The organism is Caulobacter sp. CCG-8 (assembly GCF_037402475.1).
GTDB lineage: Bacteria > Pseudomonadota > Alphaproteobacteria > Caulobacterales > Caulobacteraceae > Caulobacter.
In genome coordinates, this window is sequence record NZ_JBBEUD010000007.1 from 52964 (window position 1) to 107915 (window position 54952).

The 54952-nt window shown below is 70.6% G+C and carries 54 protein-coding genes (2 of these 54 cut by a window edge); 24 read left to right on the forward strand and 30 right to left on the reverse strand.

Translation table 11 applies throughout. The features are described from left to right. Nucleotides 1–75, forward strand: the 3' end of a protein-coding gene (locus WAE60_RS08535; RefSeq protein ID WP_156035595.1) for a transglutaminase-like cysteine peptidase. The gene continues 645 nt to the left of window position 1, outside the view; 75 of the gene's 720 nt are visible here — the last part of the coding sequence; the start codon falls outside the window, past its left edge; the stop codon is at nucleotides 73–75. A 7-nt stretch (nucleotides 76–82) separates the two neighbouring features. On the opposite strand, the gene ccrM is transcribed toward WAE60_RS08535, so the two are convergent. The 7 genes from ccrM to WAE60_RS08570 all read right to left on the reverse strand — a co-directional run bounded on the left by ccrM (nucleotide 83) and on the right by WAE60_RS08570 (nucleotide 7067). Beyond that, nucleotides 83–1159 carry an adenine-specific DNA-methyltransferase CcrM gene (gene ccrM / locus WAE60_RS08540; RefSeq protein ID WP_029908574.1) on the reverse strand — a complete coding sequence of 359 codons (1077 nt, stop codon included), beginning with the start codon at nucleotides 1157–1159 and terminating at the stop codon, nucleotides 83–85. A gap of 319 nt (nucleotides 1160–1478) precedes the next feature. Continuing rightward, the gene (locus tag WAE60_RS08545) at nucleotides 1479–2111 is read right to left on the reverse strand and encodes a ribonuclease HII (protein ID WP_337685895.1); all 633 of its coding nucleotides are present in this window, start codon (nucleotides 2109–2111) and stop codon (nucleotides 1479–1481) included. 85 nt (nucleotides 2112–2196) lie between these two features. Continuing rightward, the gene (locus tag WAE60_RS08550) at nucleotides 2197–3189 is read right to left on the reverse strand and encodes a glycerophosphodiester phosphodiesterase family protein (RefSeq protein ID WP_337685748.1); all 993 of its coding nucleotides are present in this window, start codon (nucleotides 3187–3189) and stop codon (nucleotides 2197–2199) included. 221 nt (nucleotides 3190–3410) lie between these two features. After that, on the reverse strand, nucleotides 3411–3995 hold the full coding sequence (locus WAE60_RS08555; RefSeq protein WP_337685749.1) for a DNA-3-methyladenine glycosylase I: 585 nt from the start codon (nucleotides 3993–3995) through the stop codon (nucleotides 3411–3413). 56 nt (nucleotides 3996–4051) lie between these two features. Next, the gene (locus WAE60_RS08560; RefSeq protein WP_337685750.1) at nucleotides 4052–5554 is read right to left on the reverse strand and encodes a serine hydrolase domain-containing protein; all 1503 of its coding nucleotides are present in this window, start codon (nucleotides 5552–5554) and stop codon (nucleotides 4052–4054) included. A 95-nt stretch (nucleotides 5555–5649) separates the two neighbouring features. Beyond that, the gene (locus WAE60_RS08565; protein ID WP_337685751.1) at nucleotides 5650–6432 is read right to left on the reverse strand and encodes a folate-binding protein YgfZ; all 783 of its coding nucleotides are present in this window, start codon (nucleotides 6430–6432) and stop codon (nucleotides 5650–5652) included. 143 nt (nucleotides 6433–6575) lie between these two features. After that, the gene (locus WAE60_RS08570; protein ID WP_337685752.1) at nucleotides 6576–7067 is read right to left on the reverse strand and encodes an arsenate reductase ArsC; all 492 of its coding nucleotides are present in this window, start codon (nucleotides 7065–7067) and stop codon (nucleotides 6576–6578) included. Nucleotides 7068–7222: 155 nt separating this feature from the next. Here WAE60_RS08570 and WAE60_RS08575 point away from each other — a divergent pair, with 155 nt between their 5' ends. After that, nucleotides 7223–8392 (forward strand): glycosyltransferase family 9 protein, encoded by a 1170-nt coding sequence (locus WAE60_RS08575; protein WP_337685753.1) that lies wholly within the window; start codon nucleotides 7223–7225, stop codon nucleotides 8390–8392. A 12-nt stretch (nucleotides 8393–8404) separates the two neighbouring features. Here WAE60_RS08575 and WAE60_RS08580 read toward each other — a convergent pair whose 3' ends face one another. Both WAE60_RS08580 and pip read right to left on the reverse strand, forming a co-directional pair. Further along, entirely contained in the window at nucleotides 8405–8794 is a 390-nt protein-coding gene (locus WAE60_RS08580; RefSeq protein WP_337685754.1) for a hypothetical protein, read from the reverse strand. A 101-nt stretch (nucleotides 8795–8895) separates the two neighbouring features. Beyond that, nucleotides 8896–9981, reverse strand: a complete 1086-nt coding sequence (gene pip, locus WAE60_RS08585) for a prolyl aminopeptidase (protein WP_337685756.1) — start codon at nucleotides 9979–9981, stop codon at nucleotides 8896–8898. A 143-nt stretch (nucleotides 9982–10124) separates the two neighbouring features. Here pip and WAE60_RS08590 point away from each other — a divergent pair, with 143 nt between their 5' ends. The 5 genes from WAE60_RS08590 to WAE60_RS08610 all read left to right on the forward strand — a co-directional run bounded on the left by WAE60_RS08590 (nucleotide 10125) and on the right by WAE60_RS08610 (nucleotide 15863). Further along, complete coding sequence (locus tag WAE60_RS08590) at nucleotides 10125–11459, forward strand: dihydroorotase (RefSeq protein WP_337685757.1); 1335 nt, start codon at nucleotides 10125–10127, stop codon at nucleotides 11457–11459. Nucleotides 11460–11696: 237 nt separating this feature from the next. Beyond that, on the forward strand, nucleotides 11697–12053 hold the full coding sequence (locus WAE60_RS08595) for a YciI family protein (RefSeq protein ID WP_337685758.1): 357 nt from the start codon (nucleotides 11697–11699) through the stop codon (nucleotides 12051–12053). Between the two features lie 114 nt (nucleotides 12054–12167). Next, a complete protein-coding gene (locus WAE60_RS08600) occupies nucleotides 12168–12521 on the forward strand; it encodes a YciI family protein (protein ID WP_337685759.1) in 354 nt (117 codons plus the stop codon). A 6-nt stretch (nucleotides 12522–12527) separates the two neighbouring features. Then, the gene (locus tag WAE60_RS08605; protein ID WP_337685760.1) at nucleotides 12528–13772 is read left to right on the forward strand and encodes a sigma-70 family RNA polymerase sigma factor; all 1245 of its coding nucleotides are present in this window, start codon (nucleotides 12528–12530) and stop codon (nucleotides 13770–13772) included. 285 nt (nucleotides 13773–14057) lie between these two features. Then, complete coding sequence (locus tag WAE60_RS08610) at nucleotides 14058–15863, forward strand: feruloyl-CoA synthase (RefSeq protein ID WP_337685761.1); 1806 nt, start codon at nucleotides 14058–14060, stop codon at nucleotides 15861–15863. 55 nt (nucleotides 15864–15918) lie between these two features. Here the strand turns inward: WAE60_RS08610 and WAE60_RS08615 are convergent, their stop codons facing one another. Continuing rightward, complete coding sequence (locus WAE60_RS08615) at nucleotides 15919–16593, reverse strand: lysoplasmalogenase family protein (protein WP_337685762.1); 675 nt, start codon at nucleotides 16591–16593, stop codon at nucleotides 15919–15921. A gap of 163 nt (nucleotides 16594–16756) precedes the next feature. On the opposite strand from WAE60_RS08615, the gene WAE60_RS08620 reads away from it, so the two are divergent. Next, nucleotides 16757–18298 (forward strand): acetolactate synthase large subunit, encoded by a 1542-nt coding sequence (locus tag WAE60_RS08620; protein ID WP_337685763.1) that lies wholly within the window; start codon nucleotides 16757–16759, stop codon nucleotides 18296–18298. Between the two features lie 46 nt (nucleotides 18299–18344). Here the strand turns inward: WAE60_RS08620 and WAE60_RS08625 are convergent, their stop codons facing one another. From WAE60_RS08625 to WAE60_RS08635, 3 genes are read right to left on the reverse strand one after another with little or no spacing between them, the layout of a single operon-like run. Then, nucleotides 18345–19691 carry an ATP-binding protein gene (locus tag WAE60_RS08625; protein WP_029908541.1) on the reverse strand — a complete coding sequence of 449 codons (1347 nt, stop codon included), beginning with the start codon at nucleotides 19689–19691 and terminating at the stop codon, nucleotides 18345–18347. Further along, on the reverse strand, nucleotides 19691–20392 hold the full coding sequence (locus tag WAE60_RS08630; protein WP_029908538.1) for a response regulator: 702 nt from the start codon (nucleotides 20390–20392) through the stop codon (nucleotides 19691–19693). The genes WAE60_RS08625 and WAE60_RS08630 overlap by 1 nt, the downstream gene beginning before the upstream one ends. Beyond that, nucleotides 20389–20919 (reverse strand): helix-turn-helix domain-containing protein, encoded by a 531-nt coding sequence (locus tag WAE60_RS08635; protein ID WP_337685764.1) that lies wholly within the window; start codon nucleotides 20917–20919, stop codon nucleotides 20389–20391. The genes WAE60_RS08630 and WAE60_RS08635 overlap by 4 nt, the downstream gene beginning before the upstream one ends. A gap of 80 nt (nucleotides 20920–20999) precedes the next feature. On the opposite strand from WAE60_RS08635, the gene WAE60_RS08640 reads away from it, so the two are divergent. Further along, the gene (locus tag WAE60_RS08640; RefSeq protein ID WP_337685765.1) at nucleotides 21000–21887 is read left to right on the forward strand and encodes a branched-chain amino acid aminotransferase; all 888 of its coding nucleotides are present in this window, start codon (nucleotides 21000–21002) and stop codon (nucleotides 21885–21887) included. A gap of 249 nt (nucleotides 21888–22136) precedes the next feature. Next, nucleotides 22137–23819, forward strand: coding sequence for a flagellar hook protein FlgE (gene flgE / locus WAE60_RS08645; RefSeq protein ID WP_337685766.1), 1683 nt, complete (start codon nucleotides 22137–22139; stop codon nucleotides 23817–23819). Between the two features lie 19 nt (nucleotides 23820–23838). Here flgE and WAE60_RS08650 read toward each other — a convergent pair whose 3' ends face one another. The 7 genes from WAE60_RS08650 to WAE60_RS08680 form a co-directional block, all read right to left on the reverse strand. Beyond that, complete coding sequence (locus WAE60_RS08650) at nucleotides 23839–24801, reverse strand: tetratricopeptide repeat protein (RefSeq protein WP_337685767.1); 963 nt, start codon at nucleotides 24799–24801, stop codon at nucleotides 23839–23841. A 168-nt stretch (nucleotides 24802–24969) separates the two neighbouring features. Next, on the reverse strand, nucleotides 24970–25371 hold the full coding sequence (locus WAE60_RS08655; protein ID WP_337685768.1) for a hypothetical protein: 402 nt from the start codon (nucleotides 25369–25371) through the stop codon (nucleotides 24970–24972). Beyond that, nucleotides 25372–25761: a DUF4870 domain-containing protein gene (locus tag WAE60_RS08660; RefSeq protein WP_337685769.1), complete on the reverse strand. Its 390-nt coding sequence runs from the start codon at nucleotides 25759–25761 to the stop codon at nucleotides 25372–25374. Between the two features lie 84 nt (nucleotides 25762–25845). After that, nucleotides 25846–26424 (reverse strand): hypothetical protein, encoded by a 579-nt coding sequence (locus WAE60_RS08665; protein WP_337685770.1) that lies wholly within the window; start codon nucleotides 26422–26424, stop codon nucleotides 25846–25848. Continuing rightward, nucleotides 26424–26822: a dihydroneopterin aldolase gene (gene folB, locus WAE60_RS08670; protein WP_337685896.1), complete on the reverse strand. Its 399-nt coding sequence runs from the start codon at nucleotides 26820–26822 to the stop codon at nucleotides 26424–26426. Before folB ends, WAE60_RS08665 begins: the two co-directional genes overlap by 1 nt. A gap of 25 nt (nucleotides 26823–26847) precedes the next feature. After that, nucleotides 26848–27615, reverse strand: coding sequence for an SDR family oxidoreductase (locus tag WAE60_RS08675; protein WP_337685771.1), 768 nt, complete (start codon nucleotides 27613–27615; stop codon nucleotides 26848–26850). A gap of 4 nt (nucleotides 27616–27619) precedes the next feature. Continuing rightward, nucleotides 27620–27838, reverse strand: a complete 219-nt coding sequence (locus WAE60_RS08680) for a hypothetical protein (RefSeq protein WP_197026646.1) — start codon at nucleotides 27836–27838, stop codon at nucleotides 27620–27622. On the opposite strand from WAE60_RS08680, the gene WAE60_RS08685 reads away from it, so the two are divergent. The 4 genes from WAE60_RS08685 to WAE60_RS08700 all read left to right on the forward strand — a co-directional run bounded on the left by WAE60_RS08685 (nucleotide 27837) and on the right by WAE60_RS08700 (nucleotide 32788). Beyond that, on the forward strand, nucleotides 27837–28766 hold the full coding sequence (locus tag WAE60_RS08685) for a S1/P1 nuclease (RefSeq protein ID WP_337685772.1): 930 nt from the start codon (nucleotides 27837–27839) through the stop codon (nucleotides 28764–28766). The two genes, WAE60_RS08680 and WAE60_RS08685, sit on opposite strands and share 2 nt — an antisense overlap. 9 nt (nucleotides 28767–28775) lie before the next feature. Then, on the forward strand, nucleotides 28776–29246 hold the full coding sequence (locus tag WAE60_RS08690) for an NUDIX domain-containing protein (protein WP_337685773.1): 471 nt from the start codon (nucleotides 28776–28778) through the stop codon (nucleotides 29244–29246). Between the two features lie 110 nt (nucleotides 29247–29356). Then, nucleotides 29357–30796, forward strand: coding sequence for an aldehyde dehydrogenase family protein (locus WAE60_RS08695; protein ID WP_337685774.1), 1440 nt, complete (start codon nucleotides 29357–29359; stop codon nucleotides 30794–30796). Nucleotides 30797–30925: 129 nt separating this feature from the next. Further along, entirely contained in the window at nucleotides 30926–32788 is a 1863-nt protein-coding gene (locus WAE60_RS08700) for an AMP-binding protein (RefSeq protein ID WP_337685775.1), read from the forward strand. A gap of 172 nt (nucleotides 32789–32960) precedes the next feature. On the opposite strand, the gene WAE60_RS08705 is transcribed toward WAE60_RS08700, so the two are convergent. Together WAE60_RS08705 and WAE60_RS08710 are read right to left on the reverse strand one after the other, a co-directional pair. Next, nucleotides 32961–35417, reverse strand: a complete 2457-nt coding sequence (locus tag WAE60_RS08705) for a M28 family metallopeptidase (RefSeq protein WP_337685776.1) — start codon at nucleotides 35415–35417, stop codon at nucleotides 32961–32963. Nucleotides 35418–35597: 180 nt separating this feature from the next. Continuing rightward, a complete protein-coding gene (locus WAE60_RS08710) occupies nucleotides 35598–38123 on the reverse strand; it encodes a TonB-dependent receptor (RefSeq protein ID WP_029908512.1) in 2526 nt (841 codons plus the stop codon). 271 nt (nucleotides 38124–38394) lie between these two features. On the opposite strand from WAE60_RS08710, the gene WAE60_RS08715 reads away from it, so the two are divergent. After that, nucleotides 38395–39831, forward strand: coding sequence for a protein adenylyltransferase SelO family protein (locus WAE60_RS08715; RefSeq protein WP_337685777.1), 1437 nt, complete (start codon nucleotides 38395–38397; stop codon nucleotides 39829–39831). A gap of 136 nt (nucleotides 39832–39967) precedes the next feature. Continuing rightward, entirely contained in the window at nucleotides 39968–40093 is a 126-nt protein-coding gene (locus WAE60_RS08720) for a hypothetical protein (RefSeq protein ID WP_156035592.1), read from the forward strand. Between the two features lie 195 nt (nucleotides 40094–40288). Here the strand turns inward: WAE60_RS08720 and WAE60_RS08725 are convergent, their stop codons facing one another. Next, nucleotides 40289–41197, reverse strand: coding sequence for a LysR family transcriptional regulator (locus tag WAE60_RS08725; protein ID WP_337685778.1), 909 nt, complete (start codon nucleotides 41195–41197; stop codon nucleotides 40289–40291). A 273-nt stretch (nucleotides 41198–41470) separates the two neighbouring features. On the opposite strand from WAE60_RS08725, the gene WAE60_RS08730 reads away from it, so the two are divergent. The 4 genes from WAE60_RS08730 (at nucleotide 41471) to WAE60_RS08745 (ending at nucleotide 44668) form a co-directional block, all read left to right on the forward strand. Beyond that, nucleotides 41471–42175, forward strand: a complete 705-nt coding sequence (locus WAE60_RS08730) for a pirin family protein (RefSeq protein ID WP_337685779.1) — start codon at nucleotides 41471–41473, stop codon at nucleotides 42173–42175. Between the two features lie 65 nt (nucleotides 42176–42240). Further along, on the forward strand, nucleotides 42241–42840 hold the full coding sequence (wrbA, locus tag WAE60_RS08735; RefSeq protein ID WP_029908506.1) for an NAD(P)H:quinone oxidoreductase: 600 nt from the start codon (nucleotides 42241–42243) through the stop codon (nucleotides 42838–42840). Between the two features lie 326 nt (nucleotides 42841–43166). Then, nucleotides 43167–44288 (forward strand): sensor histidine kinase, encoded by a 1122-nt coding sequence (locus WAE60_RS08740; RefSeq protein WP_337685780.1) that lies wholly within the window; start codon nucleotides 43167–43169, stop codon nucleotides 44286–44288. Continuing rightward, the gene (locus tag WAE60_RS08745) at nucleotides 44285–44668 is read left to right on the forward strand and encodes a response regulator (RefSeq protein ID WP_029908497.1); all 384 of its coding nucleotides are present in this window, start codon (nucleotides 44285–44287) and stop codon (nucleotides 44666–44668) included. Before WAE60_RS08740 ends, WAE60_RS08745 begins: the two co-directional genes overlap by 4 nt. Before the next feature lie 48 nt (nucleotides 44669–44716). On the opposite strand, the gene WAE60_RS08750 is transcribed toward WAE60_RS08745, so the two are convergent. The 3 genes from WAE60_RS08750 to WAE60_RS08760 all read right to left on the reverse strand — a co-directional run bounded on the left by WAE60_RS08750 (nucleotide 44717) and on the right by WAE60_RS08760 (nucleotide 49017). Beyond that, nucleotides 44717–45736: a DUF1338 family protein gene (locus tag WAE60_RS08750; RefSeq protein ID WP_337685782.1), complete on the reverse strand. Its 1020-nt coding sequence runs from the start codon at nucleotides 45734–45736 to the stop codon at nucleotides 44717–44719. 168 nt (nucleotides 45737–45904) lie between these two features. Next, complete coding sequence (locus WAE60_RS08755; RefSeq protein WP_337685783.1) at nucleotides 45905–47425, reverse strand: aldehyde dehydrogenase family protein; 1521 nt, start codon at nucleotides 47423–47425, stop codon at nucleotides 45905–45907. Between the two features lie 176 nt (nucleotides 47426–47601). Then, nucleotides 47602–49017 (reverse strand): FAD-binding oxidoreductase, encoded by a 1416-nt coding sequence (locus WAE60_RS08760; protein WP_337685784.1) that lies wholly within the window; start codon nucleotides 49015–49017, stop codon nucleotides 47602–47604. A gap of 113 nt (nucleotides 49018–49130) precedes the next feature. Here WAE60_RS08760 and WAE60_RS08765 point away from each other — a divergent pair, with 113 nt between their 5' ends. Both WAE60_RS08765 and WAE60_RS08770 read left to right on the forward strand, forming a co-directional pair. After that, nucleotides 49131–49562 (forward strand): Lrp/AsnC family transcriptional regulator, encoded by a 432-nt coding sequence (locus WAE60_RS08765; RefSeq protein ID WP_337685785.1) that lies wholly within the window; start codon nucleotides 49131–49133, stop codon nucleotides 49560–49562. An 86-nt stretch (nucleotides 49563–49648) separates the two neighbouring features. Next, nucleotides 49649–50062 (forward strand): GFA family protein, encoded by a 414-nt coding sequence (locus tag WAE60_RS08770; protein WP_337685786.1) that lies wholly within the window; start codon nucleotides 49649–49651, stop codon nucleotides 50060–50062. A gap of 121 nt (nucleotides 50063–50183) precedes the next feature. Here WAE60_RS08770 and WAE60_RS08775 read toward each other — a convergent pair whose 3' ends face one another. Together WAE60_RS08775 and WAE60_RS08780 are read right to left on the reverse strand one after the other, a co-directional pair. Continuing rightward, a complete protein-coding gene (locus WAE60_RS08775; RefSeq protein WP_337685787.1) occupies nucleotides 50184–50582 on the reverse strand; it encodes a DUF1801 domain-containing protein in 399 nt (132 codons plus the stop codon). 52 nt (nucleotides 50583–50634) lie between these two features. Continuing rightward, nucleotides 50635–52209: a hypothetical protein gene (locus WAE60_RS08780; protein WP_337685788.1), complete on the reverse strand. Its 1575-nt coding sequence runs from the start codon at nucleotides 52207–52209 to the stop codon at nucleotides 50635–50637. Nucleotides 52210–52320: 111 nt separating this feature from the next. Here WAE60_RS08780 and WAE60_RS08785 point away from each other — a divergent pair, with 111 nt between their 5' ends. Beyond that, nucleotides 52321–53058, forward strand: coding sequence for a MarC family NAAT transporter (locus WAE60_RS08785; RefSeq protein ID WP_337685789.1), 738 nt, complete (start codon nucleotides 52321–52323; stop codon nucleotides 53056–53058). A 142-nt stretch (nucleotides 53059–53200) separates the two neighbouring features. Here the strand turns inward: WAE60_RS08785 and WAE60_RS08790 are convergent, their stop codons facing one another. Then, on the reverse strand, nucleotides 53201–54331 hold the full coding sequence (locus WAE60_RS08790) for an HPP family protein (RefSeq protein WP_337685791.1): 1131 nt from the start codon (nucleotides 54329–54331) through the stop codon (nucleotides 53201–53203). 13 nt (nucleotides 54332–54344) lie between these two features. Next, entirely contained in the window at nucleotides 54345–54794 is a 450-nt protein-coding gene (locus WAE60_RS08795; protein WP_197026645.1) for a MarR family winged helix-turn-helix transcriptional regulator, read from the reverse strand. A 76-nt stretch (nucleotides 54795–54870) separates the two neighbouring features. Here WAE60_RS08795 and WAE60_RS08800 point away from each other — a divergent pair, with 76 nt between their 5' ends. After that, nucleotides 54871–54952, forward strand: partial view of a chloride channel protein gene (locus tag WAE60_RS08800; protein WP_337685794.1) — the start only. It continues 1727 nt past the right edge of the window; the window shows 82 of its 1809 coding nt (coding positions 1–82); the start codon lies at nucleotides 54871–54873; its stop codon lies off the right edge, out of view.

A 54952-nucleotide genomic window follows, 5' to 3' on the forward strand; every position in this document is an offset into this window, starting at 1 on the left:
GTCGACCACGTCGGCGGCGACTATTGGCAGGAGGCCTATCTGCGCGCGGTGAAGCGCCAGGGCGGCAAGGCCTGAGCGGCGGCTAGTTCATCCCCGCGCGCACCTGCGAGCGCAGGACGTCGATCGGGGCCAGGCCCTTGTCGGTCTTGAAGTGCCAGTAGGTCCAGCCGTTGCAGGCCGGGGCCGACTGCACCAGGGCGCCCACCTTGTGGATCGAGCCCGACAGGTCGCCGACGGTGATCGAGCCGTCGGCCCGCACCTTGGCGGCGTGCGACCCCTTCGAGCAGAACAGGGTGTCGCCCGGGTTCAGCAGGCCGGCCTCGACGATCGTGCCGAACGGCACGCGCGGCTCGGCGCGCTTCGAACCCATGACGTCCAGGTCCTGCGGCGCGATCGGAACGACCTTGGCGATGCGCTCCTTGGCGTGGGCGATGTACTCGGCCTCGCGCTCGATGCCGACGAACTTGCGGCCCAGGCGCTTGGCGGCGGCGCCGGTGGTGCCCACGCCGAAGAACGGATCCAGGATCACGTCGCCCGGCTTCGTCGTCGACAGGATGACGCGATAGAGCAGGGCCTCCGGCTTCTGGGTCGGGTGGGCCTTGTTGCCGTCGGCGCCCTTGATGCGCTCCTCGCCGGTGCACAGCGGGATGGTCCAGTCCGAGCGCATCTGCACTTCGTCGTTGGCCATCTTCAGGGCGTCGTAGTTGAAGGTGTAGCGCTTGGCGCCTTGGCTCTTGGAGGCCCAGATCAGGGTCTCGTGGGCGTTGGCGAAGCGGGTGCCCTTGAAGTTGGGCATCGGGTTGGATTTGCGCCAGATCACGTCGTTCAGAATCCAGAAGCCCAGGTCCTGCACGGCCACGCCGACGCGGAAGATGTTGTGGTAGCTGCCGATCACCCAGATCGCGCCGTCGTCCTTCAGCACCCGGCGGGCGGCCTTCAGCCATTCGCGGGTGAACTTGTCGTAGGCGGCGAAGCTCTCGAACTGGTCCCAGTGGTCGTCGACGGCGTCGACCTTGGAATTGTCGGGACGCAGCAGGTCGCCGCCCAGCTGCAGATTGTAGGGCGGATCGGCGAAGATCAGGTCCACGGACTTCTCGGGCAGGGCGTTCATCGCCTCGATGCAGTCGCCCTGGATGATGGTTTCAGGCCCGAAGGACATGTCCGCTTCCCGTCAAAAACACTGAGCGGAATCATGAGTCTAGCTAGTAAATAGTGTGTTGAGGGACGTGGTTACCCACCTGTTAACCCAGCCTTTGGTTGTGGATTTGAGTCTGGCCGGACTCAAGCTCTTGATTGAATTCAAGAACATTCTCGCCGTCATCCTCGGACTTGTTCCGAGGACCCCTCGTTCAGCTATGTTGCCGACGGCCGAGGAGAGCGCCGCTGCTGCGCCCCAGCTTGCATGGACAGGGGGGCGGACACAGGGGTCCTCGGAACAAGTCCGAGGATGACGGGCGAAAGGATGGCGGAGAAGGGCCCTACCCCTCCAACTCGTCCTCGAACGCCGCGCCGTCCAGCAGATCCCCCGCCAGGGCCAGCTTGACCGGCGCCCAGCTCATCCGGTGGATCGGCGAGGGGCCCAGGCGGCGCAGGCCCTCGACATGGATCGCGGCGTGGTAGCCCTTGTGGCCGGCGAAGCCGTAGCCGGGATAGACGCCGTCCATCTCGACCATGATCCGGTCGCGGGCCTCCTTGGCCAGGATCGAGGCCGCCGCGATCGAGCACGACAGGCTGTCGCCCTTGACCACCGTCTTGACCTCGCAGGGCAGGGGGAAGCGATAGTTGCCGTCGACCAGGGCGAAGCTGGGCGTCACCCCCAGGCCCTCGACCGCGCGCCGCATGGCCAGGCCGGCGGCGTGCAGGATGTTCAGCTCCTCGATCTCCTCGACGCTGGCCAGGCCCACGCACCAGGCGACCGCCACCGACTTGATCTCGATCTCCAGCGCCGCGCGCGCCTTGGCGGTCAGCTTCTTGGAGTCGTTGAGGCCCGCGGGGATGCGCGCCGGGTCCAGGATCACCGCGGCGGCGCTGACCGGCCCGGCCCACGGCCCGCGCCCGGCCTCGTCCACGCCGCAGACGTGGCCGGGACCGCAGGCGGCTTCCAGCATCATGTCGGGGCCGGTTCGGGCGAGGGCGGAGGACTTGGTCACGCCCCGCTCATAATCCGTTTCGGGCGGTCGCGAAAAGGTCCGACGTCTACAGCGCCGCGTTGACGACCGGTGGGGCGTTGCCGCGCAGGCCCCGGGCGTCGAGATAGTCGAGCAGGACCGCGGGGCGGTTGGTCTGGATGACGCTGACGCCGTCGTCGATCAGCCGCCGCCAGGTGTGGCGTCCGTCGGCCGCCGCCCCGCCGGCCCAGGCCCGGGCCCAGACGCCCTTCAGCCCCTTGCGGGCCAGGGCGTTGCTCCACAGCCGCACCCGCGCCAGCCGCGCCTGGGCCCGCACGGCCTTGAACTCCGAGCGCCGCAGGTCGCACAGCTCGATGGCCGGGACCCGGTTCTCGGCCAGCATCTGCAGGGCGGCGATCCCGGCCGGATCGCCCAGGGCGCGCCCGCCCACCGCCCCGACCATCGGCATGAAGGCCAGGCTGCGATAGGGCGGCAGGTCGGCCATGGGCGCGGCGCCGGCCTCGGGCCGCGCCTTGACCAGCACCTGGCCGGCGGCCCCGCTGGCCAGGACGACCTGGGCCACCTGCTCGGCGATCGGCTCCTTGACGTCCAGATTGATCAGGATGCGGCCCTGGGCCCGGGCCAGGAACGCCTCGAGGGTAGGCGGCGCCTCGGTCGGTCCGCCGCCCGGCGTGTCCAGGCGCAGCGCCTGGACCTGGGCCAGGGTCAGGTCGGACACCCGGCCGCGGCCGTTCGTGGTGCGGTCGACGGTGGGGTCGTGCATCAGCACCAGCGCCCCGTCGGCCGTGCGGCGGATGTCGATCTCGACCATGTCGACGCCCAGGGCCACGCAGCGGTCCAGGGCCGCCAGCGAGTTCTCCGGCACGGCCTTGGGCATGCCGCGCGAGGGCGCGGGGGCGTGGCAGGCCCGGTGCGCCACCACCAGCACCCCGTCCGACCAGTCGTAGAGACGGTCGCGCAGGTCGTCGGCCGGCTGAGCCACAACCGGTCCGGCCGTGGCGGCGACCAGCGTCGCCGTGAGCGCCGCGAGGCGTCGGGATGTGAAACGGGCAAGGCGCATGGTGAAGCTCCCCACTGCGCCCGAATGGCTGATTCCCGCAACAGTGGAGCGTCGGAAGGCTGACAGGACCGTGACGAGAGTCTCGGCGTCCTTCCCTCCTCCTCGTGGGGAGGGTGGCCCTGGCGGAACCAGGGTCGGGTGGGGTTTGATGCGCCAGCAGGCCCCACCCACCAGCTTCGCTGGTCCCCCCTCCCCATAAAGGGGAGGGAAAAGCGATGTCCCTACCGCGCCAGCTTGCGGCATTCCTCGTGGCGGAAGCAGCCGACGAGGTGGTCGTTGACCAGGCCCGTGGCCTGCATGAAGGCGTAGACGATCACCGGGCCGCAGTACTTGAAGCCCTTGGCCTTCAGCATCTTGGCCATGTCGACGGCCAGGGGCGTCTGGGCGGGCACGTCGCCGCCCTTCCAGTGGTTCTGGACCGGCTTGCCGCCCGTCATGCCCCACAGCAGCTCGGAGAAGTCCTCGCCGCGCTCGCGCATGTCGCAATAGATTCGGGCCCCGGCGATCGTCGCGTCGATCTTGCCGTTCGAGCGGATGATGCCGGCGTCGGCCATCAGCCGGGCGCGGTCGGCGTCGCCGAAGCGGGCCACCGTGTCGGGATCGAAATTGGCGAAGGCGGCGCGGAAGGCCTCGCGCTTGCGCAGGATGGTGATCCACGACAGCCCGGCCTGGAACCCGTCCAGCACCAGCTTCTCCCACAGGGCGCGGGAGTCGTACTCCGGCACGCCCCATTCGGTGTCGTGATAGGCCTCGTAGAACGGGTCGCCGTTCATGCCGCGCCAGGTGCAGCGATGGATCTCGGTCATGGGGCGGAGCTTGGCCCGATCATATGGAACTTTTCAAGAACAAATCCGCGTGCCTCTCACTGGCGGGCGTAGTAGGCGATCGAGCCGGTCTCGGGCATGGCCACCGTCACGCCCCGCACCTTACCGAAGGCGTCGCGGCGGAAGTCGAAGGTGAAGACGTAGAGGCCCGACTGGGCGAACTGGGCGGGGCCCAGGGTCAGCAGCGGCGCGGGCTTGTCCTGGCCGGGCAGGGTCATCTCCACGCCGTCGCCGGCCACGGTGAACTTCAAGGCGTCGTATTCGAAGCTGTCGGCCAGGGCGCGGCGGACGTCCATCGGCACGGCGGGGTCGAGGCGGTAGTCGCCGGCGAGGTCGGTCGCGGGCGGCAGGCGGGGCTTGATCGTGCGCAGCGGCGGGTGGGCGTCCTGGCGGACGGCGTCGGAGAAGGCGTTGCGCACCTCGGCGATCAGGGCCAGGCCGTTGGCGCCGTTGGTCAGGATCACGAAGCCGTCGCCGGTCTCGGGATAGCCCTCCAGGAAAGCCAGGTAGCTTTCGTTGGCGCCCAGGTGGAAGAAGTAGCGGCCGGGTCCGGCCCCGCCCAGGCGCGGTCCCAGGCCGAACGGGCCGGGCGAGACCTCGGTCAGCATGGCGGTCGCCAGGGGCTGGGGCAGGAAGTCCGACCGGCCCTGGTAGCTTTCGATCAGGCCGCCGACCAGCCGGCCCAGGTCGTTGGCGCTGGTCCACAGGCCCGAGGCCCCGGCCTCGGCGAAGCTCTCCCAGCCGCGCGGCGCGGCCCGGACGACGCCGTCGCCGCCATGCGCCTTGGCGATGTTGCCCTGCGCGGCCGACTGGGGGCTTTCGAACGTGCTGCGGGTCATGCCCAGGGGGCCGAACACTTGCGTCCGCGCCAGGGTCGCCAGCGGCCGGCCCGTGGCGTCCTCGATCACCGCCTGCTCCACGGTGACGCCGCCGCCCGAATAGTCGCTGACCCGGCCGGGCGCGGTCTTGAACCGCACGGCCTCGTTCTTGGCCGGCTTCCGGCCGTCCAGCACCTGGACCAGGCTCGGCAGCGGCTCGGCGGGCTGGTAGTCGGCGAAGCCGTGCACGCCCAGGCCTGAGGTGTGGGACATCAGCATGCGCAGGCTGACCGCCGGGTCCGGGACCGTGTTCGAGGCGGGCAGTTTCCAGCGTTTCAGGTAGTCGTCGACATCGCGGTCCAGGTCCAGCCGGCCGGCCGCCGCCAGGCGCAGGGTGGTCGTGGCGGTGGCCACCTTGCTGATCGATCCCACCGAGAACAGGGTGTCGGCGTCGATCTTGTCGGCGGTGCCGGCCTCGCGCAGGCCGTAGCCCGAGGCGGCCACCACCTTGCCGTCGCGGATCACCGCGATGGCCACGCCGGGCACCTTGTGGAAGCCCATGCGCTCGGCCAGCGACCAGCCCGGCGGCGCCTGGCCGGCCGCCAGCACGCTGGGGCGCAGGCCGTGGTCGAGGGGAGAGAGCGGAGCGGTCGGCGCGGCCTGGGCCCCGGCCGCCAGGAGAAGGGCGCAGCCGCCCAGGATCACGCCGACCAGCCGCTTCATCCGCCGCTCCCAACTCTACGTTGTCGGGAGAGTGGCCGGACCTCGGCGTTCGCTCAATGCGGATGAATCTTAAAAATCGTCCATGGTCGCGGGGATCAGGCCGCGGGCAGCCAGTCCGGCCGGTCCACGGTCACCGCGCGGCCGTCCGCCGTCAGGTCCGCGCCCTCGATGCGGTCCAGGCGCAGCAGGGCGATGGCGCGGCCGTCGCGGCCCGACAGCACCTCGCCGGCCCGGAGCTCTCCGGCCAGCACCTCGGTCCCGAAGGCGGGGGCGGGACCGCCGAAGACGATGGGCAGCATGCGGTTCTTGATCGTGCCGCGCCGCTTCATGCGGCTGGTGGTCTCCTGGCCGACGAAGCAGCCCTTCTTGAAGTCGATGCCGTTCAGCAGGTCGAAGTCGGCCTCGATGGGGTAGGTCTTGTCGGTCCCCCAGTCGGCGGGGCCGGGAACGCCCAGGGCCAGGCGGTGGGCCTCGTAGTCGTCCTCCGTGGCGGTGGTCGCCTGGTCCTCGGCGTAGAGACGCGAGCCCAGGGCGGGCAGGCGCGGGTCCGGGAAACCGCCCGCCGCGGGCCAGGCCGCGAACACGCCAAGCGGGCTGGCCGCCAGCTCCACCTTGGCCCGCAGCTTGTACATCGTCAGGCGCGTCAGGATGGCGTCGCGGTGCTCGGCCGCCACGTCCAGCAGCAGGCCGTCCTCCACGCCCGCCACGAACAGGTCGTAGAGCAGACGGCCCTGCGGGGTCAGCAGGCCGGAGAAGCGCAGTTCGCTGGACGCCAAGGTCTCGACCTCCTGGCTCAGCAGGCCGTTGAGGAAGCTGCGGGCGTCGGGGCCCGAGACGGCGATGACGGCCCGCGAGGGCAAGGCGGCGATCTGGTTCACCCCGCCGATATAGGCCCCGGCTCTGGTCCCCGCCAGCGTTCGAGCCTTTGGGCGCGATTGGAGCTTTGAATTTCGGTTGTCATCCCGGACAGCCTCTGGAGGCTTCCGGGATGACAACGGTTGGGGGCGACGGAACGCGGCCGCTACGCCTTGCCGATGGCGTCCACCTGGTGGGTCAGGCTGATGCGGTCCAGCGACTGGAAGGGCAGCTGCATGAAGGTCTCGATCCGCCGCTCCAGCCCGCCCAGCATGCGGGCGTAGACCAGGGCGATCTCGACCGGATCCTCCTCGGCCCGCAGCGGGTCCTCGCAGGCCCAGTGGGCGGTGACCGGTTGGCCGGGCCATTCGGGCATCGGCTCGCCGCGCGCGGTGTCGCTGAGGGTGAAGACGAAATCCATCGGCTCGGCCTTGGCGAAGGCCTTGTACGACTGGGGTTTCAGGTCCGAGGCGTCGTAGCCGGCCCGGGCCAGGGCGCGCAGGGCCACGGGGTCGGCCTTGTCGCCGGGCGCCACGCCGGCGCTGAAGGCGACGAAGCGTCCGGCGCCCTTCTGGTTCATGATCGCCTCGGCGATGATGCTGCGGGCGGTGTCGCGCCGCGACAGGAAGAGAACGCGATACGGAGAGATGCTGGTCATCGAGGTCCGCTCCGGTGTCCGGTGCGGGGCATCCTGGCGCCGTTTCGTGACGATCCGGCGTCGGCCCTGACCTCTCCCGGGCGCCGCCAAAGAACGGAAAGCTGAGCCGTTATCGAGGGATGCGCCGACTCGCGACCCGCCTTATACAAGGACGGATGACACAGCGGGCCTTCCCGATTCTCTTCATCACCGCCACGCGGATCGGCGACGCCGTGCTGTCGTCCGGCCTGATCCGCTTCCTGGCCGACCAGATTCCCAACGCCCGCTTCACCATCGTCTCGGGGCCCTTGGCCGCGCCGCTGTTCGCCCATGTGCCTGGCCTGGACCGGGTGATCGTCATGGAGAAGGGCAAGGGCAAGGGGCACTGGTTCAAGCTGTGGAACCAGGTGCGCCACAAGAAGTGGGGCCTGGTCGTCGACCTGCGCGGCAGCGGCACGGCCCTGTTCCTGCGCCGCGAGAAGCGGGCGATCTGGAAGAAGTCGCCCGACATCCTGCACAAGGTGATCGACGCCGCCCGCGTGCTGAAGCTGGAGGGCGACCCGCCCGCCCCGCACCTCTACATCACCCCCGAGGTCCAGGCCCTGGCCGACCAGCTGCTGGCCACGCGCCGGGGCGAGCCGGAAGGGCCGATCCTGGCCGTGGGCCCGGCTTCGAACTGGGTGGGCAAGATCTGGCCGATCGAGCGCTTCGCCCAGACGGCCCAGCAGCTCTTGGGTCCCGGCGGTCCGCTGGAAGGCGGGCGGCTGATGATCCTGGGCGGTCCGGGCGACGAGCGGATGGTCGAGGAGCTGCGCATGGCCTCGGCCCGCGGCCGCTATATCGACCTGACCGGCAAGGTGGACCTCCTGACCGCCTATGCGGCCCTGAAGCGGGCGGACCTGTTCATCGGCAACGACAGCGGCCTGATGCACATCGCCGCCGCCGCGGGCATCCCGACCATCGGCCTGTTCGGCCCCTCGGACGAGCGCCGCTACGGCCCATGGGGACCGTGGACCAAGGCCGTGCGCGGCCCGCGCAGCTTCGAGCAGTTCCTGGCCGTCGATCCGGACCTGTCCCAGGCCATCCGCCACATGAGCGACCTGCCGGTCACCACGGTGGTCAAGGCGGCCAAGGCGCTGCTGGCCGAGGTGAAGGCGGCGAAGGAGGCGGCGCCCGTCGAGGTCGTCGAGGAAGATGCGCCGGAAGCGACCGTCGAGGACGCCGGCCTGGAGCCGGAGCTGCAGCCGGTGCTGGAGGATGCGGCGGAGCCCGAGGTCGACACGCCGGTTCTCGAGGACGCGGCTCCTAGCTCCGCTCATGTCGACGAAGGTCGCGACCCCGGCTGACCCGGGATCGGTTCAGTCGAAACAGATTTCCGGGCCGGACGTCTTCCCGCCCTCGACCCGGGCGTAGCAGCCCGGATAGTACGCCGTCGGCTGGCAATGTCCGATGACCGCCGTGCCCACCGGCGTCGCCGGGCCTTGAACCGAGTCGAACAGGCAGCCGCCTTGGCAATCGCTCTTGCCGCTGCAGACCTTTCCCGCGTCGGCGTAGTCATGCTGGCAGATCGGGTATCCGAAGGCCGCCCGACTTTCGTAGCCGCCGCCCGCCCGACACGACGCGGCCTCGGCCTTGGGGAGGGCGGCGGGCACGTGGCCCCCGCAGCTGGTCGACAGCAGACCGGCGGCCAGGGCGAGCATCGGGAGCAGGATGCGCTTCATCTCCCGAGGATGGGCGAGCTTGGCCATGGAGGCAACGCCGACCTCCTTGCTTCGCCGGTCGCGATTGGCGCCCTCACGCCCGTCATCCTCGGAACACCTCCGCGGATGACGGGCATTTGGGGCGGCTCTCAGATTTTCCCCAGCCCGTCCATGATCGCCGTCAGGGCGATCACCGTCTGGCCCTCCATGGCGCTGTGGCCGGCGTTGGTCAGCACGTAGGTCTCCGGCTTGACCCCCACGCCGGCCAGCGCCTCCACCAGCCGCGAGGCCTGGGTCAGGGGACACACCTGGTCGAAGCGGCCGTGGACGATGTGGATCGGCAGGCCGGCGATCTTGTCGACGTTCCGCGCGATGTAGTCGGGCTCCAGGAACAGGTCCTGGGCGAAGAATTGGGCCTCGATCTGGGCGAAGCACAGGGCGAAGTCGGCCTCGCCGAACTTCCCCGGGTCGCCCTGCTCGGGGATCATGTTCGAGATCGCGCCCTCCCAGACCGACCAGGCCAGGGCCGCGCGCAGCTGGGCCTGCTTGTCGGCCTCGGCCGTGGGCCGGCCGTCGAAGATCGCCTTGTAGGCCCCCATCATGTCGCCGCGCTTCTCCGGCGGGATGACCTCGACGAAGGCCTTCCATTCGTCGGGATAGGTCACGTAGGCGCCGGGTTCGCTGAGGGCGTAGGGCGTCTTGTCGAACACCGCGGCGTTGCCCTGGTACATGTAGAGCAGGTCCTCGCGCGTCCCCAGGAAGATGCCGCGCAGGATCAGCGAGGCCACGTGCTCGGGATGGCGGATGGCGTAGACCAGGGCCAGGGTGCTGCCCCAGCTGCCGCCGAACACGTGCATCCGGCCGGTGATCCCCAGGGCGTCGCGCAGGCGGTTGATGTCGGCCACCAGGTGGTCGGTGTCGTTCTTCTGCAGCGCCACCGCCGGGCCGTGCGAGGCCACGGTGGGCGCGCTCTTCCCGCAGCCGCGCTGGTCGAACAGGATCACGCGATAGCGCTTGGGATCGAAGAACCGCGACATCACCGGCGCGCAGGCCCCGCCGGGACCGCCGTGCAGGAACATCACCGGCTCGCCGTGGGGCGCGCCGTACTCCTCCCAGTAGAGGGTGTGGTCGGGGCCGCTGTCGACCTGCAGCATGCCGGTCCGGTTCGGCGCGCCTTGCGGATACTTCCACTCGTCCGTGACCTTGCTGGCGGTCTGGAGTCGGGAAAAGTCCATGGGAGCCTCGTCGCGTTGAAAAGATTGACGGGACGTGCGCTCGTCGCGCGCGGGGGTCAATGTCGATATTTGGTCTTGCGGCGGCTGGGGCAGGCTCCTAGACCGCCTCAAACCCCTCCCCAGCACTCGGCAGGAGCCGCTCCATGACCCAGACCTTCGACCTGATCGTGCGCGGCGGCGAGGTGGTCAATCACGCGGGGCGGGGCTTCACCGACATCGGCGTGCGCAACGGCAAGATCGTCGCCATCGGCGACCTCGGCCAGGCTTCGGCCGGCGAGGTGTTCGACGCCACGGGCCTGACCGTCCTGCCGGGGGTGATCGACAGCCAGGTCCACTTCCGCGAGCCGGGCCTGGAGTGGAAGGAAGACCTGGAGAGCGGCTCGCGCGGCGCGGCCCTGGGCGGCGTGGTCGCCGTCTTCGAAATGCCCAACACCGAGCCCACCACCACCGACCCCGACGCCCTGGCCGACAAGCTGGCCCGCGCCAAGGGCCGCATGCACACCGACCACGCCTTCTATGTCGGCGGCACCCACGAGAACGCGACGTTCCTGGGCGAGCTGGAGCGCCTGCCGGGCTGCTGCGGCATCAAGGTGTTCATGGGCGCCTCGACCGGCACCCTGCTGGTGCAGGACGACGCCGGGGTCGAGAACGTGCTGCGCCACGTCAACCGCCGCGCCGCCTTCCACTCCGAGGACGAGTACCGCCTGGCCGAGCGCCGCGCCCTGGCCCGTCCGGGCGACTGGACCAGCCACCCCGAGGTCCGCGACGCCCAGGCCGCCATGCAGTCGACCGAGCGCCTGGTCCGCATCGCCAAGTCGCTGGGCAAGCGCATCCACGTGCTGCACGTCACCACGCACCAGGAGATCGACTTCCTGGCCAAGCACAAGGACGTCGCCAGCGTCGAGGTCACGCCCCAGCACCTGACCCTGGTGGCCCCCGAGGCCTATGAGCGCCTGAAGGGCTTCGCCCAGATGAACCCGCCGATCCGCTCGGCCGAGCACGTGGCCGGGGTCTGGCGCGGCATCGAGACCGGTATCGCCGACGTCCTGGGCAGCGACCACGCCCCCCACACCCGCGAGGAGAAGGCCCGGCCCTATCCGGCCTCGCCCTCGGGCATGCCCGGCGTCCAGACCCTGGTGCCGATCATGCTGACCCATGTCGCGAACGGCCGCCTGACCCTGGAGCGCTTCGTCGACCTGACCAGCCACGGCGTGAACCGCATCTTCGGCCTGGCCGACAAGGGCCGCATCGCCGAGGGCTTCGACGCCGACTTCACCATCGTCGACATGAAGGCCAAGCGGACCATCACCCACGACTGGATGGCCACCCGCTCGGGCTGGACCCCGTTCGACGGCTTCGAGGCCAAGGCCTGGCCGGTGGCGACCATCGTGCGCGGGACCGTGGTCATGCGCGACGACGAGATCGTGGCGGAAGGGACGGGCGCGCCGGTGCGGTTCCTGGAGACGCTGGCGAGCTAGGCTCACACCCATTTGTCCCCACCTGACCGCTTCGCGGTCTGTCCGCCCCCGCAGGGGGCGGAGCCTTCGCGCTCGGCGCGGCTCTTCCCCCGATGGGGGAAGACGGTCGCGAAGCGACCCGTAGGGGGCAAGTGTTCGCCGCATTGCCCTCGACTTTTTTCCTCGCCCCCTGTCGAATCCGCCCCGCCTCGCGCGTCTATCGCCGAGGGCGCGGGTCGCGCGCCGATGGAGGGTCCGATGAAGTACCTGCTGCTGATCTATTCCTCGGAAGCCGACTGGGCGCGGCCGGAGGGCCAGGCCGCCCTGCCGGACATCGTCGCGCGGCACGAGACGCTGCAGGGCGAGCTGCGGGCCAGCGGCATGGATTGGTCGGCGGCGCGCCTGGCCAACACCCCGGCCGCCCGCACGATCACCACCAACGCCGACGGCCAGATCGTCCACGACGGGCCGTTCGCCGAGACCAAGGAGCAGCTGGCCGGCTTCTACCTGATCGACGCGCCCGACATGGCCGCCGCCGAGGCCTGGGCGCGCAAGATCCCGCACATCCCCGGCGGCAAGGTCGAGGTCCGCGCGATCGCCCATAGTCCGGACTGAACCGGCCCTCGAAAATAATTCGAAAGGGCGAATGTCGAGTCCGATGAGGGGCCTGCGTCTCTGGTGCATGATCGGCGGCGCGTGGCCGGCCCGGTCGTCAAGGAGAACAGACCCATGCAATACGCTCTGGTGATCTACGAGGACGAGGCCCTGTACGGCGAGGAGAACACCCCGGCCTGGCGCGAGATCTTCGCCCAGCACGAGGCCTTCGCCGGCGAACTGGCGCAGAAGGGGGTGCTGCGCGGCGGGGCGGGCCTGAAGCCCACGGCCACCGCCACCACCGTGCGCCGCGCGGCCGGCCAGTGCTCGCTGCACGACGGGCCCTACGCCGAGAGCAAGGAGCAGCTAGGCGGCTTCTACGTGATCGAGGCTCCCGACCTGGACGCCGCCCTGGCCTGGGCCCGCAAGCTGCCGATGCAGGGCGACGGCTCGGTCGAGGTGCGGCCGATCATCGACGGGACCACCTGATCCGTCATGGCCAGGAGCCTCCTCGACCAGGCGGCGCGGGCGCACGGCGGGCGGGTGATCGCCGCCCTGGCCGCCAAGTTCCGCGACCTGGACCTGGCCGAGGAGGCCTTCGCCGAGGCCTGCCTGAACGCGGCCCAGGCCTGGCCGAAGGACGGCGAGCCGCGCGACCCCGCCGCCTGGCTCTACAGCGTCGCCCAGCGGCGGGCGCTGGACATGCTGCGGCGGCGCGGCGTGCGGACCCGGCTGGTTCCGGATCCGCCGCCCCAGCCCCCCAGCGCGGAGGACGTCATGGTCGACGATGCGCGCCTCATCCCCGACGAGCGGCTGCGGCTGATCTTCGTCTGCTGTCACCCGGCCGTGGCCCCCGACGCCCGCGCGGCCCTGACCCTGCGCCTGGTCTGCGGCCTGTCCACCCAGGAGATCGCCCGGGCCTTCCTGGTGCCCGAGCCGACCCTGGCCCAGCGCCTGGTGCGGGCCAAGCGCAAGATCGCCCAGGCCGGCATCGCCTTCGAGGTGCCCGGCCCGGAGGCCTGGCCCGAACGGATCGGGGCGGTGCTGTCGACCCTGGAGATCGCCTACGCCAAGGCCCACGAGGACGCGGCCGGGGCCGGGCAGCACGCCGGCTACGCCCAGGAGATGCTGGACCTGACCGCGGTGCTGGCCGATCTGCTGCCCGACGAGCCCGAGTGCCTGGCCTTCGCCGCCCTGGTCCGCTACGCCGAGGCCCGCCGTCCGGCCCGGCTGGACGACACGGGGGCGATGACGCCGCTGTCCGAACAGGACCCGGCCCTGTGGAGGCGGCCGCTGATCGTCGACGCCGAAAAGCTGCTGCGCCGCGCCGCCGGCCGACGGCGGCCCGGTCCGCGCCAGCTGCAGGCGGCCATCCACGCGGCCTGGTGCGCGCGCGCCGACCTGGACGAGCCGCCGCCCTGGCCGACGGTGCTGGCGCTCTACGACGCCCTGCTGCGCTGGCGCGACGACGCGGTGGTGCGGCTGAACCGCGCCGTGGCGGTGGCCGAGGTCTCGGGCCCGGCCCTGGCCCTGGCCGAGGTCGACTGGCTGGACTCCACCGCCTTCCGCGACTTCGGCCCCTTCCACGCGGTGCGCGCCGACCTGCTGGCGCGGCTGGGGCGGAGCGGCGAGGCGCTGGAGGCCTACGACCGCGCCCTGGCCCTGGGCCCGGCCCCGGCCGAGCGGCTGTGGCTGGAGCGGAGAAGGGGAGAGGCGGTGGTTAGAACCCCTCTCTCATAGAGAGAGGGAGGGGCCCGCCGCGAAGCGGTGGGAGGGTGAGAGGTTACAATCTCTCAGAACCAAGCTCGGACGAAGACAGCACTGTGTCGGCGGTCGCATCGAGGGTGGAAGTCTGGACCGAAGGCTGAATGGCTCCGGATTTGCCGGCCGGCGGTGAAACCTCTCACCCTCCCACCGCCTGCGGCGGCGGGCCCCTCCCTCTCTCTATGAGAGAGGGATTCCGCAAGCTCATCGGTTCAAACGGTGGGATTGCCACCCGCTCCACCGTGGTTAACACTTCGACTCATGGATGGGACGTCAGAGACCCACGCACCGTTCCGCGACGCCCGCTACGCGCCCCCGGCGCTGGAGGTCGAGCGACGCGGCGACGTCCTGATCCTCAAGAACCCCACCCCCTATTCCCGCACCGTCCAGACCGTGACCGCGCCCCTGGCCCGCTGGGCTTCGCAGGCGCCGCACCGCGTCTGGCTGGCCGAGCGGCCAGAGCCGGGCGCGAACGGCTGGCGGACGGTGACCTACGCCGAGGCCGCCGACCAGGCCGCCCGGCTGGCGGGCGGTTTGTCACGGTTGGGCCTCTCGCGCGGCAAGCCGCTGCTGATCCTGGCCCGCAACGGCGTCGACCACGCCCTGATCGGCTACGCCGCCATGAGCCTGGGCGCGCCGATCGCTCCGGTCTCGCCGCAGTACGGGCTGAAGGGCGCGGACCTGACCCGCCTGGCCTTCGCGGTCGAGCGCCTGAAGCCGGCGGCGGTCTATGTCGACGACGCCGAGGCCTTCGCCGACGCCCTGGCTGCGCCCTTCCTGGAGGGGCTGCCGGTGGTGGCCAGCCGCAACGCGCGCGAGGGCGACACGACGTTCGACGCCCTGGCCGCCGGCGATCCTGTCTCGCCCGTCTGCCGGCCGGAAGACACCGCCAAGCTGCTGCTGACCTCCGGCTCGACGGGCCTGCCCAAGGCGGTGATCTGCACCCACGCCAACATCGCCCTGAACGCCGCCCAGATCGCCGCCTGCTACGAGGACCCCGACCCGCCGGTGCTGGTCAATTCCGCGCCCTGGAGCCACAGCCTGGGCGCCAACGCCATCCTGCACATGGTGCTGCACCGGGGCGGGACCCTGTACATCGACGCCGGCCAGCCGGTGACCGGCCGCTTCGACGAGACGGTCCGCAACCTGCGCGAGGTGGCGACGACCTATCACAACATGGTCCCGGCCGGCTGGGGCCTGCTGGTCGGCGAGCTGGAGCGCGACCACGCCCTGGCGACGAAGTTCTTCGAGAAGGTGCGGGTGCTGCAGTACGGCGGGGCGTCGATGGCCCAGTCGATCCTCGACCGGGTCCAGGCCGTGGCCCTGCGCACGATCGGCTGCCGGGTGACCTTCGCCGCCGGCTACGGCGCCACCGAGACCGGCCCGACGGCCTGCAACATCCACTGGCTGAACGCCCGCTCGGGCATGGTGGGCCTGCCCACGCCCGGCACGTCGGTGAAGCTGGTCCCGGTGGCCGACGGCCCGCCCGACAAGTTCGAGATCCGCGTGAAGGGCCCGCAGGTCTCGCCCGGCTACCTCGGCATGGCCGAGGCTTCGGCGGCGGCGTTCGACGAGGACGGCTTCTACCGCCTGGGCGACGCGGCCAAGCTGGCCGACCGGCTGAACCCGTCGGCGGGCCTGGTGTTCGACGGGCGGCTGGTCGAGAACTTCAAGCTGGCCAACGGCACCTTCGTGGTGGCCGGAGCCCTGCGGGTGGCGGCGGTGTCGGCGATCGCCGGGGCGGTGTCGGACGCGGTGGTCTGCGGCGAGGGGCGGGCCGGCGTGGGGCTGATGCTGTTCCTCGACCCCAAGGCGGCCTTGCGGATCGGCGATCCGGCGGCGGTGAAGGCGGCGATCCGCAACGGCCTGGAGCGCCTGAACGGCCTGGCCAAGGGCGGCGGCAAGGTGACCCGCGCCTTGATCCTGGACGGCGCGCCCGACGCGGCGTCCGGCGAGCTGACCGACAAGGGCTACATCAACCAGGCCCTGGCGCGCGAACGGCGCCCGGCGGAGATGGAGCGGCTGTTCGCCGAGGAGCCGGACGACGGGGTGATGGTGTTCGGCTGAGGCCATGGACGACTTGGGGGACACACACTCACCCTATGATCGGTGCTCATCCTGGCTAGGCCTTGGCGTGAGTGTGTGTCCCCTCCTTCAGGCTCAGCACCTTCACCACCCCCACGCAGATCAGCAGCTGTCCGAAGTAGTACAGCCCCCACACCGCCAGGCCGGTGGCGAAGTTGTCCGGCCAGGGGCCGTTGCGGCCGAAGATGATCAGGTCGGAGACCACGAACATCAGCGCCCCGATCCCGACGCGGAAGCGCGGGAAGCGGCTGAGCCAGGCCGTCGCCGCCATCAGGGCCAGGCCCAGGCTGTAGACCGCCACGCCCGGCGCGCCGGCGCGGTCGGCGGGCAGCAGGAAGGCGATGACCACCACGGCGGGGACCAGCGCCGCGGCCAGGGCGACCTGGCTCCTCGACGGGCTCGGGCGACGGTTGCGAACGTAGAGGCCGATGGCGACCAGGTGTCCGGCCAGGAAGGCCAGGGCCCCCACCGTCAGCCCGGCCGCGCCCAAGAGCACGTCGCCCAGGGCGCCGAAGGCCATGACCAGGGTCAGCAGCCAGCCGTCCAGGCTGCGCACGTTCAGGGCGGCATAGACCGCCAGCAGCCCGACGCCCAGGCCCTTCCAGGTCAGCTCGGCGGCGGGCGACAGGGGAAGGCTCCAGGCCGCCACGTAGCTGACCCCGGCCAGGACCGAGGCGGCCAGGACGGCCTTGGCCAGATTTGATCGAGACATTCAGTTTCCCCGTTGCCGGTCCGCTCTTCGGCGACGCTTCGGCGCGGGCCAGACTGCGACGGACAGCACTGTCCCCGCAACCTTCCCCGAGGGTGAACCCGCAACCCCGTTGGCGGGTCTCCCGAAATGTCGGAAGCTTCTCCCGAACGGTACGGAGAAGACCATGAACGGCGCCGACGCCCTGATCACCACCCTGGCCGACAACGGCGTCACCGCCTGCTTCGCCAATCCCGGCACCAGCGAGATGCAGTTCGTCGCGGCCCTGGACCGCGAGCCGCGCATGCGCAGCGTGCTGTGCCTGTTCGAGGGGGTGGCGACCGGGGCGGCCGACGGCTGGGGGCGGATGACCGGGACGCCGGCCTGCACCCTGCTGCACCTGGGGCCGGGCTACGCCAACGGCGCGGCCAACCTGCACAACGCCCGGCGGGCCTACACCCCCATCGTCAACGTCATCGGCGACCACGCCACCGATCACCGCCAGTACGACGCGCCCCTGAACTCCGACATCGCCGCCCTGGCCGCGCCCAATTCGCTGTGGGTCAAGTCGGCCGACAGCGCCGACGCCGTGGGTCCCCTGGCCGCCGAGGCGGTGGCCGCCAGCTTCGGGACGCCGGGCGGGAACGCTTGCCTGATCCTGCCGGCCGACAGCGCTTGGAACGCGACGACCGTCGCGGGGCCGACGATCGACCGGCCGAGGTTCCGCGCCCCGGACCCCGCCGCCGTCGCCGCCGTGGTCAAGGCCCTGAAGGCGGCCGCCAAGCCCGTGCTGCTGCTCGGCTCTGGCGCGTGCGGCGAGGCCGCCGTGGCCGCCGCCGGGCGGATCGCGGCCGCGGGCGTACGGGTGCTGACCGACACCTTCACCGCCCGCCAGGCGCGTGGCGAGGGCCGCTTCCGCCCCGACAAGCTGCCCTATTTCGGCGAGCAGGCCCTGAAGGACCTGGAGGGTGTCGACCTGATGGTGCTGGTCGCCACGACCGCGCCGGTGGCCTTCTTCGCCTATCCCGACCGGCCCAGCGTGCTGGTCCCCGACGGCTGCGCGACCGCGATCCTGTGCGACCGGGCCACGGACGCCGCCGCCGCCCTGGACGCCCTGGCCCAGGCGCTGGACGCGCCGGCGGCGGGCGCGGTCGAGCCCTACGCCCCGGCCGCCGCCCCTTCGGGCAAGCTGGACGCCTGGGCCATGGGCGCGTCCATCGCCCGCCATATGCCGGCCGGGGCGATCATCTCGGACGACGCGGTGACCGCCGGTCTGCCGATCTTCACCCAGACCCGCAACGCCCGGGCCCACGACTGGCTGTCCCTGACCGGCGGGGCCATCGGCCAGGGCGTGCCCCTGGCCATCGGCGCGGCCGTGGCCTGTCCCGACCGCAAGGTGCTGAGCCTGAACGGCGACGGGGCGGGGATGTACACGGTCCAGGGCCTGTGGACGATCGCCCGCGAGCGGCTGGACGTGACGGTGGTGGTGTTCGCCAACCACGCTTACCGCATCCTGGGCATCGAGATGGGCCGCACCGGCGGCGGCGAGCCGGGCCCGGCGGCGTCGCGGCTGCTGGACCTGGGCGATCCGAGGATCGACTGGGTGTCGGTGGCGCAGGGCCTGGGCGTGCCCGCCGAACGGGTCGAGACGGCCGAGGCGTTCGACGCGGCGATGGCCCGGGCGATGCGGGAGCCGGGGCCGCGATTCATCGAGGCGGCGATGCGGTAGGGGCGGCTGGGGACATATACATGTGCATGTCCCCAATTTGATCCGCTCATCCCGGAAGTCTGAGCACCGCCCTCAGCCCGCCCATCGGCGACTTCTGCAGCGTCAGTTCGCCGCCCAGCCCGCGCGCCATGTCCCGCGCGATGGCTAGGCCGAGCCCCACGCCCTTCTCGTTCTGGTTTCGCGACTCGTCCAGGCGGTTGAAGGGCCGGAAGGCCTCCTCGTGGCGGTCGTCGGGGATGCCGGGGCCGTCGTCGTCGACGAAGATCCACACGCCGCCCGAGGGGGCGGCGGTGGACGAGACCCGCACGGTCTCGCCGTGGGCGGCGGCGTTGTCGATCAGGTTGGCCAGGGCCCGCTTGAAGGCCTGGGGCCGCAGGATGGCCGACAGGTCGTCGCCGATCGACACCTCGACCTTGGCCCCGGCCCGCTGGGCGCCCTCGCAGACCCCCTCGATCAGCGGCCGCAGCATGACCTGGCGGGCCTCCTCGCCGCCCTCGCCCCGGGCGAAGGCCAGGTACTCGTCGATCATGTGCTCCATTTCGGAGAGGTCGCGGGCCATGGCCTCCAACTGCGGGCTGGGCTCGGCCAGGGCGATCTCCAGCTTCAGCCGGGTCAGGGGCGTGCGCAGGTCGTGGCTGACGCTGGCCAACAGGGCGGTGCGCTGCTCGATATGGCGCTGGATTCGGGCCTTCATGGCCAGGAAGGCCGAGGCCGCCTGGCGCACCTCGCGCGCGCCGTGCGGCTTGAAGGCGGCCTGGTCGATACCGCGCCCGAAGGCGTCGGCCGCGTCGGCCAGGCGCTCGATGGCCCGCACCTGGTTGCGGATGAACAGGATGGCCACCGCCGTCAGCAGCAGGGTCGCCACCACCATCCACAGGATGAAGATGTGGCCCTGGGTGGCGAAGGCGCGGTCGCGCGGGGCGATGATCCGCAGCACGCCTTCCTTGACCTGCACGCGGATGTCGACGTGGCCGGGATAGCGGGTGGTGTCGAACCAGAACGGGTCGTCCAGCCGGTCGTCCAGGGCCGTGCGCAGCGAGCGGTCCAGCGAGGCGAACAGCGAGGGCCGCTGGCCGGTCGGCAGCTTGCGGCCCTTCTGCAGGGCGATCGACAGCGACATCGACTCCTCGGCCCGCTCGGCCATCTTGTCGAGCGCCTCGGGCGAGGGATCGTCCTTGTAGGTCTGCACCGCCCAGGCCACGTCGCCGGCCAGGCCTTCGGACAGGCGGCTGGTGACGGTCTCCCAGTGGGCGTCGAAGAACGCCCAGGTGACGGCGATCTGCATCACCGCCACCGGCAGGACGATGATCAGCAGCGATCGCCCGAACAGCGAGGTCGGCAGCCACCGCTTGATCTGGCGGGGGATGTAGAGGCGGGTGCGGAAGCGGAACATCAGTCCGGCGCCAGCCGATAGCCGATGCCCCGCACGGTCTGCAGATATCTCGGATTCTTCGGATCGGGCTCGATCTTGCGGCGCAGGCGGGTGACCTGGACGTCGACGGCGCGGCCGGTGGCGTCGACGGTGTCGCGGGCCAGCTCCAGGCGGTCGACGGGCGCGTGGGCGGCCTTGGCCAGGCGGCGCAGCAGGGCGACCTCGGCCTCGGTCAGGCGGATCGGCTCGCCATCGCGGGTCAGCTCGCCGCGCTCGGGCTCGAAGGCGCAGGCCCCCAGGCTCAGGGCGCGCGGCCCCGACGGCTTGGGCGTCGAGCGGCGCAGGATCGACTCGATGCGCAGCAGCAGTTCGCGCGGCTCGAACGGCTTGGCCAGGTAGTCGTCGGCCCCGTGGGTCAGGCCCTCGATCCGGTCGCTGGTCTGGTCGCGGGCGGTCAGCATCAGGATCGGCGTCCTGCCGGCCTCGCCGCCCCGGGCCCGCAGCCGCCGGGTGAACGAGAAACCGTCCTCGCCGGGCATCATCACGTCCAGCACCAGCAGGTCGAAGTCCATCGCGCCCGTCAGCCGGTCGGCGTGGGCGGCGTCGGCGGCGGCGCTGACCCGGAAGCCGGCGCGGGCCAGGAATTCCTTGAGCAGGGTGCGGATGCGGTCGTCGTCGTCGACGACCAGCAGGTGGCGCTCCGCGCGTTCTTCTGGGGTCATAGCCCGTCCCGACGATTGAGGCCGACACCTTGGCGCGGTCCGGCCAGGGCCGCCAGGATGCGCCGCGTCCCGGCCACGCCGTCCAGGCCCCCGGTGCGATAGGCGCGGCCCAGCAGGGTGCGCAGCCGCTCGGCCACCCGGTACTCGAAGGCGATCCCCTCGGGGGTCAGCTCGGCCGGCCGCCGGCGGGCGTCCAGGTCGCCGGACGCCTTGCGGGCCAGGCCCAGGCGCTGCAGGTCCGACAGGGTCTTGCTGGCCGCCTGCTTCGAAAGGCTGGTCAGCTTGGAAAGGTCCTGCACCCCGATGCCGGGGCGACGGCGCAGCAGGAAGGCGGCGCGCCAGTGCGAGCGTCCCAGGCCCGGCCCCTCGCCCTCCAGGGCCGTGTCGACCGCCGCCCACAGGCCCGCCTCGGCCAGCAGCAGCAGCTCCAGCCCGCTGTCCAGCTGCTCCTCGCCCAGGATCAGGCGGGGGTCGGTCGATCCCCCGATCCCGCCGGGGGAAGGGCCGGGTGAAAGCGGCCCGGCCATCAGCTTGCGTCCATTTTATTTGACCTTCGCCGGCTCGGGGCGTCTAAGAGCCGGGTTCCAAATAAGGAGGTCTTGGACCGATGTCTCTCGTTCCCTTCGACGATCGCGATGGTTGGATCTGGCTGGACGGCCAGTTCGTCGCCTGGCGGGACGCGAAGGTGCACGTATTGACCCATGGCCTTCACTACGCCTCGTCGGTGTTCGAAGGCGAGCGGATGTACGGCGGCGAGATCTTCAAGCTGACCGAGCATACCGAGCGCCTGTTCAAATCGGCCGAAATCCTCGATTTCAAGATCCCCTACACGGTGGCCGAGATCGACGAGGCGTGCAAGGCGACCGCCGCCAAGAACGGCCTGACCGACTGCTATGTCCGCCCGATCGCCTGGCGCGGCAGCGAGATGATCGGCGTGTCGGCCCAGCAGACCAAGATCCACGTGGCCATCGCCGTGTGGGACTGGCCCAGCTATTTCGACCCGGCGACCAAGGCCAAGGGCATCCGCCTGACCTGGGCCAAGTACGACCGTCCTGCCCCGAACACGATCCCGACCGCCGCCAAGGCCGCCGGGCTCTACATGATCTGCACCATCTCCAAGCACGCCGCGGAGAAGGAAGGCTTCGCCGACGCGATGATGATCGACTACCGCGGCTACATCGCCGAGGCGACCGGGGCCAACGTGTTCTTCGTCAAGGACGGCGCGCTGCACACCCCGATCCCGGACTGCATCCTGAACGGCATCACCCGCCAGACGGTGATCCAGATCGCCAAGGAACGCGGGATCCAGGTGATCGAGCGCCACATCGAGAAGGCCGAGCTGTCGACCTTCACCGAGTGCTTCATCGTCGGCACCGCCGCCGAGGTCACCCCGGTGTCGGAGATCGGCGAGTTCAAGTTCACCCCGGGCCAGCTGTCGCTGTCGCTGATGGACGCCTACGCCGCCCTGGTGCGGCGGGAGCTCGTGCCGGCCTAAGCTGGCGCTCTTACTGAAATGAAGATCCCGGAGGGCTCGGCTCTCCGGGATTTTTTATGGCCCGCCGCAGTTAACCATAAGATGGTGCGGTCGCGCCGCCTGGCAAAACCTACCCGGCAGAAGATCTCGAAACATAGTAAACGGCAATTATATTAACCATCTATACTACTCATTACCTGGAAATTTCGTGCCTCGCACATGACTTGCACCGCGTCCGGCCAACGATAACCGGATGGGGTTCCACACGTCATGAGCATCAACAGCGCCATGCTGGCCGGGGTTTCCGGCCTGCTCGCCAATTCCTCGAGCCTGGCGGCGATCTCGGACAACATCGCCAACGTCAACACCGTCGGCTACAAGCGCAGCTCGGCCAACTTTTCGTCGATGGTCACCTCGCAGAGCAAGAACGGCAGCTACAGCGCCGGCGGCGTCGGGGCCAAGACCCACCAGTTCATCAGCCAGCAGGGCCTGTCCCAGGCCACGACCTCGAACCTGGACCTGTCGATCTCGGGCGCCGGCTTCTTCGTGACCACCGAGAAGCCCGAGGGCCTGTCGCCCACCGACACCCGCTCGTTCACCCGCGCCGGCTCGTTCACCCTCGACAATCTGGGCTACCTGCAGAACGACGCCGGCCTCTATCTCCAGGGCTGGCTGGCCGACCCGGTGACCGGCATGATCACCACCGACCCCTCGGACCTGTCGCGGCTGTCGTCCATCAACGTCGCCACGGTCGGCGGGGCCGCCGAGAAGACCACCCGGGCCGGGATCAACGCCAACCTGCGCTCCGAGCAGACGGTGTCGGCGGCCGCCAACGCCAAGGTGACCAAGACCGCCGTGCCGGAAACCCCCGCGGCGACGCCCGCCGTGGACTACGCCGTCACCTACAGCCCGACCGGAACCGGCAACCAGTATTCGGTGTCGATCAGCCGGGCGGGAACCGTGGTGTCCACCGGCACGGCCACCTACGACCCCACCACCGGCGCCCTGACCGGCTACCTCCCCACCGGCGCGACCGTTCCGGTCACCACCCTGACCACCGCCGGCCAGACCGTGAACCTGTCCGACCTGGGTATGACCACCAAGGCCGACGCCGTCGCCGCCGGGGCCTACGACCCGGCCACCAACTCGATGTCGGACTACGCCCTGGACCCGACCAAGGGCGTCAAGCCGGACTTCGAGATCCAGCTGCCGGTCTCGGACTCCAAGGGCGGCCAGCGCACGATCACCCTGTCGCTGATCAAGGGGCCGGGTCCCAACGAGTGGTACGCCGAACTGCGCGCCAAGCCCGGCGACCTGGACAACAACGCCAACGGCCTGATCAGCTCGGGCAAGATCACCTTCACCAACGACGGCAAGCTGGCCAGCACCGGCGGCCTGTTCGGCACCACCAACCCGACCTCGATCAGCATCGGCGCGTCCGATCCGCTGGCCACCGGCACGGGCCCGCGCTGGGCCGACGGCCTGGGCATCGACAGCCAGGACATCCAGATCGACCTGGCCAACGCCGCCGGCGGCCTGACCCAGTTCAACAGCCAGTCGGTGGTGCAGTCGGTCAACACCAACGGCACGGCGTTCGGCAACCTGACCAACATCGAGATCGACGATAAGGGCTATGTCTCGGCGATCTTCGACAACGGCGTCACCCGCCGCATCGCCCAGGTCGCCATCGCCACCTTCTCCAACCCGGACGGGCTGAAGGCGGTCAACGGCAACGCCTATCGGGTGACCAACGAGAGCGGCGGCTTCAGCCTCAAGACGCCCGGCGACGGCGGCGCGGGCTCGATCGCGCCCTCGACCCTGGAAGCCTCCACGGTGGACCTGTCGACCGAGTTCACCGGCCTGATCACCACCCAACGGGCCTATTCGGCCTGTTCGAAGATCATCACCACCGCGGACCAGATGCTGGAGGAGCTGCTGAGCATCAAGCGGTAGGGCGAGCGGTGGGGCGAAGCTACCCCGCCACCTTCGCTTCCAGCTCCGCCAGCCGCGCCCGCGTGGACGCCAGGTCGGCCCCGAACCGCGCCGGGTCGGCCGCCGCCAGGCGGGCGGCCACGTCGTAGCTCTCGCGATAGAGGTCCAGGGCCCGCATGCGGTGCCCCCGGTCCTCGCGCAGGTCGGCCAGGCGCTCCAGCGACACCGACAGGGCGCGGCGGGCGTTGGGATCGGCGGCTTCGCGGCCGCCGTGCGAGCGGCGCAGGGCCAGGGCCTCCTCGAAGGCGGCCAGGGCCTCGTTCAGGCGGCCCTCCATCTCGGCCACGTCGCCGACCCCCGACAGGGCGCCGGCCAGCAGCTCGTCGGCGGCGAAGTCGCCCTGGGGCGCGGCGGCGCGGGCGGCGCGGGCGTAGCTGACCGCCTCCTCATAGGCCTCGGCGGCGTCGTCCAGCCGGCCCTGGCCGCGCGCGAAGTCGCCCAGGTCGCGGCGCGACACGGCCTTCTCGCGGTCGTCCCTGGCCATGCGCAGCAGGTGGTTCAGGGCCTGGGCCGCCTGGGACCAGGCTTCCTGGCGGCTCAGGCTGACCAGCCGGGCGCGGAGGCCCTCGAAGGTCTCGGCCGGGGCGGGCGGCGGCAGCTCGGCCGCGACGATCGGGGTGGCGACAGGGGGCGGGGCAGGCGCGGCGACGACCGGCGCCGGTTCGGGCGCGGCCTCGACGGCCAGGACCGGTTCGGCGACCGGCTCCAGGTCCACCGGCGCCGGCCTGCGCCGGGCCTTGGGCTTGGGACGCGGGGTCAGGGCGGCGACGAGGAGCACGACCCCCGTGATCGCCGCCGCCCAGCCCACGAACGGACGGTGCGGCTCGAAGGGACCGAGATCCAGGTTCTGCGCCCAATCCCCCAGGACGCCGAAACCCGCGATCACGTATCCCGATGTCGCCAGGATCGTCCCGAGGACGACCCCCACGAGCCGAGCCAGCATGTCGTCCCCTCCACGACCCGTTCGTAAGGAGGAGGAGGTCAGCGCAGGGCCGCTCCGGCGTCGAGCCGTCTCAACCGCCAGGGGAAGGGGCGGGGCCAAGCGCCGCCATATCGGGCGCCGGGCGACCCGGGCGCCTGGGAAACGCCCATGACCTAACGGAAGCCGGGGTCAGAGCAGCCAGGCGTTCGGCCGCGGATAGGCCTGGCCCTGCAGCAGATAGACCAGGCCGACGATGCAGCGCACCACGAAGAACACGCCGATCGCGCCCATGATCGTGCCGCCGGCGATCAGCATCGGGATGCCGATCAGCAGCACCGCCAGGGCCAATCCCACCAGGAACAGCGCCATGCCGATCAGGAACCACCAGATCGACAGCCAGAAGGTGCGGATGGCGAAGGTGTAGTGGCTGGCGTTGATCGGCCCGGCCGTCTCGCGGTTGAGATAGGCGACGATCAATCCGACCAGGATGGTCAGGCCGTTGAAGCAGCCCAGCAGGTACAGGGCGTAGACCACGATCGGCAGGAGCTTGTCCTCGTCGATACGGGCGGGGCTTTGGGCGGCGTCGCTCATTCAGATCATCCAGTTGCGGGGCGTGGGATAGGGCTGGACCTTCAACAGCCAGGAGAGGCCGAGGATGCAGCGCACGGCGGTCCAGACCCAGACGGCGGGCAGGATCACGAAGCCGATGCCGACCGGCGTCAGCACGCCGCCGATCACCGAGAACAGCAGGGCCAGCCAGAAGGTGCGGATCTGGAAGACGTAGTGGGTGCGCAGCCAGTCGGGCGCGGCGTCCTTGCTGACATAGGCCAGGATCACCCCCACCACCCCGGTCAGTCCGGCCGAGATCAGCCCGGCCAGATAGAGGGCGTAGACGACCAGCGGCATGGTCTTGTCGTCCTGCAGGGCGGGCGGGACGGCGGGGTCGGCGGTCGGGCCGGCGGCGGGATCGGTCTGGCTCATGGAACGATGGTCGCCAATATCGGCCGCGAACGCAAATGAAGGTCGCGTCATGCTCCCTTCCCTCGCAAGGGGAGAGGGAGGGCGCTAAGCGCTCGGCAGCAGCGCCTCGGGCAGGGCGTGGGGGTCCAGGCCCTGGCCGCGTCCCAGCCACGGCAGCACCGCCGTCAGCAGGATCAGCAGGAAGGCCATGCGCGCGGCCAGGGCCAGGGCGACGCCGGCCATGCCGGGCGTGAAGGCCAGCAGCAGCAGCACCGCCGTGCCCAGGGCCAGCAGCCCCATCACCCAGGTCAGGCCCTCGCGCACGTTCAGGCCCCCGGCCAGCTCGAAGCGGGGCCCGCGCGCGCCCGGCGGGGCGAGGTCGGCGGCCACCGCGGCGACGGCGCGGGCGAACAGCGAGAAGTCGGCCAGCCGGTCCTCGAAGCGTCCCGGGCCGGTCCAGCTCTGGGACGGCAGCAGCAGCTTGTGGCGGCGGCCGAACACCAGGGTCAGGGCCCGGTGGCGGTCGCCCTCGCGCGGCCGCGACAGGCGGAAGGCGGTCAGGGCGGAGAGGGGGAAACGGCGTTCCTGCCGGCCGCGGCGCTCGACCAGGTCCGCGCCGTCCAGGGTCCAGACCGTCTCCGGCTGGAAGGGGACGAGGCGGGCGCTGTGCGACAGCGTGGCCATCACCCCCGGACGGCGGTGATTTCCACCCCGGCGGCGGCGGCGTGGGGCGCCAGGGCCAGGGGCTTTTCCACCCGCACGCGGGCGCGGGTCACGCGGCTGTCGGCGAAGCTGGCCTGGGCCAGGCGCTCGGCGAAGGTCTCGACCAGGTCGATATGGCCCTCGGCGGCGATGGCCTGGGCGGCCTGGAGGATGGTCTCGTAATTGACGGTGTCGCCCAGGTCCTCGCAGTGGCTGGCGGCGACGTCCAGCTCGACGTCGATGACCAGGGGCTGCTGGCGGCCGTGCTCGTAGTCATAGACCCCGATCCAGGCGTCGACCTTCAGGCCGCGCACGAACACCTTGGTGACGATGACCCGGGCCGGCGTGGGCTGGGTCGCTTCGTTCGGAAGGTTGGTCAGGGGTTGGGCGGCCAAGGCGAGACTCTCAGGAACCGATGACATCGGGGGTGCGCCAGCCCAGATGCTGGCCCGCGTCGACCGCGATCATCTGGCCCGTGACCGACGTTGCGTCAATGAGGTAGCGCAGGGCCGCGGCGATGTCGCCCGGCGAAACGGCCCGTTCCAGCGGGGTTCCGGCGGCCTCGCGCTCGAATTCGCCGGGGGCCTGGTGCACCGAGGCCAGGGTCGGGCCGGGGCCGATGGCGTTGACCCGCACGCGCGGCGCCAGGTCCTGGGCCAGGGTCTGGGTCACCCACCACAGGCCGGCCTTGGACAGGCTGTAGCTGAAGAACTGCGGATTGGGCCGCAGCACGCGCTGGTCGATGATGTTGACGATCTGGCCGCCATTTGAAGAGGGGGCGCCGGCGGGCAGGGCGGCGGCGAAGGCCTGGGCCAGCACCACCGGGGCGCGCAGGTTGGCGTCCAGGTGGGCGTTCCAGCTCTCGCGGGTCGCGGTGGCCAGGCGGTCGTCCTCGAAGGTCGAGGCGCTGTTGACCAGCAGGGTGACGGGGCCCAGAGCCTGGGCGGCGCGGCCGATCAGGGCGGCGGTCTGGCCCTCGTCCGTCAGTTCGGCGTCGAGGACGACGGCCCGGCGGCCCAAGGCGGCGATCTCGTCGGCGACGGCCTGGGCTTCATCTCGAGCCGTGCGGCAGTGGACGGCGACGTCGAAGCCGGCGCGCGCGGCTTCCAGCGCCAGGACGCGGCCGATCCGGCGGCCGGCGCCGGTGACCAGGGCCGCGCCGCGCTCGGTCATCGTCTTAGTCGAAACGGCCGAATTCGAACTTGTTGAGGCCGAGGATGACCACCAGGAAGATGGCGATGACGCCGATCGCGACCATGAGCTTGAATCCGTTTTCAGACTGAAAGGTGATGCGGGCTTTAGCCTCGCGCGACGCCGACCGCAAGGCTGGGCGTCGCGCGGCGCTTGACCCGGCGGGGCGACGGGGGCCTGCTGGGCGGAAAAGGGGGAGGGACATGCGCAGAAGCCTGATCGCGGCCGTGGCGACGGCGGCCTTGGCCGTGGCCGCCCTGGCGCCCGCGCCGGCCCTGGCCTGGAACGACCAGGGGCACATGGCGACCGGCGACATCGCCTATGACGTCCTGGCCGAGCGCGACCCCAAGGCCGTGGCCGCGATCGTCGCCCTCATGCGCGACCATCCCGACCACGCCGCCTTCGAACGCCAGCTGGCCGGGCTGACGGGGCGCGCGCGCGAGCGGCGACTGTTCGCCCTGATGGCCCGCTGGCCCGACGACACGCGCGGCAGCGCCCATGACCGCCCCGATTGGCACTACGCGGTCAAGGTGGTCTCGCCCTGGCGCTTCGTGATGCCGCTGTCGTTCGGCCATGGCGAGCGCGCCTTCCGCGACAACCTGGCGATCGCCCGCGACCCCAGGGCGCCGCGCGCCCACCGCGCGATCGCGCTGTGCTGGATCATGCACGGGGTCGGCGACCTGCATCAGCCGCTGCACGCCGGCCATTGGATGTCGTGGACATTCCCCAAGACCGACCGGGCCGGCACGATCGCCTATGTGCGCTGGGCGCCGGGCGGTCCGTCGGTCGACCTGCACGAGTTCTGGGACGGGGTTCCCAACCGGCCGGGCGGACGGGACGTCGGCTCCGAGGCCCTGGCCGCGGCGGCCGAGGCGGCCCACCCTCGTCCGACCGGCGGCGGCCTGGGTCCGGACCCCTACCGCGCCTTCCTGATCTGGGAGCACGAGAGCTGGGTCCTGGCCAAGACCGTGGCCTACCGGGACGGCGCCCTGGCCACCGGCAGGACGCGGGCCGAGGCGCCCGTGCTCCCGAAGGGCTATTGGGCCACGGCCCGCGACCTGGCCGAGCTGCGGATCGCGACGGCCGGCTATCGGCTGGCGGACGTGCTGGCGCTGGTGCGCGCGGAGCCCTAGGTTTCCGCCATGCTCTGGCGCCGCCGTGTCGAACCGTTCACCCGTCCCTTCGTCTATGCCTGGTTCCGCGCCCGGCGGGGCCTGACCCTGGGCGTGCGCGGGGTGGTCACCGACGCCGAGGGGCGGGTGCTGCTGATCGAGCACACCTATGTCCACGGCTGGTACCTGCCCGGCGGCGGGGTCGAGCGCGGCGAGACGGCCGAGACGGCCCTGGCCCGCGAGATGCAGGAGGAGGCCGGGGTGCGCGTGCTGGGCCGGCCGAGCCTGGTCTCGGTGCACAGCAACGAGCCGCGCCATCCCGGCGACCACGTGCTGGTCTACCGAGTCCACGCCTGGGCGCCGTGCGCCGCCAACGCCCAGGGCGAGATCCACAAGGTCGGCTGGTTCGCCCCCGACGCCCTGCCGGACGGGACCACGCCCAGCACCCGCCGGCGCATCGTCGAGGTGTTGCACGGCGCCGAATGCGACCCGATGTGGTGAGGGGCGAACGATCGGCCCTTCCCCAGTGATCAATGATCATTAAAATGGATGTTTGAACGAGGGCCGCCGTCCTTCCGGACGTGAGCCGCCCCAGCCCGGAGGAGCACGGCATGCGCGACTACCTGAAGTTCTACATCGACGGTCAGTGGGTCGAGCCGAAAGGCTCCAAGACGGTGGACGTGATCAATCCGGCCACCGAGGCCGTCGCCGGCCGGGTGACCCTGGGCACGGCCGACGACGTGGACCTGGCCGTCCGCGCCGCCCGCAAGGCCTTCGCCACCTATTCCCAGACCAGCCGCGAGGAGCGCATCGACCTGCTCGAGCGGATCATCGCCGAGTACCAGAAGCGCTTCGAGGACATGGCGAAAGCCATCACCGAGGAGATGGGCGCCCCGTCGTGGCTGGCCCAGCGCGCCCAGGCGGCCATGGGCATCGCCCACGTCCAGACCTCGCTGCAGGTGCTCAAGGACTACAAGTTCGAGGAAGACCGCGGCACGACCCGGCTCGTGAAGGAGCCGATCGGCGTCTGCGCCTTCATCACCCCGTGGAACTGGCCGATCAACCAGATCGCCTGCAAGGTCGCGCCGGCCCTGGCCACCGGCTGCACCATGGTGCTCAAGCCCTCGGAAGTGGCCCCGTTCTCGGCCTGGATCTGGACCGAGATCCTGGCCGCCGCCGGCGTGCCGGCCGGCGTCTACAACCTGGTCAACGGCGACGGCCCCACGGTGGGCGCGGCGCTCAGCTCGCATCCGGAAGTCGACATGGTGTCGTTCACCGGTTCGACCCGGGCCGGCATCGAGGTGGCCAAGAACGCCGCCCCGACCGTCAAGCGCGTGCACCAGGAACTGGGCGGCAAGAGCCCCAACATCATCCTCGACGACGCCGACTACCAGAAGGCGGTCGGGGGCGGCGTGGCCTCGGTGATGATGAACTCGGGCCAGTCGTGCAACGCCCCGACCCGGATGCTGGTCCCGTCCAAGCGCATGGACGAGGTGATCGCCATCGCCAAGGCCGCCGCCGAGGCCCACACCGTGGGCGACCCGAACGGCAACTCCAAGCTGGGCCCCGTGGTCTCGGAAGTGCAGTGGAACAAGATCCAGGGCCTGATCCAGAAGGGCGTCGACGAGGGCGCGACCCTGGTCTCGGGCGGCCCCGGCAAGCCGGAAGGCCTGGAGACCGGCTACTATGTGAAGCCGACGGTGTTCGCCAACGTCACCTCGGACATGACCATCGCCAAGGAAGAGATCTTCGGCCCGGTGCTGGCGATCCTCGGCTATGACGGCGTCGACCAGGCGGTCGAGATCGGCAACAACACCGAATACGGCCTGGCGGCCTATGTCTCGGGCAACGACCAGTCGGAAGTCCGCTCGGTGGCGTCCAAGCTGCGCGCCGGCCAGGTGGTGCTGAACGGCGCCGGCCCCGACCTGATGGCCCCGTTCGGCGGCTACAAGATGAGCGGCAACGGCCGCGAATGGGGCGACCACGCCTTCGGCGAGTTCCTGGAGACCAAGGCCATCCTCGGCTACGGGACGAAGGCCGCGGCGGAGTAGCTCTTGGGTCCGTCCCTCCCCCTCGTGGGGAGGGAAAAACCTCTCTCGCTTCCCCAAACGGAAACCTTGTCGCGCCCGCGCCCAGGGCGCACGGTCAAGGGAACAACGATAACCCGAGGGAGTGAGACCATGACGCCGGCCGACGGCGCGTCGACCCCGCGCGACGCCAGCACCGCCCCGTTCAAGCCCCTGGCCATGAGGGGCCCCGACGTCAGCGTCGACCGCCGGCCCGACGGCAGCATCGTCATCACGTCCAACCATCCGCCCGGCGAGGGGCCGCGCACGATCAGCCACCTGCTGGCCGAACGCGCCGCCCAGCATCCCGACCGGCCCTATCTGAAGCAGCGCGAGCCGAACCACGGCCCGTGGCGCGGCGTCACCTACGGCGAGGCCCAGCGGGCGGTCGAGGGGATCAGCCAATGGCTGCTGGACCAGGGCGTCACGGCCGACGACAGCGTGATGATCCTGTCGGGCAACTCGATCGAGCACGCCCTGATGACCCTGGGAGCCTATGGCGCCGGCGCGCCCGCCGCCCCGGTCAGCCCGGCCTACAGCCTGATGTCCACCGACCACGGCAAGCTCAAGCACTGCTTCGACAAGGTCGCTCCCAAAGTTGTCTTCGCCCAGTCCGGCGCCCTGTTCGACAAGGCGATCGCCACGCTGAAGGCGATCAAGCCCGACCTGCTGCTGGTCACCGCCGACGGGACCGGAGAGGGGGCGATCCCGTTCGCGACCGTCGCCGCCACCCCGCCGCGCGACGTCGCCGCCAAGCGCGAGACGCTGAAGCCGGAGACGGTGGCCAAGTACCTGTTCACTTCCGGCTCGACCGGCATGCCCAAGGGCGTGCCCCAGACCCACGCCATGATGGCGGGCGTCATCGCCGGCCAGGAAGGCCTGCGCACCGACGAACCCACCGACGAGATTCCCAACAGCCTGGAATGGATGCCCTGGAGCCACATCTCGGCGGGCAACATCGGTTTCAACGGCGTGCTATGGGCCGGCGGCACGCTGTGGATCGACGAGGGCAAGCCGCTGCCGGGCATGTTCGAGACCACGATCAAGAACCTCTACGAGGTCTCGCCCGTGGTGTTCGGCTCGGCCCCGATCGCCTTCTCGATGCTGGCAGGGGCGATGGAGGGCGATCCCGTCCTCCGGAAGGCGTTCTTCAAGAACCTGAAGTACATGGGCTATGGCGGTGCCACGCTGTCGGACGACGTCTACACCCGCATGCAGGCCCTGGCCGTGGCCGAGACCGGCCACCGCGTGCCCCTGACCACCATGTACGGCGCCACCGAGACGCAAGGCGTGACCGTGGTCCACTGGCTGACCGAGCGGGTCGGGCTGGTCGGCCTGCCGCTGCCCGGCATCGCCCTGAAGCTGGCCCCGGCCGGCGCCAAGTACGAGGTGCGGGTCAAGGGCCCCACCGTGGCCGGCGGCTATCACAAGGACCCGGAGAAGACCGCCGCGGCCTTCGACGAGGAGGGCTTCTACAAGCTGGGCGACGCGGCGCGGTTCGTCGATCCGGACGACCCTTCGAAGGGCCTGGTGTTCGACGGCCGGGTGACCGAGGACTTCAAGCTGGACAGCGGCACCTGGGTCAGCGTCGGGGTTCTGCGTCCCGACCTGGTGGCGGCCTGCAGCCCCTACATCCACGACGCGGTGATCGCCGGCCAGGATAAGCCGTTCATCGCCGCCATGGTCTGGCCCTCGCCCGCCGGCCTGGCCGCCCTGGTCGCCGACCAGGGGCCGGGCACGCCGCTGGACAAGCTGACGGCGATCCTGCGCGAACGCATCGGGGAGTTCAACACCGCTGCCGGCGGCAGCTCGCGCCGCGTGGCCCGCGTGGCCATCCTCACCGAACCGCCGTCCATCGACGCCGGCGAGATCACCGACAAGGGCTATGTGAACCAGCGCGCGACGCTGGAGCGCCGGGCCAAGGTGGTGGAGGGGCTGTATGCGGCGGACCCTGGTGAGGGCGTGATCGTGATCTGAGGCCGGGGACATGCGCTCGCGCGTGTCCCCAGCCGGATCACCGCTCATCCCGGCGAATGCCGGGACCCAGATGGAATGGCTTTGGGGCTGACGCCAGGGGCGCTGAGCTCTTCCAATCAGCCGCCCAGATTTGGGATCTGGGTCCCGGCATTCGCCGGGATGAGCGGATCATTTATTGGGCTTCGTTCTCCACATAAGCCGGCCACGCCAGCGTTCCGCGGTCCAGCACGATGGTCTTGTCCGAATAGCCGCTGGCCATCAGCCCCGCCGGCTTGGCGGGAATGGCCGACACCCCGCGTGGCCAGCCGTCGCGGATCTCGATCACCGCCACCTCCACCTTGCCGGCCGCCCGGGCGGTGAAGCTGAGGGTGACGCCGTTCGGGTCCGGGGCGTGGTAGCTGAGGCTGCTCCACTGGCCGGCGGTGTTGGGCAGGGCGATCGGGCGGCCGTTCAGGCGCGGCTGGTCCAGGGCGACGCTGGACTTCAGGCGTAGGGTCAGGACCTCGGCGCCGAGGGTCGGCACGGCGCGGACCAGCAGGCGGTCGCCCGCCCGGTCGATGACCAGGGTCGGCCGCTCGACCGGCAGCACGGCCGTTGGGGCCATCCACACCGGCTCGCGGAACAGGGGCGGATAGGCCTGGCGCACGGGCTTGGCGTCGTTGTCCGACAGCACCACGGTCGACCACGGGTCCAGGCGCGGCTGGGGCGAGACCCGCCAGGCCGTGCCGGTCGACAGGTCGGCCAGGTGGCTGGCCTCGGCCAGTTTCGGGCGGGTCGGGCCGGCGTCGCCCAGGCCGGCGTAGAGCAGCAGGCCGATCCCCGCCGCCGTGGCCACGCCGGCGAAGATCGGGGCCCAGCGATAGGCGGCGAAGTCGAAGGCCAGGGGCAGGAGGGCCGGGGCGGCCAGGATCGCGAACACCGCCAGCACGGCCGGCTCCATCAGGCCGACGCCCGCGAAGGTCCAGGCTCCCCAGGCGCCCAGCTGGGCGACGACGGCGACGGCGACCAGGGCGATGGCCAGGGTCAGCAGCCAGGCCACCCGGCGGTCGCGGGTCCCGCCCACGGCCATGACCAGGGCGGCGGCCAGGCTGGCGGCCAGCAGCGGCCAGGCGATCATCACCGAGGCGCCGGGCAGCATCGCCTGGGCCGTGACCGCCAGGGCCAGCACCACCAGCAGGGCGCCCAGCCAGGCGCCGAACACGCCCACGCCCCGGCCCAGGCTCAGCCAGGCCAGGACCACGACGGCCCCGCCCAGGCCCAGGCCCACGGGGTCGAACCCGCCGACCAGGCTGCACGCCCCGCCCACGGCCAGGGCCGCCAGGCTGATCCAGACGCGTCCCCAAATGCGCGCCAGGCCGCGCGCCTGCAGGACCAGCACGGTCAGGCACACTCCGATCAGCAGGATCCCCGCGCCGGGCAGCAGGGCGTTGAACTGGCCGAGGACGGCGTAATAGCGCTGCTGGTCGGTGATCCCGATCAGGCGTCCGGCCAGGTGCAGGGCCAGCACGGCGGCGGCGGACAGCAGCAGGAAGCCGGCGATCCCGCGCAGGATCTCGACGAAGGTCACGGCCTTGCCGCGCAGGGCGCGGAAGCCGGTGAAGAGGATCAGCAGGCCGGCCGCCGCCAGGATCCCCCAGCCCGCCTCGACCGGATAGGCCACCAGGACCCGGCCCAGGACGTCGGAATAGATCAGGTCGGGCGACTTGCCCGGCAGGCTCGCGCCTATCGCCAGGGCGCGGACGGCGGGCAGGGCCTGGTCGCCCAGGTTCTGCAGGCTGCCCTGGTTCAGGTGGTCGGGCGTGGCCAGGGGCGTGTGATAGGCCAACTGGTCGTCGATGAAGGCGAAGTTCAGCCCCGGGAGGCCTTTCCTCAGGGCGTGGGTGAAGTCGGTGTCGTTGGGCATGCGCCGGTAGACGGCGGCGGCCAGGGAGTTGGCGGTCGGCTGGTGGGCGTTGGCCGCATAGAGGCGGATCAGCTCGCCGCTGTCGGCGCCGGTCTGGAACATGGCCGCCCGACCGGCGTCGCCCCGGGCCTCCATGTTGACCACCACGCCGACGCGGTCGCGCAGCGGGTCGCGGGCGAAGAAGGCCTCGGCGCCCAGCAGGCCCGGCTCCTCGCCGTCGGTGAACAGGAAGATCACGTCGCGGGCCGGGGGCGGGCCGGCCTTCAGGGCGCGGGCGATCTCCAGGGCGGCGGCGACCCCGGCCGAGTCGTCGGCCGCGCCGGGCGAGTTGGGCACGGTGTCGTAATGGCTCATCACCAGCACGGCCGGCGCTTCGCGGTCGGTCCCCGGCAGGGTGGCGACGATGTTCTGCACCGCGCCGACGGCCACCGAGCGCGGCGACCACTTGGCCGCGTCCCGCACGCCTTCGCCGGGGCGCACCAGCACCTCCAGTCCCAGGCCGCTGACGCGCGAGAGCAGGTGGTCGCGGACCCGGACGATCTCGGCCGAGCCGATCGGGTGGGGCTTCTGGCCGATGGCGCGGACGTCGGCCATGGCGCGCGTGGCCGAGAACTGGTCGGCGGGGGCGTTCGCCGGCAGGGGCGGGGGCGTTCGCAGGGCCAGGTTGGCGATCGCCAGGCCCAGGAGCAGGCAGACCCAGACGCCGAGCAGCCGGACGGTCTTCATGCGATGCGCCTCCGCAGTCGAGCCCCGGCTCAAGGTGAGGTGCTTTGAGATTCGTTGAAAGCGCAGCCAAAACAAAAGGCCAAACGAAAAGGGCGACCCGGTCGCCCGGATCGCCCTCTGGCTTTTCGTCCCATCTCCGCTCGTCCCGGCTTTCGTCGGGAAGAGCGGATTTTCCGGGTCCTAGTACTTGGCCCGCAGGGTCAGGCCGTAGGTGCGCGGCGCGCCCAGGAACGCATCGTAGGTGATGGTGTCAGCGGCCGGGTTGTAGACCTTGTTGGTCGCCGACAGGCCCGACGAGCCCTGCAGGAAGCCGTTGAAGGCGACCTGTTCGTACTTCTCGTTGAACAGGTTGAGGCCCCACAGCTCCACGGTCCACTTGTCGTCCTGGGCGGCCAGGGCGACGCGGCCGTTGACCACGGTGTAGTCCTTCTGGACCTTCGGCGGGAACAGGTCCGAACCGGTGTTGTAGTCGGACGAGTACTTGGCGCCGAGGTTGAAGCGGGCCTTCATGTCGCCGCCGACCGGGGTCTCGTAGGTGACCGAGGCCGAGCCGGACCACTTGGGCGCCAGCGACATCCGGCTGCCCGGCAGCAGGGCCAGGGCGTTGGTCGGGTCGTTGGGGATCGCCTGGTCGCCGTACTTGGTGTCGGAGTAGCTGAGGCCGCTCTGCATCGACAGGCCGTGCACCGGGGTGAACCAGATGAAGTCCACGTCGGCGCCCTTGGAGGTCACTTCCGGGACCGAGCGCACCGCGAACGAGGTGCCCAGGAAGGTGTTCAGCTGGAAGTCGGTGAACTTCTGGTAGAAGCCCGTGATGTTGAACAGCACCGTGCGATTGAACAGGGTGTTCTTCAGGCCGATTTCATAGCTGTCGACGAATTCCGCGGGGAACGAGGTGTCGAGGATCGGGACGACGCCCGGACCGCCGCTGGGCAGGCCGTTCGCCGACTGGGTGCGGTCCAGGTTGAAGCCGCCGCCCTTGTAGCCGCGGGCGTACGAGGCGTACGAGAACACCTCGGGCGAGAAGCGGTACGAGGCCTTGATCGTGCCGCTCCACTCCTTGTCTTTGCGGTTCTGGGTAGTGCCGCGGCCGTTGAACAGCGGGTTGGCCCAGGGCAGGCAGAGGTTGCCGATCACGGTCGGGGCGTTGGCCGCGCCGACCAGGGTGGCGATGCGCAGCTGGCCGGCCGGCGACAGGGCCGTGGCGCAGGCGATCCCGCCGTCGCTGGTGGTCTGGTAGGTGTCCAGCTTCTTGTCGTCGATCGAGTAGCGCAGGCCGGCCGTGATGTCGAAGGCGTCGGTCACGTGCCAGGTGTTGTTGGTGAAGCCGGCGATGGTGGTGGCGCGCTGCTGGTAGCGGTCGTGCAGGCCTTGACCGCCGACGAAGCTGGTGTTGGGCGCGCGGTTCAGCAGGGTGGCCACGAAGTTGGGCAGGCCGCCGGTGGCGGGCGAGGCCGAGAGCGACAGCAGGCGGCCCAGATACTGCTCGTAGTTGTTGCCGTAGAGGAAGTTGGCCCTGTTATCCAGGCGCTCGTCGGCCAGGAACGCGCCGACCAGCCAGTCGAACTTGTCGGTCTGGCCCGCCAGGCGGAGTTCCTGGCTGAAGGTGGTGAACTCGGCGTAGTTGGTGCCGTCCTTCACGCGATAGGCCAGGTCGGCCGTGCTGAAGTCGGAGTCCTGGCCGTTGTCGGTGCGCCAGTTGCGGATGGCCGAGATCGAGGTGATCTCGCCGAAGTCGGTGTCGATCTTGCCTTCCAGCGAGACGCCCTTGTCCTCGACCGACGACGGCGCGCCGCGGTTCGAGTAGGCGACGCGGTCGTACGGGTTGGCCGGGTTGGCCAGGGCCGCGCCGCCGTTGACGATCGCCAGGATGTTGGCCGTCGGGCCGGTGCGGATCTGCACGGCGCCGCAGCAGTTCTCGTCGCGCTTGGTGTAGTCGCCGATCAGGCGGAACGAGGACTTGTCGTCCGGCACGAACAGCAGCTGGCCGCGCACGGTGTAGAAGCCCTGGTCGGCGTCCTGGTCGCGGTCGCTGGGACCCTTGCCGGTGACCACGTCGTTGTAGCCGTCGCGCTCGCGGGCGGCGACGTACAGGCGGCCGGCCAGGGTCTCGGTGCCGAACAGCGGACCGGTGACCGAAGCGGCCAGGCCGTGGGCGTTGAAGTTGCCGATCGTCGCCTCGGCCTCGGCGCCGAAGCCGAATTCCGGCTCCTTGGTGACGATGTTGATGACGCCGGCCGAGGTGCTCTTGCCGAACAGGGTGCCTTGCGGACCCTTGAGGACCTCGATGCGCTCCATCTGGCCCAGGTCGCCGAACGACACGCCGTTGCGCGGGCGATAGACGCCGTCGATCACGACGCCGACCGAGCTTTCCAGGCCGGGGTTGTCGCCGACGGTGCCGACGCCGCGGATACGGGCGGTGGTCGAGGCTTCCGACGTGGTGGAGGTCACGGTCAGGCCGGGCGTCAGGATCGTCAGGTCCTTGATGTCCTTGACGCCGGTGTCCTGCAGCAGCTTGGCGCCGACGGCGGTGACCACCACCGGCACGTCCTGCAGGTTCTGTTCGCGTTTCTGGGCGGTGACGACGATGCTGTCGACGGTGGGGATGTCGTTGGCGGCGGTATCCTGGGCCTGAGCCGCCAGCGGGGTCAGACCGGCGAGCACGACGGCGGACGCCGTGCCGCAAAGCACCTGAGTAAAGCGCATTTCCTACCTCGGTTCGTTGTGGTGAGGCGCTTGCATCGCCCCGCCTTGTTGATTGGTCGTGACCCGAACGTTTGTTCGAATAGACACGCAAGGGTTATGGCCCCGCTGGGTGCTCGGCAAGGGAAAACCTTGTGAATTAAAGGTTGGCGGGCCTCCTGTTGCCCGGATGCGACAGCGTTACGCCACCATCCCCGATGTTCTGTTGGTTCGAAACGCGGTCCCGACGGCTGCGGGCGCTTGCGCCGGAGGGCGCGGCGGCTCATGTCGGGGCATGCCCGTCTCCGCCGCCTACCGCCCCGATCCGGTCTTCATGCGCCTCGGCCCGGAGTTCGCCGACCCGGTGGCGCCCGCCGACTTCCCCGAAACGCGCCTGAGGTTCCGCAACGACCGCGCGGCGGCGACCGTGGGGCTGGAGGGCCTGACCGACGCCGAATGGCTGGACCATTTCGCGCGCTTCCGCCCCTTGCCGGACAACCAGCCCGGGCCCCTGGCCATGCGCTATCACGGCCATCAGTTCCGCAGCTACAACCCCGACCTCGGCGACGGGCGCGGCTTCCTGTTCGCCCAGCTCCGGGAACAGGGAACAAACCGGCTGCTGGACCTGGCCACCAAGGGCTCGGGCCAGACGCCGTGGTCGCGGGCCGGCGACGGGCGGCTGACCCTGAAGGGCGGGATGCGCGAGATCCTGGCCGCCGCGATGCTGGAGGCCCTGGGCGTGCCCACCTCGCGGGCCTTCTCCCTGGTCGAGACCGGCGAGGACCTGGTGCGCGGGGACGAGCCCAGCCCCACGCGCTCGGCCGTGCTGACCCGGCTGTCGCACAGCCACATCCGCTTCGGGACCTTCCAGCGCCAGACCTATCTGGAGCGGCCCGACAACATCACGATCCTGGTCGACCAGGCGGTCGAGACCTATTTCCCCGCCGTCGCCGACCAGCCCGACCGGCCCAGGGTCCTGCTGGAGCAGGTGGTCGCCGCCAGCGCCCGCCTGCTGGCCCGCTGGATGGCCGCCGGCTTCGTGCACGGGGTGCTCAACACCGACAACATGGTGGTGACCGGAGAGAGCTTCGACTACGGGCCCTGGCGGTTCCTGCCGAAGAACGACCCGAACTTCACGGCCGCCTATTTCGACCATTCGGGGCTCTACAGCTTCGGCCGCCAGCCCGAGGCGGTGTTCTGGAACCTGCAGCAGCTGGCCGCCTGCCTGGCCCAGGTCGGCGAGGACGCCGGGCTGATCGCGGCCCTCAACGGCTTTTCCGACCTCTATCGCGACGCCCTGCGCGCGGCGATGCTGGACCGCCTGGGCCTGAAGCCCCGCTCGGCGGAAGAGGATATCGCCCTGGTCCAGGCCGCGTTCACCGCCCTGGCGGTCGGCGGCCGCGAGGGCGGCGAATCGCTGCGCTGGGAGCCGTTCTTCTTCGACTGGTTCGGCGGCGAGGCGTCGGAGGCCCGCGCCCTGGCCGGTCCGCGCGCCGGGCTCTACGCCCAGGAGCCGTTCCTGGATTTCCGCCGCGCGCTGGCGAAATTCGAGCCCGACCGCCCCGAACGGCTGGGTAGCCCCGTCTTCGGCCGTCCCGAGCCCGAGGAGATGCTGATCGACGAGGTCGAGGCCCTGTGGGCGCCGATCGCGGAGGCCGACGATTGGGAGCCTCTGCACGCCAAACTACGGCGAATTGAGGCCGCTCGTGTCGCCTATGCGTTGGGAGACTGACATACGGGTGAGACATATCTGCCGCACGCTGAGCTTTTCCGACGCACCCGCCCTCGGTGAGGGAACAAACGTCAAGCTTCGACCTTATCTGGGTTTAAGCACGCCCTGTGAACGAACTGGCTTGTGGAGAAATCGCATGCGTATCTTCCAACCTGTGATGCTGGTCTGCGCGGTGGCCATGTCGTTCATCGGCGCCCTGGGCCTGCCGGGCTGCGCCCGCGCCATCGGCGAGTGCCTCAGCGACAAGCACAAGATGGCCTGATCCTCTTTCGAGAGATCTGATCCGCCGCCTCTCTAAACTATCGTCATCCCGGGCCTTGTGCCCGGGACCCCTCCGTCCGCCGCAAGGGCAGGGGTGTGGCGCGTTCGCGCGCGAAAGCGCTTCACGTGGAAGCTGAACCAGGGGTCCCGGGCACGAGGCCCGGGATGACGGTTTGAAGGGTGGGGTGGAAACCTCTCATCCCGACCACGGCGCGTTGGCCATCCGCTTGGCCAGGAAGGCGATCAGCACCTCCACCCGCGCCGGCCGGATCGGGCTGGGCGGGGTGACCAGGTGCAGGGCGATGGGCGGCGGCGCCCAGTCGGGCAGCACCTCCTCCAGCAGCCCCGCCTTCACGTCATCCCAGGCCAGGAAGTCCGGCTGCATGGCCAGGCCCAGGCCCGCCAGCAGCGACGGCCGCAGGATGTCGGCGTTGTTGACCCGCAGGGGCGAGGGGACGCTGACCGCGTATTGTCCGTGTTCGGCGTGCTGGAACCGCCAGACGTCCTTGGACCGGCTGCCCGTGTAGAACAGGCCGCGATGGGCGGTCAGGTCCTTGGGGTGGGCGGGCCGGCCGTGCTTGTCGAAATAGGCCGGCGAGCCGACCAGCATCACCCGCACCGGGCACAGGCGCCGGGCCAGCAGGCTGGAGTCCTCCAGGGCCGAGATGCGCAGGGCCAGGTCGAAACCCTCCTCGACGATGTCGACCAGCTGGTCCGACAGCGACAGCTCGACCGACACCTCGGGATAGAGGGCGAAGAACTCGGGCAGGGCCGGGCCCAGGTGGGCGATGCCGAACGACATCGGCGCGGCCACCCGCACCAGGCCGCGCGGCGTGGCCGACTGGGCCGAGGCCTCGGCCTCCAGCGCCTCGCCCTCGGCCAGGATGTGGCTGGCCCGGTGCAGCGAGGCCTTGCCCGCCTCGGTCAGCGACAGCCGGCGCGAGGTGCGGTGGAACAGCGTCGCCCCCAACCGGGTCTCCAGCCGGGTGACGGCCTTGGAGACCGTGGCCTTGGACAGGTTCAGCTGCTCGGCCGCCCGGGCGAACGAGCCGGTCTCTGCCACCTTGGCGAACACGGCCCAGGCCTCGAAGTCGGGGAGTTTCATGTCTTCCTTTCCTCCGCTCGTCCCGGCGAATACCGGGATCCAGATCCCAAAGCCGAGAGGCTGATTGGAGGAGCTCAGAGCGCCTGGCGTCAGCCGCATCGCCAATCCATCTGGGTCCCGGCATTCGCCGGGATGAGCGGATTTGTATGGTGCACTTTTGGAAACAGTTTGTTTCGATCATTTCCATTTCAGATGTGAACGCAAGAGGCCATCTTCTCCTCAACAGAGACGGCCCACCGCTTCACCCGGGGCCGGTCTCCAGGAGACAAGACGATGATCGACGTCAGAACCTTCGACAGCCTGGGCGGCGCCAACCACGGTTGGCTTGACGCCAAGCACCACTTCTCGTTCGCCGACTACCACGATCCCAAGCGCGTCCATCACGGCGCCCTGCGGGTGTGGAACGACGACACCATCGCGGCCGGCACGGGCTTCCCGCCCCACCCGCACGCCGACATGGAGATCATCACCTACGTCCGCGAAGGCGCGATCACCCACCAGGACAGCCTGGGCAACAAGGGCCGCACCGAGGCGGGCGACGTCCAGGTGATGAGCGCCGGCACCGGCATCCGCCACTCCGAGTACAACCTCGAGCCGGGCGTGACCAAGATCTTCCAGATCTGGATCATCCCCAACAAGCGCGGCGAAGGTCCGGCCTGGGGCGCCAAGCCGTTCCCCAAGGGTGACCGCAGCGGCAAGTTCGTGGCCCTGGCCAGCGGCTTCGCCGACGACGGCGACGCCCTGCCGATCCGCACCGACGCCCGCGTGCTGGGCGCGACGTTGAAGGCCGGCGAGACCGCCGAATACGCCATCGGCGCCGACCGCAAGGGCTACCTCGTCCCGTCGAGCGGCAAGGTCGAGGTCAACGGCGTGGCTTTGAACACCCGCGACGGCGCGGCCATCCAAGACGAGGCCGTCATCCGCGTGAAAGCGTTGGAAGACGCCGAGCTGGTGCTCGTCGACGCCGCCGAACTCTAACCCTTCCCGACTGGGGACAGGCGCATGCGCCTGTCCCCGACCCCTTCCCACTCAAGGAGGCCCTCATGGCCAAGGTTCTCGTCCTCTACTATTCCGCCTACGGCCATATCGAGAAGATGGCCGAGGCCGTCGCCGAAGGCGCCCGCGCCGCCGGCGCCACCGTGGACATCAAGCGCGTGCCGGAACTGGTGCCGCAGGAGATCGCGGTGAAGTCGCACTACAAGCTGGACCAGGCCGCCCCGGTGGCCACGATCGCCGACCTCGAGAACTACGACGCCATCGTCGTGGGCGTGGGCACGCGCTTCGGCCGCATGGCCTCGCAGATGGCCAACTTCCTTGACCAGGCCGGCGGCCTGTGGGCCCGCGGTGCGCTGAACGGCAAGGTGGGCGCGGCCTTCACCTCGTCGGCCACCCAGCACGGCGGCAACGAGACCACCCTGTTCTCGATCATCACCAACCTGCTGCACTTCGGCATGACCATCGTCGGCCTGCCCTACAGCCATCAGGGCCAGATGACGCTGGAGGAGATCACCGGCGGCGCGCCCTACGGCGCCACAACGATCGCCGGCGCCGACGGTTCGCGCCAGCCTAGCGAACTGGAACTGGCCGGCGCCCGCCACCAGGGCGAGCTGGTCGCCAAGACCGCGGCCAAGCTGTTCGGCTAGGCCCGGCAGGATCGGATCGTCCAAGACGGACGGTCTGGTCCCGCGCTTGAATTCCCACGCCTTCCGCGTCTCGCCCCCCGCACGTCGACGCTCGGAAGGCCCCGCGGCCGGTTCGTCCCTCCCCCCAGGAACCGGTCGCCGAAGGACCGGTCGGCTCGCCCCCCGAGCCGGCCGGTTTTTCGTTTCCGCCCCCACCTTCCCGGCGTGGCGGGTAACCAAGCTCCACGCGAAAATACTACCTGAACCTGTCGTTTTCTGCCTTCATGAGCCGGGGGCTTTTTGATCGCCGCGCCGTCGAAACGGCGCGCTGGGCAGGAGGCGTGGACATGTCGTGGGTCGACTGGCTGCTCAATCCGACGGGACTGACGCCCCACGGCTTCTGTCTCAGTTGGGCGCCCGGCCTGGTGGCGCTGCACGCCGGCTCGGACGCCGTGATCGGCCTGGCCTACCTGTCGATCCCCCTGGCCATCGCCGCCTTCGTGAAGATGCGGCCCGACATCAAGTACAGCTGGGTGGCCTATCTGTTCGTGGCCTTCATCCTGGCCTGCGGGACCACCCACCTGATGGCCATCCTGACCCTGTGGGCGCCCGCCTACGGGATCGAGGGGCTGATCAAGCTGGTCACCGCGGGGCTGTCGATCGCCACGGCGGCCCTGTTGTGGCCGCTGCTGCCCAAGATCGCCGCCCTGCCGTCCGCCGCCGAGCTGGAGCGCCGGGTCGAGGAGCGCACGGCCGAGCTGGCCCGCGTGGTCGAGGAGCAGAAGGCCACCCTGGCCCAGCGCGACCTGCTGCTGCGCGAGGTCTATCACCGCGTGAAGAACAACCTGCAGATGGTCGACGGCCTGCTGGTCATGCAGACGCGCCAGATCACCGATCCGGACGCCCGCAAGGCCCTGCGCGGCCTGCGCGACCGGATCTTCGCCCTGGGCCTGGTGCACCAGCAGCTGATGAGCTCCAGCGACCTGAAGACCTTCGACATCGCCCCCTTCCTGAGCGAGCTGTCCAGCAACATCGTCGAGGGCGGGGCGGGCGACGCGGTGTCCCTGTCGGTCGAGGCCATCCCGCTGGATGTGGGCCTGGATTTCGCCATCCCGCTGGGCCTGCTGGTCAACGAGCTGGTCACCAATTCGCTCAAGCACGCCTTCCCCGACGGCGGCGGCGAGATCGAGGTCAATCTCAGCCGAACCGAGGCAGGCGAGCTGCTGCTTGTCGTGGCCGACAACGGCCGGGGCTACAGCCCCAAGGCGCCCAGGGGCGAGGGCCCCAAGGTCGCGCTGGGCTCGACGATCATCCAGGGACTTGTCGCGCAGATGGAAGGAACAATCATGGTCGAAAGCCAGCAGGGTCTGACCCGCAGCGAGATCCGCGTCGCCGCGCCCCCAGCCTCCGCCCCCCTTGCCGCCGCCCCCCTTGCCGCCGCTCCCCTGGCGGGCGAGGTGGCCGCGTGAACGCCGTCGCCCTCCAGAAGTCCACGGTGCTGGTCGTCGACGACGAGTTCCTGGTGGCCGAGGGCCTGTGCATGCAGGTCGAGGACATGAACCTGTCGGTCTGCGGCACGGCCACCAACGCGGACGAGGCCCTGGCCCTGGCCATGATGTTCCGCCCCGAGGTGGTGCTGATGGACATGCGGCTGCGCGGCGAGCAGGACGGCGTCGACGCGGCCCTGGCCATCCACGCCGAGGTCGGTTCGAAGGTGATCTTCATCACCGGCTCGCGCGAGCAGTCGACCATCGACCGCATCCACCAGGACCACCCGGCCGGCCTGCTGTTCAAGCCGGTCTCGGATCGCCAGCTGCGCATGGCGATCGCGACGGCGCTGGAGGAATAGGATCAAATCCGCTCATCCCGGCATTCGCCGGGATGAGCGGTTCTTGTGTCATCCCGTCTTGGTCATCTTGAAGATGCCCTTGGCGTTGCCGCTGTCGAACCGCAGGTCCAGGCGCTCCACGCCCGTCTCGTCGACGAACCGGTCGCGCGAGATGAACTCGTGGAACGAGCCCGGGACGGTCAGGGTCGTCTCGCCGGCGTCGGTGACGAGGGCGCGCTCGACCGGCTGGGCCTTGAAGGCGGTCTGGCGCACGCGGCCCGAGCCCGAGACCTCGACGGTGTCCTTGACCGGACGGCCCAGGGCCTTCTGGGCGTCGGCCACGGCCTCGACGTCGGGGACCCGGTCGGTGGCGTGGTTGAAGGCCTGGCCCTCGGTGGCGATCCAGGCGGCCTCGGCCGACTCGGCCAGCAGGGCGCGGTAGTGCTCCAGGCGCAGCGGGCCGTGGGTGCGGGCGAAGGCGGCGACGACCTGGGGCAGGGCGGCGCGGGCCGTGTCCAGCCCGCACGAGCCCTCGGTGGCGAAGGCGGCCAGGGCCCGCTGGGCCTCGACGCCCAGGGCGTCGGCGGTCGAGTCGAACACCGCGTGGGCGATCACCCCGAAGGCCGGCGAGAAGCGCTCGACGTGGAGTTCGCTGACGAAGAACTGCGGGATGGCTTCGGGCAGGTCGGCGTGGGCGTAGGCCCGGCCGGTCATCTTCAGCCGGTCCAGCGGATAGAGGTCGGCCAGGACGTAGCCCAGCGGCTCCAGGATGCGCGCGAAGGCCAGGTGGCCGGCGGGCAAGGCTCCGGTCGGTACGCCGTCGCCGAAGTCGATGGTGCGCAGGGCGCCGTGGTCGAACACCAGCTTGTGGTCCTCGGCGCGTCGCTCCTGGACGTAGGCCGCGCCTAGCGGCACGCGGCCCATGATGTCGTGGAACAGCACCGCGTTCAGCGCCATGGCGAACACGGCGCGCGACACCGGCCCTTCGGCCTGGGCGGTCAGGGCCGGGTCGATCTCGAGCAAGTCAAGGATCGCGGCGGCGGCCTTCTGGCCGACGGCCGAGGCGACGAGGGTGGAGAGGTGGCTCATGGGGTGGTCCGGTGATGGGCGGAAGCGATTAAATCCGTTGTCATCCCGGAAGCCTCGCAGAGGCTGTCCGGGACCCAGGGGACTGGGCGAAGGCGGTGCGGTTCACCTGGGTCCCGGACAAGCGCTGCGCGCTTTCCGGCATGACAACGGTGGTGGGAGGCAAAGGGCTTACACCTCGAACGTGACCCCCTGCGCCAGTGGCAGGGTGGTCCCGTAGTTCACGGTGTTGGTGGCGCGGCGCATGTAGGTCTTCCAGCTGTCGGAGCCGGCCTCGCGGCCGCCGCCGGTCTCCTTCTCGCCGCCGAACGCCCCGCCGATCTCGGCGCCCGAGGGGCCGATATTGACGTTGGCGATACCGCAGTCGCTGCCCTCGCCCGAGACGAACAGCTCGGCCTCGCGGACATTGAGGGTGAAGATCGAGGACGACAGGCCCTGGGCCACGTCGTTCTGCGCGGCGATGGCGTCGGCCAGCTCCGAATAGCGCATCACGTAGAGGATCGGGGCGAAGGTCTCGTGCTTCACGATGTCGGCCTGGTGGTCGATCTCGACCAGGGCAGGCGAAACATAGAAGGCGTCCGGACCGGCCACATCGACGCGGTCGCCGCCGACCACCCGGCCGCCGGCCGCGCGGGCGGCATCGAGCGCGCCCTGCATGGCGTCAAAGGCGGCCTGGTCGATCAGCGGGCCGACCAGCACGCCGGCCGCCCGCGGGTCGCCGACGAGCACGGAAGGGTATGCGGTCTTCAGCCGGCCGACGAAGGCGTCGTAGACGCTGTCGTGCACGAACAGGCGGCGCAGGGTGGTGCAGCGCTGGCCCGCCGTGCCCATGGCCGCGAAGGCCACGCCGCGCAGGGTCAGGTCCAGGTCCGCCGACGGGGCGACGATGGCGGCGTTGTTGCCGCCCAGCTCCAGCAGGGCGCGGGCGAAGCGGGCGGCCAGCTTCGGCCCCACCGTCCGGCCCATGGCCGTCGAGCCGGTGGCCGAGACCAGCGGGACCTTCGGGTGGTCGACCAGGGCTTCGCCGACCTCGCGGCCGCCGATCAGCAGAGTCGACAGGCTGGCCGGCGCGTCCGGGCCGAACTTCGCCGCCGCCCGCTCGAACAGGGCCTGGGTGGCCAGGGCGACCAGCGGGGTCTTCTCCGACGGCTTCCACACCACGCTGTCGCCGCAGACGAAGGCCAGGGCCGCGTTCCACGACCAGACGGCGACGGGGAAGTTGAAGGCGCTGATCACGCCCGCCACGCCCAGCGGGTGCCAGGTCTCCATCATCCGGTGCGACGGACGCTCGGTGGCCAGGGTCAGGCCGAACAGCTGGCGCGACAGGCCCACCGCGTAGTCGCAGATGTCGATCATCTCCTGCACCTCGCCCAGCCCCTCGGAGACCACCTTGCCGGCCTCCAGGGTGACCAGGGCGGCCAGGTCGGCCTTGGCGGCGCGCAGCTCCTCGCCCAGCAGGCGGACCAGTTCGCCGCGACGCGGGGCCGGGACCTTGCGCCAGGCCAGGAACGCCTGGTGGGCGGCGTCGATGGCGGCCTTGGCCTCTTGCGGGGTGTGCTCGACGAGGTTGGCGAGGACTTCACCGGTCACCGGCGATCGCGCGGCCAGGGTCCCGCCGTCGAGGGCGGCGGTCACGCCCAGGCGCTGCAGGATGGCGCGGGCTTCGGCGACGGCGGAGGGGAGGGTGGTCATGCTGGCAGTCCTGGAAATCTATTTTCTGATCCGCTCATCCCGGCGAATGCCGGGACCCAGATCCTTTGGCGGTGTGTCGGGCTGGATCAGCTCTGAGTTCGAGGAGCCCGCCTCAAAGCCATTCCATCTGGGTCCCGGCATTCGCCGGGATGAGCGGTTGAAGTAAAGGTCATAGTTCAATTGGCCCCGTTGACCGGCCCCAGCCTGACGCTCGCCGAGCCCGTCCCGAACACCGCCGCCACGGCCGCGCTGTAGTCCTGCACCAGCCGGGGCGTGAAGCGGTCGTAGGCGTCCTGGAAGGCGCGGCCCAGGCCGTGCTCGCCGCTGAAGCTGGCGCCGAAGCCGTCGACGGCCAGGCCCAGCACCGCCTCGCGCAGGGCCGCGCGACGTTCTGCATCGGTGGAGCCGACCAGGTTGAAGTGCACGCCGCCATCGGCCACGTGGCCGAAGTCGCACAGGGCGAAGTCGGGGAAGTCGGCCTCCAGCATCAGCACCGCCTCGCGGCGGAACCGCGCCAGGTCGCGGCGGCGGAAGCTGAGGTCGAACCCCACGACGGGGCCGCTGGCCCGCAGCCCTTCCGACAGCCCATGGCGTAGGGCCCACATCTTCTCGGCCGGACCGAACAGGGCGTCGGCCAGGGGCGTGTCGTCGCGTTCGAGCAGGTCGCCCGCGATCTGCTGCAGCACCTCGTCCAGGCTCGCCTCGCCCTCGCGCGGGGTCCAGGTCCGGGTCAGCTCGACCAGCACGGCGTAGTCGGGGACGCCGCCGGCGAAGGGATTGCTGAGCGACGGCACGTGGTCGATGGCCCGGGTCATGGCGGCCTTCGACATGCCCTCGAAGGCGGTCAGGCTCGATCCGGCCTGGGCCTCGAAGGCCAGCAGCAGCGGCAGGACGGCGTCGGCGTCGCGCGGGACCAGCAGGGCGGTGGCGCTCTGGCGCGGGCGGTGGTGGACCTCGACGGTGACCTTGGTGATCACCCCGAACGCCCCGCAACCGCCGACGAACAGCTGGCGCAGGGCGACGGCGGCGTTGTCCTTGCGCAGGCCGTGCGACAGGGTCAGCACCGTGCCCGCCGCGTCGGCCAGCACGACTTCCAGGCCCAGCACGTGGCGGCGCATGTCGCCATAGCGCAGGAACCGCGCCCCGCCGGTGTTGGTGGCCGCCATGCCGCCCAGCGACGGGTCGGCGCCCAGGTCGATGGGCAGGAACAGGCCGTGCGGTTCCAGCGCCGCGTTCAGGGCCGACAGGCGCACGCCGGCGCCGACGGTGGCCGTGCGGTCGTCGGCGTCGATCTCCAGCGGACCCGTCAGACGATCCAGCGACAGCACGACCTGGGCGCCGCCGGCGTCGGGCGTCGAGCCGCCGGCCAGGCCGGTGTTGGCGCCCTGGGGCAGGAAGGGCAGAGCGTGGCGCACGCAGTAGCCGACCACGGCCGAGACCTGGGCGGTGGTCGCCGGACGCACCACGGCCGCCGCCGTCCCGCCGGCGTAGCGGGCCGGGGTCTCGTAGGCGGCGCGGTCGGCCGCCTCGACGATCACGGCGTCGGGTCCGACGAGGGCGGTGAGGGCCTCTTGATGGGCTTTGTCCAGCACGGGTGGTGAACCTCCAGGGGCGGACATCATCCCCGCCGTTTCGTCGAATCCTAGTGGCGGTTTCGTCGGTTCGCCGTCTAAGTTTCGGCGATATGTAGGAAAGCGTCGACGAAATGCCTATCGACCCTATCGACCAGAAACTGATCGCCGCGCTGAAGGACAACGGCCGGGCGTCAACCGCCGACCTCGCCCGCCGGGTGGGCCGCTCGCGCACCACGGTGCAGAGCCGGATCGAGCGGCTGGAGCGCGACGGGGTGATCCTGGGCTACGGCGCGCGCCTGGCCCCCGACCTCGAGCACGGGGCGGTGCGGGTGCACGTGATGATCAAGATCGGCCCCAAGGAGGCCCGCGCCGTCGAGGCCGCCCTGCGCGCCATCCCGCAGGTGAGGCTGCTGCACTCGGTCAGCGGCGACTACGACATGATCGCCTTCGCCGCCACGGCCACCGTCGCCGAGATGGACACCGTGCTGGACAGGATCGGGCACGTGGCGGGCGTGGAGCGCACGACGTCGTCGATCATCCTGTCGACCAAGTTCGACCGCTGATCCCGCTTGCCTGACGACCGGAGCGATGGAAGCACCGTACCCTTGCGTGACTTCTCGCCTTCCTCGTCAGACCGAACGGAGACGACATGCCCAAGAAGTATACGGCCCAGTGCGCCTGCGGCGCCGTGAAGTTCCAGTTCGACACCGACCCCAGCTTCATCGCCAACTGCCATTGCAACGACTGCAAGCGGGCGTCGGGCGGCGAGATGGCGACCTTCTTCGGCGTGCCGGCCGACGACTTCGAGCTGCTCAGCGGCCAGCCCAAGGCGTTCCACTACATCGCCAATTCCGGCAAGGGCCTGGATCGCAACTTCTGCCCGGAGTGCGGCTCGCGGGTGTTCACCGACAATCTCGAGACGTTCCCGGGAACGGTCTTCGTCCAGCTGGGCAGCCTGGACCGGCCCGACCTGATCGCGCCGAAGCTGGAGATGTTCGACATGCGCCGGCTGCACTGGGTCAAGCCCCTGGATCTGCCGCAGTACGACGCCATGCCGGATTGAAAATCAGGTGTCATCCCGGCCGAAGCGAAGCGTAGAGCCGGGACCCAGGACAACCGCACCGCCCTCGCCCGGTCCCCTGGGTCCCGGACAGCCTCTGCGAGGCTTCCGGGATGACAACTATTTACTCCCCCTCCAGCCGCGCCCTGATGTCCCGGTACGCGGCCGCGATCAGCGCCTCCAGCGCCGGCTCGTCGACCGGCTTCCCCCAGCGGACCTTCGCGTGCCGCATGCGCTTGCCCGCGCCTTCCAGCAGGTCGGCCGGGTCGGGGAGGTCGGCGCCGTGGAAGAAGCCGAGGTTCACGTGGGCGCTGAAGGCGTCGACATAGGCGAAGGCCGCGCCGCCGACGCACGCGGTGGGATGGCCGTCGTGCAGCAGCTCGCCGACGTCCGGCCCGGCCGCGCGCAGACGCTCGAACCACGGCTGGGCCAGGCGGCGCAGGTCGTGGTCGGGCGCGGCGAACCAGGCCTCGACCTCGGGGTCGCGCCGCACGGCGCCGGAAAGGCGGAAGAGCTCCGTCATGGGCGCAAGGCGCCAGCCCGGCCGCGAAATGTCAAACGGTCGGCTGGACGGCTCAGCGCGCCTTGCTTGCGGGCGACGGCTTCGGCGGCCACAGGTCCTCGGGGCTGTAGCTGATCACGCGGCCGACCGCGTCGATGGCGGCGCGGACGTCGGGCCGGGCGCAAAGCTCGGCGATGCGCTGCCGAAGCGTCACGTCCAGCGGAAGCGGCGAGGGGCGCAGCGGCGCGACCTGCAGGCCGGCCAGCGCCAAGTTGCGCTGGACGGGACTTTGCAGCCGCTCGATCAGCATGGCCGCCGCGCCGTCCAGGTCGCCCCGGCACAGCAAGGCGTCCTCCAGTTGCCGCTTGGCCTCCAGCTTCACGCCGCGCAATTGCCGCAGCGCCTCGTCGGCGGTGGCGAGATCGCCGAGCTGGGTGGCGGAGCAGGCGGTGATCCGCAGGTCCACGGCCCTGCCGTAGGGGCTGAGGCGGTCGTCGCGCACCGAGGCCACCGTCGCCAGCGCGGCCTTGAAGCGGCCCATCCGCATCTGCTGGCCGGCGAGATTGAGGGTCTGGTTGATGTTCGCCTTGCCCTTCTCCGGCACCCGGGCCGCGGTCTCGAGGGCCTCGAGCGCCTCCTCGTCGCGGCCCAGCGACCCCAGGGCGAGGTTCTTGAGGTTGATCGTCCAGCCCAGCCGGGTGTCGATGTCCTTGAAGGCGCGGGGATCCTTCTGGGCGCGGGTGATGGCCGTTTCGACGAAGGCCAGGGCCTCCTCGCCGCGATTCAGGTCCAGCAGGGCGCTGGTCCGCGCGTCGACGCCGGACAGCAGGTCGGTGTGGGCGGGGTAGAGGGCGTCGATCCTGGCCAGTTGCCGCAAGGCGGCGGGCTTGGGGTCCAGCAGGGCCGGATCGGCCGCCGAAAGCGCGTCGAAACGCTTGTCGGCGCGCATGGCGATCAGGACGTCGGGGTTGTCGATCTTCCGCGTGGCCGCGATCGCCTGGGCCGTCCGGCCCTGGCGCAGCAGGCCCTCGACCTGGACCTGCCGCATGCCGTTCAGCTCGACGAACGGGTCGACGAACGGGTCGTTGGGCGTCCAGTGGGTCAGCAGGGCGTCGACGAAGTCGAAGGCCAGGTCCTGGTCGGTCTCGAGCTTGGCGCGATCGAACCAGCGTCCGATGTCCTCGTCCGAAAGGGCGGTCAGGCCCTTCGGGAAGCGCCGGGCCATGACCGCGATGCTCCTGAGGCCGTCGGCCGTGTCGCCGCTGGAGCGGGCGATCTGGATGCGGACCTGCCAGTCCGTGGCGTCGGCTTCCGGAAAGGCGACGGCCTTCTCGATCGCCGCCCGGGCCTTGGGCCAGTCGCGGGCTTCCCCCGCGGTTCCGGCCATCAGGAACCAGGTCGCATGGCGCAGCGCGCTCGTGGCGGATTGGAAGGCCGGCTTGCCGGTCAGGGCTTCCAACGCCCCATAGGCCTGGAGGTATTCCCCGCGCTCGATGTGATCGTTGGCGTCCTGGAAGGCGAGGCGCAGGTCCTCGTCCACGGGCGAGGCCGCCGAGGCGGGCAACCGGGGTTGCGTGTCGCGGGCGAGGGCCGGACCGGCCAGCGCCAGGATCGCGGCGAACGCCGCCGCGTGAAGAACAGTCCGCATGGTTCGCCCCCGATACGCCACGCGACCGTTCTGCCCGGCGCGGCCGCTGCGGGCAAGGGCGGCGAGGCCGCGAATGCGGAGTTTGGGCGGCGCTTATCAGGTCTGCGCTGGATGGCCTGGACGGTCCGCCCACGGTCAGACTCGCGGCGACGCGCGAAATCCGTCGCGCCGCCGATCCGCGGGAGCACGCCCATTCCGATCTTCACCGAAGCCCTGATCCTGACGATCGGCGCGCTGTTCCCGATCATGAACCCGTTCAGCACGGCGCCGCTCTACGTGTCGCTGACCGCGGGGTTCGACGCCAAGAAGCGCAAGCAGCAGGCCATCCGCGCCTGTATCTACGCCTTCGCCATCCTGGCGACCTTCCTGCTGCTGGGCTCGGCCATCGTCGAGTTCTTCGGCATCTCGATCCCGGGCATCCGCTCGGCCGGCGGGCTGATCATCCTCAGCGTCGGGTTTGGGATGCTGTTCCCCAAGCCGTCGACCGCCGAGGCCGTGGCCAGCGAGAGCCAGGCCCAGGAACTGGACGTGGCCTTCACGCCCCTGGCCATGCCCAGCCTGGCCGGGCCGGGCTCGATCTCGGTGGTGCTCAGCGCCGCGGCCGCGATCCGCGGCAACTATCCGGACAAGTGGGTGATCGTCTACGGCGGGGTGATCCTGGGCATGGCCGTGACCCTGGTCATCGCCTTCGTGATCCTGCGGGCCGCCGAGCTGATGGTCCGATTCCTGGGCAAGGGCGGCATGGACGCCATGACCCGCATCTTCGGCTTCCTGCTGATCTGCATCGGCATGCAGTTCCTGCTGACCGGGGTGGGCGACTTTTTCGGGTGGATTCCGCCGAAGGGCTAGCTTCTTCAAAGGTCCCAAAAAGGTTGTCCCGGAAGCCCCGCAGGGCTGTCCGGGACCCAGGGGCGCCGCACCGCATTCGCCCAGTCACCTGGGTCCCGGACAAGCGCAGCGCGCTTTCCGGGATGACAACAGAAGGAGTGCCTCAGATCGCCGGGTCGAACGACCCCGCGTCCTCGGCCCGCTGCAGGGCCACGGCCTCGACGATGTGGGCGCGGTAGAGCACGCCCAGCAGGTCGGTCTGGGTGATGATGCCCAGCAGCACGCGGTGCTCGTCCACCACCATGGCCTCGTGCGCCACGCCGCTGGACAGGATCGGCAGCAGGGCCTCGATGGCCGTGCCGGGGCGGACCTTGTGCACGAACGGATCGACCACGGCCTCGACCGGGCCGTCGCGGCCGGTCTGCAGCTCGGCGCGGCGCACCATGCCCACCACCTTGCGCTCGGCGTCGACCACCGGGGCCGAACGCAGGTCGTGGGCCCGCATGTAGGCCAGGGCGCTCTGCGCGCTCTGGTGCAGGTCCACGCTCAGCACGTCGCGGGACATGATGTCGCTGCACAGGATGTGGGCGTGGATGCGCCGGTGGGCCTGGAGCTCGACCTCGCGGAACAGGGCGTCCAAGTCCTCGCGGTCGACGTCCAGCAGGTCGCCGTAGTGGGCCAGGGCGTTGTCGATGTCCTGGGGCGTGAAGCCGACGCGGCGCAGCGGCGGGGCGTCCTGGGTGGCGTGGACGTTGGCGGGCGGCGGCACGCGGTGCGGGTACGAGCGTCCGACGGCCCTGGCGTAGGCCATGGCGCTCAGCACCAGCAGGGTCGAGCACAGGCCGACCGGCACGAAGACATAGGCGTAGGAGGCCGCGCCGACCGGACCGGCGGCCAGGGCCGCGCCCAGGGCCACGGCGCCGCCGGGCGGGTGCAGGCAGCCCAGCAGGCCCATGGCGACGATGGCGCAGGCCACGGCCATGGCGGCCGCCAGGGCGGGATGGCCGTGGAAGGCCAGGGCGCAGGTCACCCCGGCCAGCGCCGAAACCATGTTGCCGCCGATGATCGACCGGGGCTGGGCCAGGGGGCTGGCCGGCACGGCGAAGGCCAGCACGGCCGAGGCGCCGATCGGCGGGATCAGCAGGGGCAGGGCCGAGGCCTTGCCGCTGGCGATCAGGTGGGCCAGCAGGCCGGTGACGGGGATGCCCAGCAGCGCCCCCAGGCCGGACCGCAGGAGGTCCTGGGCGCGAAGGGGAGCGCGGCCGCGCAGGGCCTGGACGAGGGTCTGTCGCATGGTCTTTTCGATGTCAGGCGCGGTCGCGCGTCAGGCGGGAAAGCGCGGCGTTCAGGGCGGGCTCCAGGGACTTCAGCTCCCGCAGGTGGGCGGCGCTCAGGTCGGCCAGCAGGGACTCGGCCTTGGGCGTCAGGGCCAGCCGGACCTTGCGGCGGTCCTCGGCCGACGGGACCTTGCTGATCAGGTCGGCCTCGACCATCCGCGAGGTCAGTTCGGTGGCCGTGTGCGGCGCGATCATCAGCCGCTCCGACAGGGTCCCCACGGTGGGGGCGCCCTCGCCGTCGAAGCCGGCGATCGCCAGCAGGGCCTGGTGCTGCTGGGCCGGCAGGCCCGCGCCGTGGGCCGCGGTCTCGCTGAACGCCATGAAGCGGCGCAGCTCGTAGCGGAAGGTCGCCAGCGCCACGTACTGGGCCCGCGTCAGGCTGGCCCCGTCGCCGCTTTTCTCGCCGATCTTCTCGCCCAACCGTTCGTTCTCCCCTTGGAAAATATCGTAATACGACATACTGGCCCTTCTACAAGGGGCCGACCTAGAGGAAAGCATGAAAGCCGCCAACGCCAAATCCGACGCCGCTCCCGGCGCCCCTCCCGGCGCTTCGCCCGCCCCGCGCCGGGCCCTGGGCG

Coding starts and splice junctions, on each gene's coding strand:
- ccrM (WP_029908574.1), bottom strand. CDS start 1,159: ATGTCCTTCGGGCCTGAAACCATCATCCAGGGCGACTGCATCGAGGCG.
- WAE60_RS08545 (WP_337685895.1), bottom strand. CDS start 2,111: ATGATGCTGGAAGCCGCCTGCGGTCCCGGCCACGTCTGCGGCGTGGAC.
- WAE60_RS08550 (WP_337685748.1), bottom strand. CDS start 3,189: ATGCGCCTTGCCCGTTTCACATCCCGACGCCTCGCGGCGCTCACGGCG.
- WAE60_RS08555 (WP_337685749.1), bottom strand. CDS start 3,995: ATGACCGAGATCCATCGCTGCACCTGGCGCGGCATGAACGGCGACCCG.
- WAE60_RS08560 (WP_337685750.1), bottom strand. CDS start 5,554: ATGAAGCGGCTGGTCGGCGTGATCCTGGGCGGCTGCGCCCTTCTCCTG.
- WAE60_RS08570 (WP_337685752.1), bottom strand. CDS start 7,067: ATGACCAGCATCTCTCCGTATCGCGTTCTCTTCCTGTCGCGGCGCGAC.
- WAE60_RS08575 (WP_337685753.1), top strand. CDS start 7,223: ATGACACAGCGGGCCTTCCCGATTCTCTTCATCACCGCCACGCGGATC.
- WAE60_RS08580 (WP_337685754.1), bottom strand. CDS start 8,794: ATGGCCAAGCTCGCCCATCCTCGGGAGATGAAGCGCATCCTGCTCCCG.
- pip (WP_337685756.1), bottom strand. CDS start 9,981: ATGGACTTTTCCCGACTCCAGACCGCCAGCAAGGTCACGGACGAGTGG.
- WAE60_RS08590 (WP_337685757.1), top strand. CDS start 10,125: ATGACCCAGACCTTCGACCTGATCGTGCGCGGCGGCGAGGTGGTCAAT.
- WAE60_RS08595 (WP_337685758.1), top strand. CDS start 11,697: ATGAAGTACCTGCTGCTGATCTATTCCTCGGAAGCCGACTGGGCGCGG.
- WAE60_RS08600 (WP_337685759.1), top strand. CDS start 12,168: ATGCAATACGCTCTGGTGATCTACGAGGACGAGGCCCTGTACGGCGAG.
- WAE60_RS08605 (WP_337685760.1), top strand. CDS start 12,528: ATGGCCAGGAGCCTCCTCGACCAGGCGGCGCGGGCGCACGGCGGGCGG.
- WAE60_RS08610 (WP_337685761.1), top strand. CDS start 14,058: ATGGATGGGACGTCAGAGACCCACGCACCGTTCCGCGACGCCCGCTAC.
- WAE60_RS08615 (WP_337685762.1), bottom strand. CDS start 16,593: ATGTCTCGATCAAATCTGGCCAAGGCCGTCCTGGCCGCCTCGGTCCTG.
- WAE60_RS08620 (WP_337685763.1), top strand. CDS start 16,757: ATGAACGGCGCCGACGCCCTGATCACCACCCTGGCCGACAACGGCGTC.
- WAE60_RS08625 (WP_029908541.1), bottom strand. CDS start 19,691: ATGTTCCGCTTCCGCACCCGCCTCTACATCCCCCGCCAGATCAAGCGG.
- WAE60_RS08630 (WP_029908538.1), bottom strand. CDS start 20,392: ATGACCCCAGAAGAACGCGCGGAGCGCCACCTGCTGGTCGTCGACGAC.
- WAE60_RS08635 (WP_337685764.1), bottom strand. CDS start 20,919: ATGGCCGGGCCGCTTTCACCCGGCCCTTCCCCCGGCGGGATCGGGGGA.
- WAE60_RS08640 (WP_337685765.1), top strand. CDS start 21,000: ATGTCTCTCGTTCCCTTCGACGATCGCGATGGTTGGATCTGGCTGGAC.
- flgE (WP_337685766.1), top strand. CDS start 22,137: ATGAGCATCAACAGCGCCATGCTGGCCGGGGTTTCCGGCCTGCTCGCC.
- WAE60_RS08650 (WP_337685767.1), bottom strand. CDS start 24,801: ATGCTGGCTCGGCTCGTGGGGGTCGTCCTCGGGACGATCCTGGCGACA.
- WAE60_RS08655 (WP_337685768.1), bottom strand. CDS start 25,371: ATGAGCGACGCCGCCCAAAGCCCCGCCCGTATCGACGAGGACAAGCTC.
- WAE60_RS08660 (WP_337685769.1), bottom strand. CDS start 25,761: ATGAGCCAGACCGATCCCGCCGCCGGCCCGACCGCCGACCCCGCCGTC.
- WAE60_RS08665 (WP_337685770.1), bottom strand. CDS start 26,424: ATGGCCACGCTGTCGCACAGCGCCCGCCTCGTCCCCTTCCAGCCGGAG.
- WAE60_RS08675 (WP_337685771.1), bottom strand. CDS start 27,615: ATGACCGAGCGCGGCGCGGCCCTGGTCACCGGCGCCGGCCGCCGGATC.
- WAE60_RS08685 (WP_337685772.1), top strand. CDS start 27,837: ATGCGCAGAAGCCTGATCGCGGCCGTGGCGACGGCGGCCTTGGCCGTG.
- WAE60_RS08680 (WP_197026646.1), bottom strand. CDS start 27,838: ATGTCCCTCCCCCTTTTCCGCCCAGCAGGCCCCCGTCGCCCCGCCGGG.
- WAE60_RS08690 (WP_337685773.1), top strand. CDS start 28,776: ATGCTCTGGCGCCGCCGTGTCGAACCGTTCACCCGTCCCTTCGTCTAT.
- WAE60_RS08695 (WP_337685774.1), top strand. CDS start 29,357: ATGCGCGACTACCTGAAGTTCTACATCGACGGTCAGTGGGTCGAGCCG.
- WAE60_RS08700 (WP_337685775.1), top strand. CDS start 30,926: ATGACGCCGGCCGACGGCGCGTCGACCCCGCGCGACGCCAGCACCGCC.
- WAE60_RS08705 (WP_337685776.1), bottom strand. CDS start 35,417: ATGAAGACCGTCCGGCTGCTCGGCGTCTGGGTCTGCCTGCTCCTGGGC.
- WAE60_RS08710 (WP_029908512.1), bottom strand. CDS start 38,123: ATGCGCTTTACTCAGGTGCTTTGCGGCACGGCGTCCGCCGTCGTGCTC.
- WAE60_RS08715 (WP_337685777.1), top strand. CDS start 38,395: ATGCCCGTCTCCGCCGCCTACCGCCCCGATCCGGTCTTCATGCGCCTC.
- WAE60_RS08720 (WP_156035592.1), top strand. CDS start 39,968: ATGCGTATCTTCCAACCTGTGATGCTGGTCTGCGCGGTGGCCATGTCG.
- WAE60_RS08725 (WP_337685778.1), bottom strand. CDS start 41,197: ATGAAACTCCCCGACTTCGAGGCCTGGGCCGTGTTCGCCAAGGTGGCA.
- WAE60_RS08730 (WP_337685779.1), top strand. CDS start 41,471: ATGATCGACGTCAGAACCTTCGACAGCCTGGGCGGCGCCAACCACGGT.
- wrbA (WP_029908506.1), top strand. CDS start 42,241: ATGGCCAAGGTTCTCGTCCTCTACTATTCCGCCTACGGCCATATCGAG.
- WAE60_RS08740 (WP_337685780.1), top strand. CDS start 43,167: ATGTCGTGGGTCGACTGGCTGCTCAATCCGACGGGACTGACGCCCCAC.
- WAE60_RS08750 (WP_337685782.1), bottom strand. CDS start 45,736: ATGAGCCACCTCTCCACCCTCGTCGCCTCGGCCGTCGGCCAGAAGGCC.
- WAE60_RS08755 (WP_337685783.1), bottom strand. CDS start 47,425: ATGACCACCCTCCCCTCCGCCGTCGCCGAAGCCCGCGCCATCCTGCAG.
- WAE60_RS08765 (WP_337685785.1), top strand. CDS start 49,131: ATGCCTATCGACCCTATCGACCAGAAACTGATCGCCGCGCTGAAGGAC.
- WAE60_RS08770 (WP_337685786.1), top strand. CDS start 49,649: ATGCCCAAGAAGTATACGGCCCAGTGCGCCTGCGGCGCCGTGAAGTTC.
- WAE60_RS08775 (WP_337685787.1), bottom strand. CDS start 50,582: ATGACGGAGCTCTTCCGCCTTTCCGGCGCCGTGCGGCGCGACCCCGAG.
- WAE60_RS08780 (WP_337685788.1), bottom strand. CDS start 52,209: ATGCGGACTGTTCTTCACGCGGCGGCGTTCGCCGCGATCCTGGCGCTG.
- WAE60_RS08785 (WP_337685789.1), top strand. CDS start 52,321: ATGGCCTGGACGGTCCGCCCACGGTCAGACTCGCGGCGACGCGCGAAA.
- WAE60_RS08790 (WP_337685791.1), bottom strand. CDS start 54,331: ATGCGACAGACCCTCGTCCAGGCCCTGCGCGGCCGCGCTCCCCTTCGC.